48 protein-coding genes (1 of these 48 running past the window's edge) are annotated in these 57,671 nt (G+C 72.9%); 20 read left to right on the top strand and 28 right to left on the bottom strand.

The features are described 5' to 3' along the window. Positions 1–983: the 5' portion of a saccharopine dehydrogenase family protein gene (locus QI554_RS36620; RefSeq protein ID WP_281476583.1), read on the bottom strand. 76 nt of this gene lie to the left of the window's left edge; 983 of the gene's 1,059 nt are visible here — the first part of the coding sequence; its start codon is at positions 981–983; its stop codon lies beyond the left edge, outside the window. A 107-nt stretch (positions 984–1,090) separates the two neighbouring features. Here QI554_RS36620 and QI554_RS36615 point away from each other — a divergent pair, with 107 nt between their 5' ends. After that, positions 1,091–2,038: a helix-turn-helix domain-containing protein gene (locus QI554_RS36615; protein ID WP_281476581.1), complete on the top strand. Its 948-nt coding sequence runs from the start codon at positions 1,091–1,093 to the stop codon at positions 2,036–2,038. A 27-nt stretch (positions 2,039–2,065) separates the two neighbouring features. On the opposite strand, the gene glmS is transcribed toward QI554_RS36615, so the two are convergent. Continuing rightward, a complete protein-coding gene (gene glmS / locus QI554_RS36610) occupies positions 2,066–3,904 on the bottom strand; it encodes a glutamine--fructose-6-phosphate transaminase (isomerizing) (RefSeq protein ID WP_281476579.1) in 1,839 nt (612 codons plus the stop codon). Between the two features lie 11 nt (positions 3,905–3,915). After that, positions 3,916–4,191 (bottom strand): hypothetical protein, encoded by a 276-nt coding sequence (locus QI554_RS36605; protein ID WP_281476578.1) that lies wholly within the window; start codon positions 4,189–4,191, stop codon positions 3,916–3,918. A 248-nt stretch (positions 4,192–4,439) separates the two neighbouring features. Between QI554_RS36605 and QI554_RS36600 the strand changes: the two genes are divergently transcribed. Continuing rightward, complete coding sequence (locus tag QI554_RS36600) at positions 4,440–4,889, top strand: ATP-binding protein (protein ID WP_281476577.1); 450 nt, start codon at positions 4,440–4,442, stop codon at positions 4,887–4,889. Positions 4,890–4,897: 8 nt separating this feature from the next. Here QI554_RS36600 and QI554_RS36595 read toward each other — a convergent pair whose 3' ends face one another. Then, positions 4,898–6,298, bottom strand: a complete 1,401-nt coding sequence (locus QI554_RS36595; RefSeq protein ID WP_281476575.1) for a S1C family serine protease — start codon at positions 6,296–6,298, stop codon at positions 4,898–4,900. Between the two features lie 252 nt (positions 6,299–6,550). Here QI554_RS36595 and QI554_RS36590 point away from each other — a divergent pair, with 252 nt between their 5' ends. Continuing rightward, positions 6,551–7,810 (top strand): acyltransferase family protein, encoded by a 1,260-nt coding sequence (locus QI554_RS36590; protein WP_281476573.1) that lies wholly within the window; start codon positions 6,551–6,553, stop codon positions 7,808–7,810. Here QI554_RS36590 and QI554_RS36585 read toward each other — a convergent pair. The 11 genes from QI554_RS36585 to QI554_RS36535 form a co-directional block, all read right to left on the bottom strand. Then, positions 7,747–8,769, bottom strand: a complete 1,023-nt coding sequence (locus QI554_RS36585) for a LacI family DNA-binding transcriptional regulator (RefSeq protein ID WP_281476572.1) — start codon at positions 8,767–8,769, stop codon at positions 7,747–7,749. The two genes, QI554_RS36590 and QI554_RS36585, sit on opposite strands and share 64 nt — an antisense overlap. A gap of 172 nt (positions 8,770–8,941) precedes the next feature. Further along, positions 8,942–10,591, bottom strand: coding sequence for a glycoside hydrolase family 13 protein (locus QI554_RS36580; RefSeq protein WP_281476571.1), 1,650 nt, complete (start codon positions 10,589–10,591; stop codon positions 8,942–8,944). Positions 10,592–10,616: 25 nt separating this feature from the next. Then, a complete protein-coding gene (locus tag QI554_RS36575) occupies positions 10,617–11,531 on the bottom strand; it encodes a sugar ABC transporter permease (protein WP_281476570.1) in 915 nt (304 codons plus the stop codon). Continuing rightward, positions 11,528–12,463 (bottom strand): carbohydrate ABC transporter permease, encoded by a 936-nt coding sequence (locus QI554_RS36570; protein ID WP_281476568.1) that lies wholly within the window; start codon positions 12,461–12,463, stop codon positions 11,528–11,530. The genes QI554_RS36575 and QI554_RS36570 overlap by 4 nt, the downstream gene beginning before the upstream one ends. Before the next feature lie 79 nt (positions 12,464–12,542). After that, a complete protein-coding gene (locus QI554_RS36565) occupies positions 12,543–13,844 on the bottom strand; it encodes an extracellular solute-binding protein (protein WP_281476566.1) in 1,302 nt (433 codons plus the stop codon). A gap of 265 nt (positions 13,845–14,109) precedes the next feature. Next, positions 14,110–15,102 carry a LacI family DNA-binding transcriptional regulator gene (locus QI554_RS36560; protein ID WP_281476564.1) on the bottom strand — a complete coding sequence of 331 codons (993 nt, stop codon included), beginning with the start codon at positions 15,100–15,102 and terminating at the stop codon, positions 14,110–14,112. Next, positions 15,095–16,552 (bottom strand): GH1 family beta-glucosidase, encoded by a 1,458-nt coding sequence (locus QI554_RS36555; RefSeq protein WP_281476562.1) that lies wholly within the window; start codon positions 16,550–16,552, stop codon positions 15,095–15,097. The genes QI554_RS36560 and QI554_RS36555 overlap by 8 nt, the downstream gene beginning before the upstream one ends. 51 nt (positions 16,553–16,603) lie before the next feature. After that, complete coding sequence (locus tag QI554_RS36550) at positions 16,604–17,452, bottom strand: carbohydrate ABC transporter permease (RefSeq protein ID WP_281476560.1); 849 nt, start codon at positions 17,450–17,452, stop codon at positions 16,604–16,606. Further along, positions 17,449–18,390: a carbohydrate ABC transporter permease gene (locus QI554_RS36545; RefSeq protein ID WP_281476559.1), complete on the bottom strand. Its 942-nt coding sequence runs from the start codon at positions 18,388–18,390 to the stop codon at positions 17,449–17,451. Before QI554_RS36545 ends, QI554_RS36550 begins: the two co-directional genes overlap by 4 nt. 1 nt (position 18,391) lies before the next feature. Continuing rightward, positions 18,392–19,705 carry an ABC transporter substrate-binding protein gene (locus QI554_RS36540; RefSeq protein WP_281476557.1) on the bottom strand — a complete coding sequence of 438 codons (1,314 nt, stop codon included), beginning with the start codon at positions 19,703–19,705 and terminating at the stop codon, positions 18,392–18,394. A 298-nt stretch (positions 19,706–20,003) separates the two neighbouring features. Then, positions 20,004–20,717 carry a helix-turn-helix domain-containing protein gene (locus QI554_RS36535; RefSeq protein ID WP_281476555.1) on the bottom strand — a complete coding sequence of 238 codons (714 nt, stop codon included), beginning with the start codon at positions 20,715–20,717 and terminating at the stop codon, positions 20,004–20,006. 193 nt (positions 20,718–20,910) lie between these two features. Here QI554_RS36535 and QI554_RS36530 point away from each other — a divergent pair, with 193 nt between their 5' ends. Both QI554_RS36530 and QI554_RS36525 read left to right on the top strand, forming a co-directional pair. Continuing rightward, complete coding sequence (locus QI554_RS36530) at positions 20,911–21,360, top strand: hypothetical protein (RefSeq protein ID WP_281476553.1); 450 nt, start codon at positions 20,911–20,913, stop codon at positions 21,358–21,360. A gap of 119 nt (positions 21,361–21,479) precedes the next feature. Continuing rightward, positions 21,480–22,292: an IclR family transcriptional regulator gene (locus tag QI554_RS36525; RefSeq protein WP_281476551.1), complete on the top strand. Its 813-nt coding sequence runs from the start codon at positions 21,480–21,482 to the stop codon at positions 22,290–22,292. A 17-nt stretch (positions 22,293–22,309) separates the two neighbouring features. On the opposite strand, the gene QI554_RS36520 is transcribed toward QI554_RS36525, so the two are convergent. Further along, the gene (locus QI554_RS36520) at positions 22,310–22,834 is read right to left on the bottom strand and encodes a hypothetical protein (protein WP_281476549.1); all 525 of its coding nucleotides are present in this window, start codon (positions 22,832–22,834) and stop codon (positions 22,310–22,312) included. A 138-nt stretch (positions 22,835–22,972) separates the two neighbouring features. On the opposite strand from QI554_RS36520, the gene QI554_RS36515 reads away from it, so the two are divergent. From QI554_RS36515 to QI554_RS36500, 4 genes are all read left to right on the top strand, one after another. Continuing rightward, the gene (locus tag QI554_RS36515) at positions 22,973–24,313 is read left to right on the top strand and encodes an AfsR/SARP family transcriptional regulator (RefSeq protein ID WP_281476547.1); all 1,341 of its coding nucleotides are present in this window, start codon (positions 22,973–22,975) and stop codon (positions 24,311–24,313) included. A gap of 64 nt (positions 24,314–24,377) precedes the next feature. Continuing rightward, positions 24,378–25,145: a maleate cis-trans isomerase family protein gene (locus QI554_RS36510; protein WP_281476545.1), complete on the top strand. Its 768-nt coding sequence runs from the start codon at positions 24,378–24,380 to the stop codon at positions 25,143–25,145. A 43-nt stretch (positions 25,146–25,188) separates the two neighbouring features. Then, positions 25,189–26,010 carry a PaaX family transcriptional regulator gene (locus QI554_RS36505; RefSeq protein WP_281473498.1) on the top strand — a complete coding sequence of 274 codons (822 nt, stop codon included), beginning with the start codon at positions 25,189–25,191 and terminating at the stop codon, positions 26,008–26,010. A 1,138-nt stretch (positions 26,011–27,148) separates the two neighbouring features. Continuing rightward, positions 27,149–28,666 carry a carboxylesterase/lipase family protein gene (locus tag QI554_RS36500; RefSeq protein ID WP_281473496.1) on the top strand — a complete coding sequence of 506 codons (1,518 nt, stop codon included), beginning with the start codon at positions 27,149–27,151 and terminating at the stop codon, positions 28,664–28,666. 80 nt (positions 28,667–28,746) lie between these two features. On the opposite strand, the gene QI554_RS36495 is transcribed toward QI554_RS36500, so the two are convergent. Continuing rightward, the gene (locus QI554_RS36495; RefSeq protein WP_281473495.1) at positions 28,747–29,580 is read right to left on the bottom strand and encodes a hypothetical protein; all 834 of its coding nucleotides are present in this window, start codon (positions 29,578–29,580) and stop codon (positions 28,747–28,749) included. A gap of 281 nt (positions 29,581–29,861) precedes the next feature. On the opposite strand from QI554_RS36495, the gene QI554_RS36490 reads away from it, so the two are divergent. Then, complete coding sequence (locus QI554_RS36490; protein WP_281473493.1) at positions 29,862–30,812, top strand: CHRD domain-containing protein; 951 nt, start codon at positions 29,862–29,864, stop codon at positions 30,810–30,812. Positions 30,813–30,868: 56 nt separating this feature from the next. On the opposite strand, the gene QI554_RS36485 is transcribed toward QI554_RS36490, so the two are convergent. Further along, the gene (locus tag QI554_RS36485; RefSeq protein WP_281473508.1) at positions 30,869–31,483 is read right to left on the bottom strand and encodes a TetR/AcrR family transcriptional regulator; all 615 of its coding nucleotides are present in this window, start codon (positions 31,481–31,483) and stop codon (positions 30,869–30,871) included. A gap of 184 nt (positions 31,484–31,667) precedes the next feature. Here QI554_RS36485 and QI554_RS36480 point away from each other — a divergent pair, with 184 nt between their 5' ends. Together QI554_RS36480 and QI554_RS36475 are read left to right on the top strand one after the other, a co-directional pair. Beyond that, on the top strand, positions 31,668–32,036 hold the full coding sequence (locus QI554_RS36480) for a nitroreductase family deazaflavin-dependent oxidoreductase (protein WP_281473492.1): 369 nt from the start codon (positions 31,668–31,670) through the stop codon (positions 32,034–32,036). A 10-nt stretch (positions 32,037–32,046) separates the two neighbouring features. Further along, positions 32,047–33,045, top strand: a complete 999-nt coding sequence (locus tag QI554_RS36475; protein WP_281473491.1) for a hypothetical protein — start codon at positions 32,047–32,049, stop codon at positions 33,043–33,045. Here the strand turns inward: QI554_RS36475 and QI554_RS36470 are convergent. The 3 genes from QI554_RS36470 to QI554_RS36460 form a co-directional block, all read right to left on the bottom strand. Beyond that, positions 33,042–34,388 carry an MFS transporter gene (locus tag QI554_RS36470; RefSeq protein ID WP_281473489.1) on the bottom strand — a complete coding sequence of 449 codons (1,347 nt, stop codon included), beginning with the start codon at positions 34,386–34,388 and terminating at the stop codon, positions 33,042–33,044. The genes QI554_RS36475 and QI554_RS36470 overlap by 4 nt on opposite strands. Before the next feature lies 1 nt (position 34,389). Further along, positions 34,390–35,049 carry a GntR family transcriptional regulator gene (locus tag QI554_RS36465; protein WP_281473487.1) on the bottom strand — a complete coding sequence of 220 codons (660 nt, stop codon included), beginning with the start codon at positions 35,047–35,049 and terminating at the stop codon, positions 34,390–34,392. Positions 35,050–35,236: 187 nt separating this feature from the next. Then, positions 35,237–36,826 (bottom strand): class I adenylate-forming enzyme family protein, encoded by a 1,590-nt coding sequence (locus QI554_RS36460; protein WP_281473485.1) that lies wholly within the window; start codon positions 36,824–36,826, stop codon positions 35,237–35,239. Positions 36,827–37,155: 329 nt separating this feature from the next. Here QI554_RS36460 and QI554_RS36455 point away from each other — a divergent pair, with 329 nt between their 5' ends. Continuing rightward, positions 37,156–38,235 carry an ABC transporter permease gene (locus QI554_RS36455; RefSeq protein ID WP_281473484.1) on the top strand — a complete coding sequence of 360 codons (1,080 nt, stop codon included), beginning with the start codon at positions 37,156–37,158 and terminating at the stop codon, positions 38,233–38,235. A gap of 245 nt (positions 38,236–38,480) precedes the next feature. Beyond that, positions 38,481–39,164: an ABC transporter ATP-binding protein gene (locus tag QI554_RS36450; RefSeq protein ID WP_281473506.1), complete on the top strand. Its 684-nt coding sequence runs from the start codon at positions 38,481–38,483 to the stop codon at positions 39,162–39,164. Positions 39,165–39,804: 640 nt separating this feature from the next. Here the strand turns inward: QI554_RS36450 and QI554_RS36445 are convergent. Further along, on the bottom strand, positions 39,805–40,647 hold the full coding sequence (locus QI554_RS36445; protein WP_281473483.1) for a substrate-binding domain-containing protein: 843 nt from the start codon (positions 40,645–40,647) through the stop codon (positions 39,805–39,807). 58 nt (positions 40,648–40,705) lie between these two features. On the opposite strand from QI554_RS36445, the gene QI554_RS36440 reads away from it, so the two are divergent. Further along, entirely contained in the window at positions 40,706–41,131 is a 426-nt protein-coding gene (locus QI554_RS36440) for a DUF5997 family protein (RefSeq protein WP_281473481.1), read from the top strand. 160 nt (positions 41,132–41,291) lie between these two features. Next, on the top strand, positions 41,292–41,591 hold the full coding sequence (locus QI554_RS36435; RefSeq protein ID WP_281473479.1) for a hypothetical protein: 300 nt from the start codon (positions 41,292–41,294) through the stop codon (positions 41,589–41,591). Positions 41,592–42,119: 528 nt separating this feature from the next. Here the strand turns inward: QI554_RS36435 and QI554_RS36430 are convergent. Next, a complete protein-coding gene (locus QI554_RS36430) occupies positions 42,120–43,274 on the bottom strand; it encodes an MBL fold metallo-hydrolase (protein WP_281473477.1) in 1,155 nt (384 codons plus the stop codon). Between the two features lie 177 nt (positions 43,275–43,451). On the opposite strand from QI554_RS36430, the gene QI554_RS36425 reads away from it, so the two are divergent. After that, a complete protein-coding gene (locus QI554_RS36425) occupies positions 43,452–44,351 on the top strand; it encodes an acyl-CoA thioesterase domain-containing protein (protein WP_281473476.1) in 900 nt (299 codons plus the stop codon). A gap of 59 nt (positions 44,352–44,410) precedes the next feature. Here the strand turns inward: QI554_RS36425 and QI554_RS36420 are convergent, their stop codons facing one another. Next, on the bottom strand, positions 44,411–46,381 hold the full coding sequence (locus QI554_RS36420; protein ID WP_281473475.1) for a hypothetical protein: 1,971 nt from the start codon (positions 46,379–46,381) through the stop codon (positions 44,411–44,413). 92 nt (positions 46,382–46,473) lie between these two features. Beyond that, positions 46,474–48,513 (bottom strand): hypothetical protein, encoded by a 2,040-nt coding sequence (locus tag QI554_RS36415; RefSeq protein WP_281473474.1) that lies wholly within the window; start codon positions 48,511–48,513, stop codon positions 46,474–46,476. A gap of 347 nt (positions 48,514–48,860) precedes the next feature. On the opposite strand from QI554_RS36415, the gene QI554_RS36410 reads away from it, so the two are divergent. After that, positions 48,861–49,724, top strand: coding sequence for a hypothetical protein (locus tag QI554_RS36410; RefSeq protein ID WP_281473473.1), 864 nt, complete (start codon positions 48,861–48,863; stop codon positions 49,722–49,724). A gap of 56 nt (positions 49,725–49,780) precedes the next feature. Here the strand turns inward: QI554_RS36410 and QI554_RS36405 are convergent, their stop codons facing one another. Beyond that, complete coding sequence (locus tag QI554_RS36405; protein WP_281473472.1) at positions 49,781–50,221, bottom strand: Lrp/AsnC family transcriptional regulator; 441 nt, start codon at positions 50,219–50,221, stop codon at positions 49,781–49,783. Positions 50,222–50,396: 175 nt separating this feature from the next. Here QI554_RS36405 and QI554_RS36400 point away from each other — a divergent pair, with 175 nt between their 5' ends. Both QI554_RS36400 and QI554_RS36395 read left to right on the top strand, forming a co-directional pair. After that, a complete protein-coding gene (locus QI554_RS36400) occupies positions 50,397–53,927 on the top strand; it encodes an indolepyruvate ferredoxin oxidoreductase family protein (protein ID WP_281473471.1) in 3,531 nt (1,176 codons plus the stop codon). Between the two features lie 101 nt (positions 53,928–54,028). Further along, entirely contained in the window at positions 54,029–55,174 is a 1,146-nt protein-coding gene (locus QI554_RS36395) for an acyl-CoA dehydrogenase family protein (protein WP_281473469.1), read from the top strand. A 301-nt stretch (positions 55,175–55,475) separates the two neighbouring features. On the opposite strand, the gene QI554_RS36390 is transcribed toward QI554_RS36395, so the two are convergent. Further along, on the bottom strand, positions 55,476–55,979 hold the full coding sequence (locus QI554_RS36390) for a hypothetical protein (RefSeq protein WP_281473467.1): 504 nt from the start codon (positions 55,977–55,979) through the stop codon (positions 55,476–55,478). A 261-nt stretch (positions 55,980–56,240) separates the two neighbouring features. Beyond that, positions 56,241–57,671 (bottom strand): alkaline phosphatase family protein (locus QI554_RS36385; RefSeq protein WP_281476543.1); only part of this gene is annotated, 1,431 nt, incomplete at its 5' end.

Genomic DNA, 57,671 nt, shown 5'->3' with positions numbered 1-57,671 from the left:
ACCCCGGTGGCCGTACCGTGCGGCGCGGTGCGGCTGTCCAGGACGCGCGCCACGGCCTCCGCGACCAGGGGGGCCGTGACGGCGTAGATGTCACGGCCGGTCGCGGAGGCGGCGCGGCGTTCGGCGCCCCGGCGCACCACGACGTCGACGAGGAAGGTCTGCGCGGAGCGGCCGTCCTCGTCGACCGCGGTGGGCGGCGGGGTGCCGGCGTCGCGCAGGTCGGACAGCGGCGCGTCGTTCATGTACGCGCGGACCTCGGGGGCCTTCAGGTGCCGCGAGATGACGATCTGGTCGGCCGTGCCCAGCGCGCGCACCGGCTGGGTGCCGGCCTCGCCGGGGAACTCCCAGTCCAGCGCGTCGGTCTGGTGGTCGTCGAAGGGCACCAGTTCGCCGCCGCTGACCGTCACCCGGTGGCCCGCGCTGCGCGCGCCCGCCTTGCGGGTGCCCTCCGTCGGGTGCCAGCTGTCCAGCGCGAACGCCACCGAGATCTCGTCGGCCGCGGCCCAGTCGCCCATCGCGAGGGTGGCCAGCAGGTCGGGGAGCGCGCCGAAGAAGCCGAGCGCCGGGAGGAACAGCAGCCCGCTGTCCGCGAGTCGGTCGCGGTAGGTCTCGAACGTGCGGCGGGTCACCGGCTGTTCGCCGGTGATGTCGATGTAGTGGACGCCGGCGCGCAGCGCGGCCTCGATCAGCGGCGGGGTGGTGTCGCCGAAGGGGCCTGCGGCGTTCACCACCAGCGAGGTTCCGGCGAGGAGCGCGTCCAGCGAGGCCGGGTCGTCGACCGAGGCGACGTGGACGCGGGCGTACGGGTGCGCCTCCGCCAGCGCCCGCATCCGCTCCGGGTCGCGTCCGCCGAGCGCGAGGCCGAAGCCGCGCCGGTGCAGCGTGTCGACGAGGAAGCGGGCGGTGTGTCCGTACGCGCCGAACAGGGCGACGGTGTGCCGCGGGGCGCCGGTGTTCGCGCCGCTGTTCGTGTCTGCGTTCATGTCTGCGTTCATGTCTGTGTTCGTGTCTGTGTTCATGTCATCGATCTTCGGCTCGGCGCCCCGCCGGGACGAGTGTCGCAACCGACGGCATGCGTACACTTTCGGACATGACCCTGGTGGCGATGCCCGTGTACGACGGCGCGATGCTCTTCGAGGCGAGCATCGCCGGGGAGGTCTTCGGCATGCCCCGGCCGCACCTCGCCGACCCGTGGTACGACTTCGCGGTGTGCGGCCCGCCCGGCGCCCGGCTCGGCTGGCTGAGCGTCGACGCGCCGCACGGGCTCGACCGGCTGGCCCGCGCCGACACGGTGATCGTCCCGTCCTGCGACGACATCGAGGCCGGCCCGCCCGCCGACCTGCTCGACGCGTTGCGCGCGGCCCACGCGCGCGGCGCCCGCATCGCGTCGCTCTGCACCGGCTCCTTCGTCCTCGCCGCCGCCGGCCTGCTCGACGGACGGCGCGCCACCACGCACTGGATGCACGCCGACCGGCTCGCCGAGCGCTACCCGAAGGTGCGCGTCGACGCCGACGTCCTCTACACCGACGACGGCCGGATCCTGACCGCCGCCGGAAAAGCCGCCGCCATGGACCTCAGCCTGCACCTGGTGCGCCTCGACCACGGCACCGCCGTCGCCAACGCGCTCGCCCGCACCCTGGTCGTACCGCCGCACCGCGAGGGCGGCCAGGCGCAGTTCATCGCCGCCCCCGTCCCGAAGCACACCGGCGACGGAATCGCCGACCTCCAGCACTGGGCGCTCGACCGGCTGCACGAACCGCTCACCGTCCAAGACCTCGCCGACCGGGCCGGCATGAGCACCCGCCACCTGACCCGGCACTTCCACCAGAGCACCGGCGTGACCCCGCTGCGGTGGCTGCACGCGCAGCGCATCCGGCGCGCGCAGGAGCTGCTGGAGACCACCGACACCGCCGTCGAACGCATCGCCGCGCGCACCGGCATGGGCACCGCCACCACGCTGCGCCGCCACTTCCACCGGGCGGTCGGCGTCCCGCCGGACACCTACCGGCGGACCTTCCGGGGGCGGGACGCGTCGTAACCCGCCCCGCCCCCGGGGCAGGTCAGGTCACTCCACGGTCACGCTCTTGGCGAGGTTCCGCGGCCGGTCGACGTCGCGGCCCAGGGCGAGCGCCGCGTGGTACGCGAACAGCTGCAGCGGGATGTTCAGCAGCACCGCGTCCAGCACCGGCTCGCTCTTCGGCACGACCACCGTGTGCTCCGCCAACGCGGGGTCGATCTCGCGGTGCGCGACCGCGAGCACCCGCCCGGCCCGCGTGCGGATCTCGCCGAGCGTGGTGAGGTTCTTGTCGAACAGCTCGTCGTCCGGCACGACGGCCACGGTCGGCAGCTCCGGCCCGATCAGTGCCAGCGGGCCGTGCTTGAGCTCGCTCGCCGGGTACGCCTCGGCGTGGATGTAGCTGATCTCCTTGAGCTTCTGCGCGGCCTCGCGCGCCACGGGGAACCCGCGCACCCGGCCGATGAACATCATCGAGCCGCTCTTGGCGTGCTCCGACGCGTACTCGGCGGCCAGCGCCGCGATCCGCTCCTCCTGCGCGAGGATCTCCCGGATCTGCCCGGGCAGCGCGTCCAACGCCTCCACCAGCCGCCCGCCCGCCGCCGGCGACAGGTCCTGGATGCGGCCGAAGTGCAGCGCCAGCAGGGCGAACGCCACGATCGTCGAGGTGAACGCCTTCGTCGACGCCACCGACACCTCGGGGCCCGCGTGCAGGTACACGCCGCCGTCGCACTCGCGCGCGATGGCGCTGCCCACGGAGTTGACCACGCCCAGCACCCGGCCGCCCTTGCGCTTGACCTCCTTCACGGCGGCCAGCGTGTCGTACGTCTCCCCGGACTGGCTCACCGCGATGTACAGCGTGTCCGACTCGATCACCGGGTTGCGGTAGCGGAACTCCGAGGCGGGCTCGCTGCTCGCCGGCATCCGGGCCAGGTCCTCGATCAGCTGCGCGCCGATCTCCCCCGCGTAGTACGCCGATCCGCAGCCCAGGATCTTGATCCGGCGCACCTCGCGCAGCTCGCGCGCGCCCAGGTTCAGGCCGCCCAGGTGCGCGGTGGCGAACCGGCGGTCGAGGCGGCCGCGCAGCGTGCGCTCGACCGCGTCGGGCTGCTCGTGGATCTCCTTCGCGAGGAAGTGCGCGTGCCCGGCGGTGTCGAACTCGACGACCTCCATGTCGACCTCGGACGGCGTGCGATGCGTGGCGCGGGCCTCCTCGTTGAACGTCCGGTAGCCGGACGCCCGCACGACCGCCAGCTCGCCGTCCTCCAGGTGCACCACCTGGCGGGTGTACGCGACGAACGCGGTGACGTCGGACGCGACGAACATCTCCTTCTCGCCGACCCCGAGCACCAGCGGGCTGCCGTTGCGGGCCACCACGACCACGCCCGGCTCGCTGACGTCGACGACGGCGATCCCGTACGTCCCCACCACGCGGCGCAGTGTCGACCTGACGGCCTCCTCCAGGCCGGCCCCGCGCTCCGCGTACTGCGCGACCAGGTGCGCCAGCACCTCGGTGTCCGTCTGCGAGCGGAACTCGACGCCGTCGGCGGCCAGCGCGGCGCGCAGCTCGTCGGCGTTCTCGATGACGCCGTTGTGCACGACCGCGATGCGCTCGGCGGTGTCGGTGTGCGGGTGCGCGTTGACGTCGTTCGGCTCGCCGTGGGTCGCCCAGCGCGTGTGCCCGATGCCGGACGTGCCCTTGAACCGCGCGGGCAGGCTCGCGGCGAGCTCGGCGACGCGCAGCTTGGCCTTGTGCACCTTGAGCGCCCCGGAGCGGGTCACCACCGCGACGCCGGCCGAGTCGTAGCCGCGGTACTCGAGGCGTTGCAGCCCCTCGAGCAGGACGGGCGCGGCGTCCTGCGGTCCTACGTACGCGACGATTCCACACATGCGGCGGCTCCTTAGCCGTAGACGATGCGGCGCAGCTGACGCGTCGTGAACTCCGGCGCGGCGACCCGGCGCAGCTCCAGCTCGGCGCCCACCCTGGGGAAGATCTCCTCGTTGGTGAGGCCTTGGCGCTGCAGCTCGCGGTGCCTGCGGCGGACGAAGTCGACGGCGTCCTCGGCGAAGTAGGCCAGCACGTCCGCCACGACGCGCGCCGCCTCCCCGGGCGTGAGCGGACCGTGTCGGCTGAGATGGTCGATCAGGTCCTCGAACGGATGGGAAGCGTTGGCCACGAGCGTCGACAGTAGAGATCGAGGTGCCGCGAAGCCAAGGTTCCTGCCCGGAATCGGGCACGAACCGGCGGGACGGAGCGGATGGTCGCGGACCGCAAAACGAAGTAATGCGTGCATACGTGACGAACGGGCAGCGTGCGGGGGACGATCCCCGGCGCCCGCGGGACCTTGGGCTCCATCGGTGCGTGGGCGGCGGCGGGTAGTCCTGATGCAGGACGAAAAATCGCATCCGACCCGGAGAACGCCCCATGTCGAAGCGGCGGTACACCACATACCTCCCCGGCGCGCCACCCGCCAGCAAGGCGTGTTGGGCGCTCCCGGCCACCCCGGAGGGGGCCAGACGCGGCCGACGGCTGCTCGGCGAGTGCCTGAACCGGTGGCGCGTGGGCCCGCACACGGTCGCCGACGCCGAGATCATCGCCGCCGAGTACCTCGCCAACGCCGCGCTGCACAGCGGCAGCCGCACCCCGCACGGCATGGTCCTGAGCGTCCACACCGGACACCGGGACGCCGGCCCCTACCTGCGCGTCGAGGTCGCCGACCGCGGCACGTGGAAGCCGCCCGCGCCGCGGCTCGAGCCCGACCACCGCGCGGAGAGCGGCCGCGGCGTCGCCATGGTCGCCCACCTGGCGAGCGACTACGGCCTCCTGCACCAGCCCGCCGAGGGCACCCGCGCCTGGGCCGAACTGCCGTTGTAGCCGACGCGTCAGGACGGCTCGCCGGCGCGCTGGCCCAGCGTCACGTCGACCGTGTGCTCCGTGCCGCCCCGGGTGTAGGTCAGCTTCACCTGGTCGCCCGGCTTGTGGCTCCACACCTCGCTGAGCAGGCTGCGGTAGTCGGCGACCGGCTGCCCGTCGATCTTCGTGACGACGTCGCCGGACTGGAGGCCCGCCTTCGCCGCGGGACCGCTGACCGGCGCCTGGCCGTCCGAGCCGCCGCCCGCGACGCGGGCGCCCGCGCCCTGGTACGACGCGTCCGGCAGCACGCCGAGCTGCGCGTACGTCGCGTGCCCGTCCTGGATGAGCTGGTCGGCCACCCACTTGGCCTGGTTGATCGGGATCGCGAAGCCGAGGCCGATGCTGCCGGGCTGGCCGCCGCTCTGCGCGCCGCCGGAACCGCCGTTGTCGGTCGACTGGATCGCCGAGTTCACGCCGATGACCCGGCCCTGCGCGTCCAGCAGCGGGCCGCCGGAGTTGCCCGGGTTGAGCGGGGCGTCCGTCTGCAGAGCGTTCATGTACGACTGCTGCCCGTCGCCGCCCGACGCCACCGGCCGGTTCTTGGCGCTGATGATGCCGCTGGTGACGGTGTTGTCCAGCCCGAACGGCGCGCCGATCGCCACCGCCGCGTCGCCGACCGCGACGCTGTCGCTGTCGCCGAGTGCCAGCGGCTGCAGGTTCTTGACGCCCTCGACCTTGACCACCGCGAGGTCGTAGCCGGGCGCCGTGCCGACGACCGTGCCGGTCACCGTGGTGCCGTCCGAGAAGATCACCTGCACCTTGCCTCCGGCGGCGGCTCCGGACACCACGTGGTTGTTGGTGAGGATGTTGCCGTCCTTGTCGAGCACGAAGCCCGCGCCGGTGCTCTCGCCGCCCTGCTGCTGGACCTTGATCGTGACCGTGCCGGGGATCGTCCTGGCCGCGATGCCCGCGACCGAGTCCGGCGCCCGGCTCCCGGCCGCCGCCTGGTCGGCCTTGTTCGCGCCGGACCCGCCCCCGGCCGTGGCGGAGGACGACGACGACGACCCGTCCCGGTCGATCGCCCACCCGGCGATCCCGCCGCCGACCCCGCCGGCCAGCAACGCGGCCGCGGCCACGGCGGCGACCAGCGGCGTGACACCGCGCCGCCGCGCGGTACCCGGCGGCGCCGGTGCCGGGGCGGCTCCGGGTAGAGCCCATCCGGCTCCGGGCTGCGGCCGCCCCTCGGCGGGAGCCTCGCCCGCGCCGGGCGGCGGGGGCGTGGGGCCGCCCCACGTCGCGCCAGGCGGTGCGGGCGGCACCGGCGGCGGCGTCTCGGGCCGCGGCGGCGGGCCCTGCGGGGGCTCGGCCCCGCCGTACCCCTGCCGCCCCGCCTCGTTCCCGCCGCCCGCGTCGGTCTCGTGGTTCTGCATGGTCGTCCTCCTGGACTCGGTGTTGTGACCTCTTGCCTTCACCCTCCTCTACGCCCGGTTTAGTCCCGGTTAGTAAGGATTCCGTCAGTGTCGGCCGGGCCACCGCCCTCCCGCCCCCGGCCGCGGGGACCTCCGTCCCGCCCGCGACGGCCGAAGGTCCGCCGGATCGGCGCCGAAGGGACCTTGTGGCCGCGCTGTGCGCCGTCCGGGTGACCGGTGGTCGGGTCGTCGGTGCCAACGGGAAGCAGCCTGGTGAACGCCGTCGTTGGGGGAGCCTTGCCGAAGAACGCCGAGCCCGGGGGCAGCAGCGGTCCGCAGCCCGCGCCGGAAGACGGCACGGCGCGGCGGAACGCCGCCGGACCCGCCGGACCCGCCGGACCCGCCGGCACCGACGGCTTCGCGCTCGTGCGTATGGCCGCCGCGACGGCCGTGCTCGTCGACCACGCCGTGCCGCTCACCGGCAACGGCCTCGGACTGCTGCCCCAGGAGTGGCTCGGCATCAACCTCGGCGCATGGGCGGTGTCGGCGTTCATGGCGATCAGCGGCTACTTCGTCTGCCGGAGCTGGGAGCGCGACCCGTCGGTGTGGCGCTACCTCGTGCGCCGGTTCCTGCGCATCTATCCGGCGCTCGTGGTCCTGCTCCTGCTCACCGTGTTCGCGCTCGGCCCGTGGGTGACGTCGCTGCCCGTCGGCGCGTACTTCGCGCACCCGCTCACGTGGGACTACCTCACCGACAACCTCATGGTCTTCCCGACGGCGTACTTCCTGCCCGGGGTCTTCGAGGGCAGCCCGAACGTCGGCGCGGTGAACGGGTCGCTGTGGAGCCTGCCCGTCGAGGTGTTCGGCTACGGGCTCGTCGTCGTGCTCGGTGTCGTCGGCGGCCTGCGGCACCGCTGGATGACCGTGGCCGCGGCGCTCCTGTGCTCGACGGCGCTCGCGCGCTTCATGACGGACCAGTGGAATCCGGGGCCGTCCCTGCTGCTCATGCCGACGAAGGCGCTGCTGCAGATGGTGCCGATCTACCTGTACGGCATGGCGCTGTACCTGTACCGCGACAGGGTCCGTCTCTCGTGGTGGGGCGTCGCGGCCTGCGTCGGCGTCGAGGTGGTCTTCTTCGGCAGCCCGCTCGTCGAGGTCACGCGCGGGGTCACGCTCGCGTACCTCCCGCTGGCGGCCGGCGCCCTGCTGCCGCGGCGGATCCCGCTGCCGGCCACGGTCGGGCTGGCCAGCTACGGCGTCTACCTGTACGGCTTCCCGGTCGAGCAGCTGCTGGTCTGGTACGGCGTGCGCGACATGTACCTGCTGATGCTGCTCGCGACCGTCGTCACCCTCCCGCTCGCGATGCTGTCCTGGCGGCTGGTGGAGCGGCCCGCCATGGAGTTCCGGTCCGTGCTCTTCCGCCGGGCCCGCGTGTGGCGGGCCCGGTCACGGGGTGAGCGCGCGGACGGTCAGCCGGCCGCGGGCCTCGGCACCGCGCCCGTCGAACCGCGCACGACCAGCTCGGGGCGGTAGACGAACTCGGAGCGCGGCGCCGGTATGCCGTTCAGCTCGTCGAGGAGCGCCCGCACCGCGGCGAGGCCCATGTCGCGGACCGGCTGCCGGATCGTGGTCAGCGGCGGGCAGGTGTACGCCATCAGCGGCGAGTCGTCGAAGCCCACGACGGAGAGGTCGTGCGGAACGGCCAGCCCGCGCTCGCGCGCCGCGTCCATCGCGCCGAGCGCCATCAGGTCGCTGCCGCAGACCAGCGCCGTGGCGCCGCGGTCGAGCAGCGAGCGGGCCGCGGCCGCGCCGCCCTCGAAGGAGAACAGCGTGTTCTCGACGAGCAGTTCCGACTCGCCGACACCGGCGAGGTCGGCCATCGCGCGCGTGAAGCCCTCGATCTTGCGGATGACCGGCGTGAAGCGCCGCGGCCCCGACAGCAGGCCGATGCGCTGGTGCCCCAGCTCGACCAGGTGGGACACCGCCAGGCGCATCGCCAGCCGGTCGTCGCAGGAGATGAACGGTGCGTCGACGCCTTCCGCGTAGCCGTTGATCATGACCGCCGGCACGCCCTGCCCGGTGACCTTGGCGTACCGCTCGACGCCCGCGGTGGTGTCGGCGTGCATGCCGGAGACATAGATGATGCCGACCACGCCGCGCTCGAGCAGCAGGTCGGTGAAGTCGTCCTCGGTGGTGCCGCCGGGGGTCTGCGTGCACAGCACCGCGGTGAACTCGCGCTGCGTCAGCGACCGCTCGATGACCTGCGCGAAGGCGGGGAAGATCGGGTTGTCCAGCTCGGGCGTGATGAGCCCGACCAGCCCGGCGCTGCGCCGCCGCAGCCGGGTGGGCCGCTCGTACCCGAGCAGGTCCAGCGCGGCCAGCACCGACTGCCGGGTCGCGGCGGAGACCCCGGGCTTGCCGTTGAGCACCCGGCTGACCGTCGCCTCGCTCACACCGGCATGAGTGGCGATGTCGGAGAGGCGTGCGGTCATGGGTGAAGACTGTAGTGGAGGCCGGGCGGCGCTGGGCATGATGCGGTCCTCGAAGGCAAGGCCGGGCGGCGCGGATTTCCGGCGGATTTCCGGCCGCCCGGCCCAACGGGGTTGAGCGGTACGGGCAGTGACGTCAGGTCAGACAGTCTCGCCTAGGAGTGCCTGTAGGTGCTTACGGGTGCGGTACCGAGCACCACACGGCCGTCGCCGCGGCCAGCACCAGGGCGCCGTCCTCGACGTCGACGGGCCCGCTCGCCAGCAGCACGTCGCCGTACGCCGGAAGCCGCACCGCGGCGTCCGAGGTGTTGACCGCGCACACGAACCCGGTGCCGCGCGCGAAGACCAGGCAGCCCTCGGGCGCGTCGAGCCAGCGCAGCGTCGTCCGGTCGCCGAGCGCCGCCAGCTCGCGCCGCAGCCGCAGCGCGCGCCGGTACAGCGACAGCGTCGAGTCGGGGTCGCCGGCCTGCGCCTCGACGGTCAGGTCGCGCCACGAGGCCGGCATCGGCAGCCACGTGTCGCTCGAGCCCGGCGCCCCGAACCCGAACGGCGGCTCCTGCCCGCCCCACGGGATCGGCACGCGGCAGCCGTCGCGGCCGCGCTCCGTGTGCCCGGACCGCTCCCACTGCGGGTCCTGGAGCACCTCGTCGGGCAGGTCGGTCACCTCGGGCAGGCCGAGTTCGTCGCCCTGGTAGATGTACGCCGACCCGGGCAGCGCCAGCATCAGCAGCGCCGCCGCACGGGCCCGGGCCAGGCCGAGCGCGCCGCCGCCGTACCGGGTCACGTGCCGGGTGACGTCGTGGTTCGACAGCACCCACGTGGCCGGGGCGTCCACCGGCGCGAGTCCTGCGACGGTGGCGTCGACGACCTCGCGCAGCGCGCCGGCCTCGAAGTCGGCGCTCAGGTAGTGGAAGTTGAACGCCTGGTGCAGCTCGTCGCCGCGCAGGTAGCGGGCGAGCCGCTCCGCCGACGGCACCCACGCCTCGGCGACGCCGATGCGGTCGCCGTCGAACGAGTCGAGCAGCGCCCGCCATTCGCGGTAGACCTCGTGCACCTCGTCGCGGTCGAAGTAGGGGAGCGCCTCGCTGCCGAGCAGCGCGATCTGCCCACTGCGGCCGATGTCGGCGAGCGCGGGGTCCTTGAACATGCCGTGCGCGACGTCGACGCGGAAGCCGTCGACGCCGAGCCGCAGCCAGAACGTGAGGATGTCCAGGAACTCGGCGCGCACCTCGGCGTTGTGCCAGTTCAGGTCCGGCTGTTCGGGCGCGAACAGGTGCAGGTACCACTCGCCGGAGTCGGGGCGCTCGCGCGTCCACGCGGCACCGCCGAACACGGACTCCCAGTCGTTGGGCGGGAGTTCGCCGTCGGTGCCGCGGCCGGGGCGGAACATGTAGCGGTCGCGGGCGGCGGAGCCGGGCTCGGCGGCGAGCGCCTCGCGGAACCACGCGTGCCGGTCGGAGGTGTGGTTCGGGACGATGTCGACGATGACCCGCAGGCCGAGCGCGTGGGCTTCGCGCACGAGCGCGTCGATGTCGCCGAGCGTGCCGAACGACGGGTCCACCGCGCGGTAGTCGGCCACGTCGTAGCCGCCGTCCGCCATCGGCGACTCGTAGAACGGGGTGATCCACAGCGCGTCGACGCCGAGGCTGTGCAGGTACGGCAGCCGGGTCCGGATGCCGAGCAGGTCGCCGACGCCGTCGCCGTTGCCGTCGGCGAAGCTGCGGACGTAGACCTGGTAGATGACCGCGTCGCGCCACCAGCGGTCGGCCGTGCGTTCGGCCGCTTCGAGGTGCCGGGATTGACGCAGCGTCAGAGGGGCTTCCATGTGCTTCCTCGGGTCGGGGGCGTGCTCAGGACTTGGTGCTGCCGGCGGTCAGGCCGGAGACCAGGTGCCGTTGGACGAAGAAGAACAGCGCGGCGGCGGGCAGCGTGATCAGGACCGAGGCGGCCGTCATCATGCCCCACTCGCTCTTGAACTGGCCGATCCACGTGCCCATGCCGACCGGCAGCGTGTAGTGCGCGTCGTCGGACATGAGCGTGCGGGCGAACGCGATCTCCGCCCACGCGGTCAGGAACGTGTAGAAGCCGGTGACCGCCAGGCCGGGCTTGGCGAGCGGCAGGACGAGCCGCCAGAACGTGCCGAACGGGGTGAGCCCGTCGACGCGCCCGGCCTCGTCGATCTCCCTGGGGATCGTGTCGAAGTAGCCCTTGAGCATCCATGCGCAGAACGGCACCGCCACCGTGCAGTTCACCAGGATCAGCGCGCCGTACGTGTTGGTCATGTGCAGCTTGGTCAGGATCGTGTAGACGGGCACGATGAGCACCGCGACCGGGAACATCTGGGTGACCAGGAAGGTCCACATCAGCGCGCGGTGGCCGGGGAACCGCAGCCGGGACACCGCGTAGCCGGCGCTCGCCGAGATGAACACGCCGACGACGGTGGTCCCGACCGACACGACGGCGGAGTTGAGGAACCAGGTGGTGAACGAGCTGTCGCCGAGCACCTTGGTGTAGTTGTCGAGCGACAGGCCGCTGAAGTCGCCGGTGCGCTGCCAGTGGTCGTCCGGCTTGAGCGACGTCAGCGCGACCCACACGACGGGGAAGACCGCGATGAGGCTCGCGCATATGAGCGTCGCGTGCAGGGCTATGGACGCGCCGCGGGAGCGGTGGCCCCACGCCTTGGGGCGCTTGGCGGCCGCGCGCGGCGCGGCCGCTTCGGCGTTTGCGGGGGCGGTGTCCCGGGTCGTAGGCGTCAAGGTGCTCATGCCGCGGCCTCCTGCCGGCGGTCCAGCGTGCGTCGGTAGGCGGTCGCGATGACCAGCAGCATGGAGAGGATGATCGTTCCGTACGTGGCGGCCATCGCGTAGTCGCGCACGTTCGCGAACCCGAGCTTGTAGGCGTAGGTGACCAGCAGTTCGCTGGACCCGAACGGGCCGCCCTCGGTCACCAGGTAGATGACGCCGAACTGGTTGAACGTCCAGATGATGCCGAGCAGCACGACCGTCGAGCTGACCGGCCGCAGGCCCGGCAGGGTCACGTGCCGGAACCGCTGCCAGGCGGTCGCGCCGTCGAGCGCCGCCGCCTCGTACTGCTCCTTCGGGATCGCCTGGAGCCCGCCGAGCAGCGCCACCATGACGAACGGCACGCCGACCCACACGTTCACCATGATCACCGCGAGCTTGGCGGTGGTCGGCTGGCCCAGCCAGTCGACGCCGCCGATGCCGACGCCCTCGAGGACCGCGTTGATCACGCCGTTGTCCTTGTTGAGCATCAGCCGCCACGCGAACGCCGACACGAACACCGGCACGGCCCACGGCACCACGAGCAGCACCCGGTACAGGCCCGACATCCGCATCGGCCGGTTGAGCAGCATCGCGAGGCCGAGGCCCAGCGAGTAGTGCAGGGCGACGCACGCGACGGTCCACGTCAGCGTCCACGTCAGCCGGGCGTAGAACTCCCCGTCCGCGCCGCTGAGGACGTCGATGTAGTTGTCCAGGCCGACGAACGTGAAGCTGGCCGGGATGTGGTTGACGCCGATCGTGCGCCCCATGTTGGCCTCGTTGATGTCCGTCAACGAGTAGTAGAGGCCCTGCACGAGCGGATAGACGACGATCACGCCGAGCACCAGCACGACGGGGGCGATCATCGCCCACGCGTACCAGCGCTCGTCGTACGACCTGCGCAGCTTGGAAATCATGGGGTCCTGCCGGGGCCATGCCGGGCGGGGTCCTGGCCCCCGCCCGGCGGCGGAATTGCGAACTGATGGGATCCGCGGGCTAGTTGAAGCCGGGCAGGATCTTCTTGGCGGCCTTCGCGGTGTCGTCGAGACCCGACTTCACCGAGGCCTGGCCGCTGTAGATCTTCTCCATGCTGTCGTCCAGCGGGTCGAACAGGTCGCTGGCCTGGGGCAGGGCGATGCGCGGCCGGGACGCGTCCAGCACCGTGCGGAACTGGGTGATCTGCGTGTCGCCGGCGATCGCGGGCTGGCTGTAGACCGACGCGCGGGTGGGCAGCACGTGGTTCTTCTGCGCCGCGTAGCCCTGGCTCTCGGCGTTGGTGAGGAACTGGACGAACAGGTACGACGCGTCCAGGTGCTTGGAGCCCGCGTAGACCACGAGGTTGTGGCCGCCGGTCGGCGAGCCGTTCTTGCCGGAGCTGCCGGCCGGGACCGGCGCGATGCCCAGGTTGCCCGGGGTCGAGAACGCGGAGCCCTTCAGGTCGTCCGCGACGGACCACGGCCCGTTGATCAGCATCGCGACCTTGCCGTCCTTGAACAGGTTCTGCATGTTCGTGTAGGCGTCCTTGGTCACGTCGGTGACCGCCGCGCCCGAGTCCAGCAGGTCCTTGCCGATGGAGACGCCCGCGACGGCCTTGTCGTCGTTGACGGTCACCTTCTTGGCGTTCATGTCGACGAGGTCACCGCCCTCGCCGTAGATCAGCGGCAGCGCGTAGTAGCCCTGGGCCTTCATGAAGACGCCGGACGCGCCGGTCTTCTCCTTCACCGCGAGCGCCGCGGCCTTGACCTCGGCCCAGGTGGTCGGCGGCTTGGCCACGCCGGCCTTGGCCAGCAGGTCCTTGTTGTAGAGCAGCGCGAGCGCGTCGGTCACCATCGGCGCGCCGTAGGTCTTGCCCTTGTACTGCGTGCTCGCGTACCCGCCGGGGAGGAAGTCCTCCTTGGCGTTCAGCGCGGGGGTGCCGTCGAGCGGCTGGAGGTAGCCGAGCTCGGCGAACGAGGGGGTCCAGCCGACGTCGGCGCGGAGCACGTCCGGCGCGCCGCTGTTGCCCTGCGCGGCGGTCTTGAACTTGTCGCGCGCGTCGTCGAACGGGATGTTCTCGTACTTGACCTTGATCTTGGGGTACTGCGCCTCGAACTTCGCTATCAGCTCCTTGTACGCCGGAGCCTCGCTCGTCGAGTCGGACGTGTCCCACCACGTGACCGTGCCGGAGACCGCCGCCGGGTCCTGGGCGGCGGCGCCCTGCGGGGTCGTCGAAGTGGTGTCGCCGCCGTCGTCACCGCACGCGGTGAGCGTCAGGGCGAGCGCCGCGGCGGCCACGGCCGCGGACAAGCTCCGTCGCATCTGCACTCCTCGGGAAAGGCGTCCGCGCGCGGGGGGTGCGCGGAGCAACACGGCCGGAGGGCATCGACCTGACCGAGCCCTGCCTGACCGCCGGAGAGGAATGCAACCACACGCGTCGGCACGCATGGAAGATGTTGCGCGGACTTTCTGCAAGAACTTGCAGAGCGTTTCAATCCGCGTCACCACGGCCTGGCAGGGCTACCGGGCCCCGCCATAGCCGTGCAAAAACGGACGAACACTCCGTCCGCATGAAGAAAGGTGAATATTACGCCGACTCGCGCCGGACCAGATGCGTCGGAAGCACCACCGGCTCCGCCGGCAGCCCCTGCAGCACCCGGTCGAGCAGCAGCCGCGTCATCCGCCGGCCCTGCTCCGGCACCGGCTGGTGCACCGTGGTCAGCGGCGGCGCCGACCACAGCGCCGCCTCCACGTCGTCGAACCCGACCACCGCGACGTCGTCCGGCACCCGCCGCCCCGACTCGCGCAGCACCCCCACCGCCGCCGCGGCCATCAGGTCGGACGCCGCGAACACCGCGTCCAGATCCGGGGCGGCCCGCAACAGCTCCCGCATCGCCGCCGCCCCCGACTCCCGCGTGAAGTCACCGTGCGCGACCAGCGGCTCACCCTCGACCGACGCCAGGTAGCCGGCCAGCCGGTCGACGCCCGCGCACATGTCCTGCGGCCCGGCGATCGACGCGACCCGCCGCCGCCCGGAACCGTGCAGGTAGCGGGTGGCCAGCGAGGCCCCGCCGACGTTGTCGGCGTCCACGTACGTGATCCCCTCGTCCGCCCCCAGCGGCCGCCCGCCCACCACCACCGGCACGCCCGCCGCCAGCAGCCGGCGCGGCAGCGTCGCGTCGCCGTGCAGCGACACCAGCAGCGCCCCGTCCACGTGGCCGCCGCGCAGGTAGCGCTCCAGGCGCTCCTGGTCGGCGTCCGTGCGCACCATCATCAGCACCAGCTGCGTGTCCGTGCCCGACAGCTCCTCGCTCACCGACCGCACGATCCCGGTCAGGTACGGGTCGCCGAACAGGTGCGTCTCCGGTTCCTGCACCACCAGCGCCACCGAGTCCGTGCGGCGCGTCACCAACGTGCGCGCCGCCCGGTTGGGCACGTAGCCGGTGCTCGCGATCGCCGCCTCGACCGCCTCCCGCACCTGCGGGCTGACCTTCGGCGAGTTGTTGATGACCCGGGACACCGTCGCGCGTGAGACCCCGGCGACCGCGGCGACCGTCTCCAGGGTCGGCTGGTCAGTCACGTTGCGGTTCCCCGATTCCGTCGCGGCCGCGGTGCGCGGCGATCACCGATGCGTACCAGCGGGCGCTGTCCTTGAGCGTACGGCGCCCGGAGGCGAAGTCCACGCGCACGATCCCGAACCGCTTCGCGTAGCCGTACGCCCACTCGAAATTGTCCAGCAGCGACCACACGAAGTAGCCCCGGACCTCGGCGCCCGCGCCGATCGCGCGGCGGACCGCGGCCAGGTGGGCGGCGATGTACGCCTGCCGGCGCGGGTCGGCGACCCGGCCGTCCGGGTCCGGCGCGTCCTCGTACGCGGCGCCGTTCTCGGTCACCATCAGCGGCAGGCCGGGCGCCTCGGCGTGCAGCCGCATGAGCACGTCGTACAGGCCGTCCGGGTCGACCGGCCAGTCCATCGCGGTGCGCGGACCCGGCGCGTGCAGGAACCGCACGTCCTCGCACGCCGGCCACGGCGAGAACGCGCTCGCGCCGTGCCCGTCGTTGCGCGCCTCGCCGGGCGCGGCACCGCCCGCGACCACGGTCGGCGTGTAGTAGTTGACGCCCATCGCGTCGATCGGGCGGGAGATCGCCGCGAGGTCGCCGTCCCGGACGAACGACCAGTCCGTGACGGACGCCGTGTCCCGCAGCACGTCCTCGGGGTAGCGGCCGCGCAGCACGGGGTCGAGGAAGATCCGGTTGGCCAGCCCGTCCACGCGCCGCGCCGCGTCGGTGTCGAGCGGGTCGGCGGACGCCGCGCGCACCGCGGCCGGGTTGAGCACCAGCGACACGGACCGGTCGGCGGGCAGCACGGCGCGCAGCGCGGCGACCGCCTCGCCGTGCGCGAGCAGCAGGTGGTGGTGCGCGGTCAGCGCGGCGGCCGGGTCGGTGACGCCGGGCGCGTGGACGCCGGAGGCGTGGCCGAGGAAGGCCGCGCACCACGGCTCGTTCAGCGTCGTCCACAGCCGGACCCGGTCGCCGAGCCGCTCGCCGACGACGCGCGCGTAGTCGGCGAACCGGGTGGCGGTGTCGCGGTTCGTCCAGCCGCCCGCGTCCTGGAGGTACTGCGGCAGGTCCCAGTGGTACAGGGTGAGCGCGGGGGCGACCCCGGCGTCCAGCAGCGCGTCCACCAGCCGGTCGTAGAACGCGAGTCCGCGCGGCTCGACCCGGCCGTCGGCGGCCGGGACGATCCGCGACCACGCCACCGAGAAGCGGTACGCGCCCAGCCCCAACCCGGCCATGAGCGCCACGTCTTCGCGGTAGCGCGCGTAGTGGTCGGCGGCCGTGTCCCCGGTGTCGCCGTCGTGCACCCGGCCGGGGGTGTGGCTGAAGGTGTCCCAGATCGACGGGGTACGCCCGTCCGCCGCGACCGCGCCCTCGATCTGGTACGCGGCGGTGGCCGCGCCCCACACGAAGCCGGGTGGGAAGTCCGCGCCGAGGTCGGGTGATGTGGCGTCGTCGGTCGCAGTGCGCACGCGAAGTCCTTCTCTGTACAAGTGAGTTGATGTGAGGGAGCGGGGTGGGGGTCAGCCCTTGACGGCGCCCTGCATGATGCCGCCGACGATCTGACGGCCGAGCAGCCCGAAGACCACGAGCACCGGCAGCGTGCCGAGCACCGTGCCGGCGAGGATCACCGACTGGTCGGGCACGTGGCCGCCGCCGAGCGAGTTGATGGCGACCTGCACCGTCGGGTTGTCCTGCGACAGCGCGATGATCGGCCAGAAGAAGTCGTTCCAGGTCGACATGAAGGTGAGCAGCGCGAGCACCGCCATCGCGGGGCGCGCGACCGGGAGCACGACGCTCCAGAAGATCCGGAAGTACGAGGCTCCGTCGACCCGCCCGGCCTCGACGAGTTCGTCGGGCAGCGCCTCGGCGAGGTACTGCCGCATGAAGAACACGCCGAACGCGGTCACCAGGGTCGGCAGGATCACCGACTGGAGCTGGTTCGCCCAGTGCAGCTTGGCCATCATCATGTAGAGCGGGATGAGGCCCAGTTGCGGCGGGATCATCATCGTGCCGACGGTGAACGACAGCAGCGCCCCACGGCCGCGGAACCGCAGCTTGGCGAACGCGAATCCGGCCAGCGTGCACGCGAGGACCGTGCCGAGCGCGACCGTTCCCGACACGATCGTCGAGTTCACCAGCGCCTTGCCGATGTTCGCCTGGTCGGCCGCCTTGCCGAAGCTGTCGGTGTGCCCGCCGGGCAGGAACGGCGGCGGCACCTCGTTGATCTCGCTGTTGGTGTGGGTGGCCGCGATGATCGACCAGTAGAAGGGGAAGGCCGAGACGAGTGTCGCGACGACGAGGATCGCGTACGCGACGGGTCCCGGCTTGTCGTGCGAGCGCAGCCGTTTCCTCTGGGACACGCCGGTCACCCCTTCCGCGCCCGGTAGCGGACGACCGCCGCGTTGACGCCCACCACGAGCGCGATGAGCAGGAACAGCAGCCACGCGATCGCGGCGGCCTTGCCGAGCGAGAAGTACTGCCAGCCGGACTGGTACATGTACAGGCCGGTCGTCTGGTACTGGCGCGACGCGCCGCCGTTCATGCCGCTCGTGCCGCCTTGCAGCAGCAGCGGCTCGCCGAAGATCTGCAGCGCGCCGATCGTGGAGACGATGATGGTGAAGACGATCGTGGGGCGTAGTCCCGGCAGCGTCACGTGCCGGAACTGCCGCCAGCGGTTGGCCCCGTCGAGCATCGCCGACTCGTAGCGGTCGTGCGGGATCGCCTGCATCGCGGCCAGGTAGATCAGCGCGTTGTAGCCGGTCCAGCGCCACGTCACGATCGTCGAAATGGCGATCTGCGACGGCCACTTGTCGTTGAACCAGTCGATCGGGTCGACGCCGAACAGGCCCAGGAACCAGTTGAGCATCCCGTAGTCGCGGCCGAACAGGCCCGCGAAGACCAGCGTCGCGGCGGCCACCGAGGTGGCGTACGGCATGAGCATCGCGACGCGGAAGAACGTCCGTCCGCGCAGTTTGTAGTTGAGCAGGTGCGCGAGCCCGAGCGCGAGGCACAGCTGCGGGACCGTGGAGATGACGCCGATCGTGAAGGTGTTCTTCAGGGAGTTCCAGAAGAACTCGTCCTGGAGCAGCGTCGTGTAGTTGTCGAAGCCGACCCAGGTCATCGCGTCCGGCTTCTGGAGGCGGACCCGGTGCAGCGACACGTACCCGGTGTAGATCAGCGGGAACAGCCCGAAGGCGGCGAACAGGACGAGGAACGGGGCGATGAAGGCGTACGGCGCGGCCTTGGTGCCGCGCCGCCGCCACAGCTGACCACGCGTCAGCAGTCGTGCGGGGGAGATGGCGGCCATGTCAGCCCAGGGCCGCCTTCACCGACGCCTTCGCGTCCTTCCACGCGTCGTCCGGCTTGACGCCCTGCGCCTCCACGGAGTTGAGCGCGTTCTGGATGCTGACCTTCACGTCGTTGTCGCGCACGCCGAGGGTCTGCACCGGCATCTTCTGCGCGGCCTGGCTGAAGATCTGGCCGATCGGAGCGTTGTTGAAGTACGCGTCCGTCGTGCCCGCGACCTGGGATATCGCGCCGGTGCGGGACGGGAACGAGCCGCGCTTCTCGAAGAGCTTGGCCTGCTGCTCCTTGGCGGTCAGCCAGGTCAGCAGCTCGTAGGCCTCCTTGGCGTGCTTCGCGCCCTTGGGGATCGCCAGGTACGAGCCGCCCCAGTTGCCGGTCGCGCCCGGTGCCGCCGCGACGTCCCACTTGCCCTTCGTGGCGTCGCCGGCCTTCTCCTTGATGTAGCCGATCATCCACGACGGGCAGGAGATGGTGGCGAACCCGCCCTTGGCGAAGGCCTGGTCCCAGTCGGTCTGGAACTGCACGAGCTTGGCGCTCAGGCCGTCCTGCGCGGCGCGCGCCGCCGTGTCGAACGCGGCCTTGACGGACGGGTTCTGATCGTAGATCAGCTTGCCGGAGGCGTCGTAGTAGAAGGTCTGCTGCTGGCCGATCATGGCGTTGTACATGCCGGTGACGCTGTCCATGTACGCCGAGCCCTTGGGGGCCTTGGCGGCGAACTGCCGTCCCACGTCCAGGTATCCGTCCCACGTCGACCAGCGCTGCGCGAGCTCGTTGCGGTCGGTCGGGAGGCCGGCCTGCTGGAACAGGTCCGAGCGGTAGCAGATCGCCATCGGGCCGATGTCGGTGCCGAGGCCCAGCACCTTGCCGTCCTTGGTGGTGGCGGCCTTGGCCTTCCAGTCCAGGTACTCGCTCGTCTGAGACTGCGCGCCGAGGGTGTTCAGGTCGAGCCACTTGTCGGCCTGGTTGCTGACCACGTCGACGATGCGGCCGACCTCGACGCCCTGGATGTCGTCCAGGTCCCCGCCGCCGCCGAGCCGGGTCTGGAGGGCGGGCCAGTAGACCTCCTCCTTCTGCGTGGCGTTCTGCTTGATCTTGATGTTCGGGTGCAGGGCCTCGTACTCCTTGTACAGCCCGGCCTCCTCGAACCCGAACGAGCCGAACAGGCCGACGGAGAGCGTGACCTGCCCGCCGCCCGACGGGCCGCCGGAGCCGTTGTCGGAGTCGTCGTCGGAGCCGCAGGCGGTGAGGACGGAGCCGGCGAGCACCGCACAGCACAGTGCGGCGAGCGCTCTGGAACGGGGGTTGGGCGTGCGCATGGAACCTCCTGGAGACGGATCAGGGGGTGCGAAGGGCGTGGGCGTGCTCCGTGCCGGCGCGGTGCGGGAGCTGCGGGGAACCGATGTGTGAGAGCGCTCTCACAACCGCGACGTGAAGGAGAGTGGCGCGCATCGGCGGAGCTGTCAAGAGCCCGCAACGCCCCGGCAACACGTGCGTCTTGGGCGGGGCAGGGGCGATTTCCGGCCACCGGGCGGCCGCCTGCGGGCGGGCATGGCGAAGCACCCGCCGGCCTGTCGCCGGCGGGTGCTTCGTGGTGCTATGTGGGTGTGCTGTCGGTCAGCGGTTCGGCGGGCGGCGCCACGCGCCGGGGGCGAACGGGTCCGCCGCCGGGTCGCCCAGCAGCCCCCAGAACCGGTCCGCCGCGCCCGGCGGCAACACCGGTTCGCCCTCCGGCTTCTCGGCCGGCGGCGGGAACTCGGCGGTCAACGCGTCCAACGCCTCCGAGATCCGGCGGCGGCGCGTGCCCAGGACCTCACAGATCCCCGACAGCTGCGCCGACCAGCGCCCTTGCGCCAGCCCGGCCGCGAGGAGGCGGGCGAGTTCGTCCGACGCCCCGGAGACGTCGACCAGGTCGCGGTGCGACAGGCCGCCGAACGTGCGGACCAGGGCCTCGGTGCGCCGCTCGTCCGCGCGCCAGCAGTTGGTCCGTTCCATGCGCGCCCACGTCGCCTCGGACATGCCGACTTTCCGCCCCGCCTCGGCCCGCGTCAGGCCGGTGCGGATGCGCACCAGTTGGAGCGTCGTCGGCGCGGCGCCGAGCAGGCGTTCCACCGGGACGGCCAGGGTGCGGGCGAGTCCGATCAGTTCGTGCTCGTCGGGGGCGGCGGTGCCGGCCTCCCATGCACGCACGTCGGTCGGAAATACGTTCACGCCGTACGACGCGAGGGATGCCGCAACACGTTCGGGCGTCAAGGCCATGACGGCGCGCGCGGTGCGGGCCGCCGCGGGATCGAACGGCGGCGGGCTGCCGGGGTCTGAGGGCTGGGTCACGGCGTAACAGCCTAGGGCCGACGATTTCGTTACGGAACGCGGGACGGCGTTTCGCCGACGTGCGTACGGGTTCGGGACGTACCCTGCTGCATTGAGCGACGCTCCGGCCGCGGCCGGGCGACACGGGGACCGAAAGGTGTATAAGGGTGGGCGAATTGGACAAGACCGGCTACCCGGAGCGCGAGGTGCGGTCATGAGCGCGGCACGCGGGGCACGGAGCGGGCGCGACCGGCTCGCGGCGGTGCCGGCGCTGTCGTCGGAGGTCATCGAGGCGGCGCTGTACCGCGCGGCCGAGGGCGACTTCGCGGCGCAGGCGACCACGTACATCCTCACCGAAGAGGGAACGTTCGTGCGGCGCGCGGACCTGTACGCGGTGTGCCTGGACTGGTCCGACGACGGCAGATACGCGTCCGTGCAGTGGCACACACTGCGCGACCTGGTCGACCGTCCCGGGTACGAGTTCGCGGACGGCGCCCTGCGTACCATCCTGCTGCTCTGCTGCGCGCTGCACGACGACGGCCCCGCGCCGCTGTCCGCGCTGTCGTCGCTGGACACCGCGAACGCGCGGGTCGTGTCGGTCGGCATCCACATCGCGACCGGCCGGTTGCCGCTGAGCCAGGCGCTCGGCGGCGGCGACCACTGACGACCTCCGCCCACGCCCTCCGCCCCGCCCTCGAAAGCCCGTACCGGGTACACCGTTCCGGGACGCGAAACGGCCGATAGACTCGGGGGTCGGGCAGCGGAGGGCGTGAGGAGAGGTGCGTGGACGGGCGGCGGTCGGGAGCTCCTGAGGTCGACGAGGCCGCGAGCCGGTCGATCGCGGCCGTGGAACGGGCCATGGACGTGTTGCTGCTGTTCGGCCGCAGCGGCCGCCCCGACCTCGGCATCACCGAGATCGCGCAGGAACTCGGCCTGACCAAGGCCGCCGTGCACCGCATCCTGACCGCGCTGCGCACCCGGCGCCTGGTCAGCGCCGATCCGACCACGCGGCGGTACGCCCTCGGCCCCGCCGCCGTGGCGCTCGGCCGCGCCTACCTGGCCCGCACCGACCTGCGCCTGCTGGCGGCGCCGGAGTTGCGCCGCCTCGCCGACGAGTGCGGCGAGACGGCGACCCTGTCCGTGCGCCGCGGCGACACCAGGCTGTACGTCGACCAGGTGGTGCCCGCACAGGAGTTGCGCATCGAGGTCGCGCTCGGCACGCCGTACCCACTGCACGCCGGCGCCTCTTCCAAAGTCATGCTCGCGTTCCTCCGGGACGCCGAGGTCGACGACTACCTGGCCGCGCGCGACCTCGAAGCGCTCACCCCGAAAACCGTCACCGACCCGGTGAGGCTGCGCCGCGAGCTGGCCGCGATCCGCAAACGCGGCTACGCGACGTCGTCGGGCGAACGCCAGGACGGCGCCGCCGCGGTGGCCGCGCCGGTCCTCGACCACGACGGCGTCATGATCGCCTCGCTGAGCGTCTCCGGACCGCAGACCCGTTTCCGCGGGCGGCTCGTGGAGTGCGCCCCCTTCGTGGTCGAGGCCGCGGCCCGGCTCTCGGCCGAGTTCGGGTACGGGGCCACCGGAGCCTGAGCCCTGCCCGAGCCGGGTCAGCCGATGCGCGGGCAGAGCGCGTCGGCCGAACCGGCGTACAGCGTCAGCGACTTGTAGCCGTCGGCGGCGATGTCGAGGGTGTACAGCCCGTCGAGCGTGTAGAAGCCGCGGGCGAGTGTGCCGCTGTCCGCGGCGAAGCCGACCAGCACCGGCCCGGCCACGTACCAGCGTTGCGAGCGGTCCGGGTGGATCTCGATGACGGCGTGGCCGCTCGCGTCGGCGTCGTACGAGGCGCCGGTGTCGGTGTCGGTGAGGCGGACGACCAGGGCGCCGCGGTACTCGACGACCTTGGTGCCGTCCGCGGCGGTGGCGAGCAGGCGCTTCTCCACGTGGTCGACCACGGGTTCGCCGTGGACGGGGAAGTCGCAGCGCGCACCAGCTGGTTGGGTCCACGGCGCGGACGGAGCGGGCTCCCACGGGCCGACCCCGGTCGTGGTGGCGGGCGCGGTCTCCGCGGCCGATGCGGGGGCGGCGAAGGCGAGGCTCGTGGCGATACCGGCCAGCGTGAGAGCGAGTTTCACGGGGTTCTCCAGGTGAGGAGGCGTCGGATGAGGTCCGGGGCGGCCCCGCACGGCGTTCGCGGGGCCTCCGGCAACCTTTCCTCCGCCCGCTGACCACTTTCTGACCACGCGTCGGGTGACGGCGTAGCGTGAGGGGCCATGGAGTTCCGGCTGCTGGGCGCGTTCGATGCGAGTGTCGCTGGGGAGCGCGTGTCGGTCGGCAGCCGCCGGCAGGAACGCTGTGTGCTCGCCGTACTGCTGCTCGAGACCGGGCACGTCGTGCCGACCGCGCGGCTGATCGACCTGTTGTGGGACGGCGCGCCGCCCGCGTCCGCGCGGACCACGCTGCACACGTACATCGGCCGGCTGCGCGCCCGGCTCGCCCCGCACGGTCTGGTGATCGGTACCCGGCACGACGGCTATACCGTGGCGCGCGGCGAACACGTCGTCGACGCAGAGGAGTTCCTCGACCTGGTCGGCGAGGCCGCGGTGACCGGCGATCCGGGGGAGCAGGTGCGCTGCCTCGACCGGGCGCTGGCGCTGTGGCGCGGCCCGCTGCTGGCGGACCTCGCCGACGACCGGCTGCGCGGTCGGCTCGGCGGTCGGTTGGCCGAATTCCGCCTGTCCGCGCTGGAGCAGCGCGCCGAGGCGCAGCTGACGATGGGCCTGCACGATCGGGTGCTGGCCGACCTGACCCCGCTGGCCCATGAAGTCCCGTATCGCGAACGGCTGGTCGTGGCGCAGATGACCGCGCTGTACCGGGCGGGGCGCGCGGCGGAGGCGCTGGAGCTCTTCCGGCACACCCGCAAGGTGCTGGTCGGCGAACTCGGCATCGACCCGGGCCCCGCGCTGACCACGTTGCACGACCGCATCCTGCACGGCGACCCGCGCCTGGACCGTCCGCCCGCGCCCGTCTACGCGGTGCGGGTCGGGGACGAATGGCTGCCGTGGAGCACCAGCGGCCATCCGGCCCTGGAGTTCTGCAACACGTACGCCGGCTGGTCGCGCGCCGGGACGCCGCGACCCGGCTCCGACTGGCTGCGCCGCTACTCCGCGCTCGCCGTATGGGCCGGTCACCTCGACCTGATCGACGAGCCGCTGGTCGAACGCCTGCTGGAGCAGGCCCGCGCCGACCCCGCCGGGGCCGACGAAGCGCTGGCCGAGGCGCGGGAGTTCCGAGACCACCTGTACGCCTGCCTGACCGACGTCCACGACACCCGCGCGTTCAACGCGGTCGCGGCCGTCGTCCACGAGGCCGCCCGCACCGCGGTGTTCACGCGCGGGGACGACGGCCTCGGGCACTGGCGCATGCCACCCGGCGGAGGGCTGCGCCTGCCGGTGCGCGCGGTCGCCCGCGGCGCGGCGGAGCTCCTGGCCGATCCGCGCCGCTTCACGATCCGCGCCTGCCCGAGCCCCGACTGCGGGTGGCTGTTCCTGGACGCGAGCGGTCGGCGGCGCTGGTGCAGCCTCGCGACGTGCGGCGGCCATCCCGGAGGGTGAGCCCGGCCCACTCGCATATCCCGCAACATTGACGACCGTCATGTGATCGGCATAGCGTGTCGGTATGACGCAGCGCACCTATCGCATCGGCCAGATCGTCCCGAGTTCGAACGTCACGATGGAGACGGAGATCCCGGCGATCCTCCGGGCGCGTGAGACCGTCGCGCCCGAGCGGTTCACCTTCCACTCCAGCCGCATGCGCATGACGCACGTGACGCCCGAGCAGCTCAAGGCGATGGACGCCGACTCGGACCGGTGCGCCCTGGAGCTGTCCGACGCGCACGTGGACGTGCTCGGCTACGCGTGCCTGGTGGCGATCATGAGCATGGGGCTGGGCTACCACCGCGAGTCCGAGACGCGCCTGCACGCCCGCACGGTGGAGAACGGCGCCCCGGCCCCGGTCGTGACCAGCGCGGGCGCGCTCGTCCACGGCCTGAACGTGCTCGGCGCGAAGAAGGTCGCGCTGGTCGCGCCGTACATGCAGCCGCTGACCCGCACCGTGGTGGAGTACCTGCAGCACGAGGGTGTCGAGGTGCTCGACTACACGGCGCTGGAGATCCCGAACAACCTCGACGTCGCGGCGCACGACCCGCTGAGGCTGCCGGGCATCGCCGCCGCGCTGGACTACTCGGACGCCGACGCGGTGGTGCTGTCGGCGTGCGTGCAGATGCCGTCGCTGGCCGCGGTGGAGGAGGCCGAGCAGAAGCTGGGCAAGCCGGTCGTGTCCGCGGCGATCTGCACGGCGCACCAGATGCTGCGCTCGCTGGGGCTGCCCGCGGTCGCGCCGGGAGCGGGCACACTGCTGTCGGGGCGGTACGCCGAGGCGGGGTGACCGGTCGGTAGGATCGCCGCCGAACCTGGCAGGAAAGGCGATCATGACGGAGAGCAGGCCGAGCTCGCTCATCAACACGGTCTACGGTGCGTTCGTCCGCCGCCTCGGCGGCTGGATCTCGATCGCGGACCTCATCACGTTGATGGCCGAACTGGACGTCGACGGCCCCGCGGTGCGCTCCGCCATCTCCCGCCTGAAGAAGCGCGGAACGCTGGTCGCCGAACGCCGCTCGGGCACCGGTTACCGGCTCGCCCCCGAGGTGGTGCCGGTGTTCGACGAGGGCGACCGCCGGATCTTCGACCGCCTCGAGCCCGCGGCGCTCGAGGACGGCTGGGTCGTGGCGGTGTTCTCCGTCCCCGAGAGCGAACGCGCCGCCCGGCACCAGCTGCGCTCCCGCCTGACCTGGCTCGGCTTCGGCAACGCGTCACCGGGCGTCTGGGTCGCGCCGGCCCGCCTGCTCGACGACGCACGCAGCATGCTCGAACGCGTCGGCCTGTCGTCCTACGTTCACCTGTTCGCCGGGGGCTACGAGGCGTTCGCGGACCTCTCGGACACGGTCGGCGCGTGGTGGGACTTCGAGGCGATCGAAAAGCAGTACGCCCAGTTCACCGACGCCTACGGCGGCATCGCCGCGGACCTGGGCACCGGCGACGAGGTCGACCCCCTCGACGCCTTCCGCAACTACGTCCCGATGCTCACCCAATGGCGACGCCTGCCCTACCTCGACCCGGGCCTGCCCGCCGAACTCCTGCCCGCCGACTGGAACGCCGTAGAGGCCCGCCGCGTCTTCGCGGACCTGCACGCGCTCCTGGCCGAACCCAGCCTGACGCACGTGCGGGCGGTGACGGGGCTGGAGGAACAGTAGGGGCACCGGCGATGCAGCTTCCTGCGGCCGCGCTCCGAGCTTCCGCCGTCGCCCGTATCCGTAACCCCCCGTGCCGTCCGCGCGTCGGCCCTGCCCGCGCTCCCGCTCCCGCGCCCCCAGCGCCCGCCCGCTGGCCCAGTCAGCCGCTCGTCAGCGTGCCCGGTCGCAGCGCTGCTCCCGCCCGTGCGCTCCGGGCGCTCGTGCCCACGGACGCGTTCCGTGTGCCTGGGGCCTGTGCTCCTGCCGTCCGCCGGGACCATGTCCCACGCCCCGCAGTTCGCGCCCTGCGCCCCCGCCGGCTGCGTTCGGGGTGTCTGGGGCCTGTGCTCCTGCCGTCCGCCGGGACCATGTCCCACGCCCCACCTTCCGCCGCAGCGCCGCTCGCGCGTTCGCCTCCGCTCTCGTGCGCTCCTGCCCACAGGCCGATCCGTCGCCCGAGCCCCGCCTTTCCGCTGGCGGTGCCCTCTCGCGGCTTCGCGCGGAGTGCTGGCGCACTCCGTCCGTTCCTGCGCGGAGCGCTCGTGCCCACGGACCCGTTGCTCGCGGCCACACATTCCGCAGGCCGCGCCGGGGCGGTCTCGCCTTGTGGCGCCGCTCTCGCGCTCCACGCTCGCACCCCCACTTTGCGCCCCCCTGCGCCCGCGTCTTGAGCTCGTGCCGCCGGATCCGTGGCCGACGCCCCCGCGATCCGCCTGCAGCGTCTCGCGCGTTCCGTTCGTGGCCCGTTCGTTCGCGCCCTGCGCCCCCGCCGGCTGACCGACCCGTCGTCCACGCCTCCCTGCCGCTCGTGCGCCGTGCTCGCGCGTTCGGGGTGTCTGGGGCCTGTGCTCCTGCCATCCGCCGAGACCGTGTCCCACGCCCCGCCTTCCGCCGCAGCGCCGCTCGCGCGTTCGCCTCCGCTCTCGTGCGCTCCTGCCCACAGGCCGATCCGTCGCCCGGGCCCCGCCTTCCCGCTGGCGGTGCCCTCTCGCGGCTTCGCGCGGAGTGCCGGCACACTCCGTCCGTCCCTGCGCGGAGCGCCACTGCGGGCAGGCGCGCCCACGTGTGCAGTAATTCTGGCGGTCGTCAGAATCTCGCGGTATCGTGCGGGATTGCTGGCTCGATTAAGCGGCCGGTATCGCACCGGAAGGGGTAGCACATGTCCGCAGCCGAGAACGACGTCGCAGGCGCGCCCGTCGTCGAGACCTCCGGCGGCGCGTTGCGCGGTACCCGTGAGGACGGGCTCGCCGTCTTCCGGGGGGTCCCGTACGCCGCCCCGCCCGTCGGTGAGCTGCGGTTCCGGTCGGCTCGGCCGCACCCCGGCTGGGCCGGTGTGCGCGACGCCTCCGCATACGGCCCGAGCGCCCCGCAGCCCGTCGGGCACCCCGTGCTCGGCGACCACGGCCGTCCGCCGTTCGACGAGGACTGCCTCACCCTCAACGTCTGGACCCCCGCCCCCGACGGCGCCCGCCGGCCCGTGCTCGTCTGGATCCACGGCGGCGGCTTCCTCTCCGGATCCGGCACGCTGCCGTACTACGCCGGCGACACGTTCGCGCGCGACGGCGACCTGGTCGTCGTCACCATCTCGTACCGCATCGGCGCCCTCGGCTACCTCTACCTCGGCGACGAGGACTCCACGAACGTCTGGCTGACCGACCAGCTCGCCGCGTTGCGCTGGGTGCACGAGAACATCGCGGCGTTCGGCGGCGATCCGGACAACGTCACCGTGGCGGGTCAGTCCGGCGGCGCGTTCTCCACCGCGGCGTTGGCCGTCCACCCCGAAGGCGGCCCGTTGTTCCGCCGCATGATCCTGCAGAGCCCGCCGTTCGGGCTCACGCTGCCCACGCCGGACGAATCCCTGGCCACCACCGAGCTGTTCGTCCGCGCCGCGGACGCCGGCAGCGTCGAAAAGCTGCGCGAACTGCCGTACGAGCGGCTGATCGAGGCCACCTTCGGCATGTTCGCGGCCCCGGCGCCGTGGGCGACCTGGCGCGTGCCGTTCCTGCCGGTCGCCGACGGCCGGCTGCTCGTCGGGAACCCGTTGGACACGCTGGTCGGCGGCGCCGCGGCGACCACCGACCTCATGCTCGGCTGGACCCGCGACGAGGCCACCTTCGCGCTCGTGCTCGAACCGCAGTACGCCGACCCGGACCCGGCCCTGGTCCGCGAACGCTTCGCCGGCGCGTTCGGCGAACGGGCCGACGCCGCCTACGCGCACTACACCGAGACCACGAGCGGCGGCCTCGGCGCGGTGGTCACCGACCTCCTCGGCGACGAACTGTTCCGCATCCCGTGCTCGACCCTCGCCGAAGCCCGCGCCACCGCCGAAAACCCCGCCTGGGTCTACCAGTTCGACTACGCGACCCCCGCCTACGACGGACGCCTCGGCGCGACCCACTGCCTCGAACTCCCGTTCACCTTCCACAACGCCGACCGCTGGTCCCAGGCACCCTTCCTGGCCGGCGCCGACCCCAAGACCGTGGCCGACCTCGGCGCCGCGATGCACCGGGCCTGGATCGCCTTCGTCCGCACCGGCGACCCGTCAGCGCCCGGCGACACCGGCCTCCCGGACTGGCCCCGCTACACCACCGACGGCCGAACGACGATGCGCTTCGACGCCACCAGCCACGCCGCCCCCGACGAACTCGGCGACCGCCGAGCCCTGTTCGGCGTCTGACCGAAATGGCGAACCGCCCGTGCCCCTGCGGATCTCCCACAGGGGCACGGGCCGTTCCCCGGCCACCACCACCCTCGCGGTCAGAGCCGCCCGCACACCGCCGCTACGCGCTCCCGCAGCGCGTCCGCGAGGTCGAGGTCGAGACCTTCGGAGACCCGCTCCAGCAGCTGCGCGAGCACCACCGTTTCGGCGACGCGCCCCGCCGCGCTGTCCAGAACCGGGAACTCCCTGCGGACGCGCGCCGCGACGTCCGGGTGCAGCAGTGCGTACGTGTGGAGCATCGCCGCGTCGAAGCCGACCGGGGCCAGGCCCCAGGCCTCCCAGTCGACGATGTGCGGGCCGTGCCGGGTCACGCTCGCCCAGTGCAGGTCGCCGTGCGCGGGCACCATGCCGCCGATCCGCGGCGCGGCGACGCCGACGAACCGCGGCACCGCCCGGTCCACCCAGTCCTGACGCACCGTCACCCGCTCGGTGCGGGCCCGGCCCACCGTCTCCAGCGCGCTGCGCAGCGTCGACCACCACCGCGGGCCGGGGTCGAATCCCTCGGGCGCGCGGGCCGACGCCGAGCACACCGGCTCGTCGACGTACGCGATCAGCTCCGCCCGGAACGCCGCACCGCCCTCGGCCCAGTCGAACAGGTTCAGCAGCGCGGGCCGTACCCCGGCCAGGTCCCCGAACGCCTTTTCGGCGGCCTCGTTCCCCTCCCACAGCCGGCCCCGCGCACCGGACGCGGACGCCTCCAACACCCGCAGCCACGCGGCCCGCCGCCCGTACCGCACCCTCCGGGACACCATCCGGGACGAGAATCCCCACACGACCTCGCCGTCCGACACCACACCCAGCACGTCGGCGGCCTGGTCGAGGGCATCGAGAACGCGGAGCGGGTCCGCGCCTTCCCCCGGCGACGAATACATCCGTAGCCCCCCTTCCCCTGGCGCCAGGCTACGGGTCGGCGGCGGATTGGCAACCCAGGTTCACCCGTAAGGATGCGGACCACCCGCGACCGCGCCGTGAGCTTCGTCGCCCGCCACCTCCAACGAACGCGCGGCGCACGGATCGTCAGGGCTTCGAGTTCACCGCAACTCATGTGACCTTTACCGCTGTTCGTCATTGAACAGTCGGAATGATCCGCTCCGTACCCGACGTCGAAGCGCCACCGTGCAGTGCGGTGGCCGCGGTACTGGGGGGTCCAGTCATGAACATCAAGAGGATGGCGGCAGGCGTGTCCGCGCTCGCCGCGTTGGGGATCGCCGTTGCGGGGCCTGCGGTTTCGGCCGGGGCGGCGGCGGACGGGACGGGCACCGACGCCGCCTACTTCGCTGTGAGCCTCAACGGAGGCAACGAGGTTCCCACGCCCGGCGGTCCCGCAGCGGGCGACAAGGACGGCACCGCCGTCGCCTACCTTCAGGTGAGCGGCGACGAGATCCGGTTCGCCGCCGCCTTCAAGGGGATCGCCGCGCCCGCGACCGGCACGATCCAGGCGGGGGCGAAGGGGGAGAACGGGGCGGTCGAGGTCACGCTGTTCACCGCCCCGGCGTACGGGAACAACGGCACGGCCACCGGGACCGTCCGCGTCAAGGACGCCCAGTTCCTCGCCGACCTGAAGGCGAACCCGCGCGCGTTCCACCTCGACATCGCCACACCGGAGTTCCCCGGCGGCGCGGTGCGCGGGCAGGTCAACGGCATCAGGAGCACGCTGGACATGGACCACGCGCTCCAGCGCGACACCAAGGCGTCGGTGACCCAGGGCGTGCAGATCTACGCCTGCACCGTGCAGCCGGACGGCTCGTTCGCGTTCACGCAGGACAACGTGCGGGCCACGCTCGACAACGGCATCTCGCACTTCTTCGCGAACCCCGGCCCCGCCGGCCCGCCCGAGTGGCTGGCGCGGGACCGGAGCGCGGTCACCGGCAAGGTGCTGGCCCGCACGCCGAACGGCACGGGCAACATCGCGGAGTTGGACCTCGCCGCGACGCAGGCCGGGCGCCCGTTCGGCCTCCTGGCCGGCACGGACGAGATCCTGCGCCTGAACACCGTGGGCGGCGTCGCCCCGTCCGGCCCGTGCGACCCGGCCGCGCAGGCGCGCGTCGAGGTGCCGTACCGCGCGGACTACGTGTTCCTCGACTCGACGCAGCCGATCGTCTGACGAACGCGGCGGCGGGCCGGTCCAGCCAGGGCCGGTCCGCCGCCGTCGCGTAGCGGCTACCCGCGCCGGGCCTCCAGCGCGTCGAGGATCAGGTCGAGGCCGTACGCGAATTCGGCCGTGTGGTCGTAGCCCGGCTTCAGCGCGTGCTCGACGATCATCTCCGTGAGGTACGGGAACTCGTCGGCGGGCAGGGCCGCGAGGATTCCGTCGGCGACCTCCGCGACCTCGTCCGTCGAGGTCAGCGGCAGGTTCTGCTCCTGGAGCACGTACCCGCCGACGTAGCTGTCGATGAGTGAGACGGCGTGTGCGGCCGTCCGGAGACCGAACCCCGCCTCCCGCAAGACCCCCAGCACGGCGTCGTGGTGCCGCAGCGTCGCCGGCCCCGGGTTGCGGCGCGAGTCCATCAGGCCCAGCGCCCAACTGTGCCGCGACAGCACCGCACGCGCGGAGTTCGCCCGCGCGCGGATCGCGTCCCGCCAGTCCTCCCGCCCGGCGTCAGGCAGTTCGATCGCCGCGAACACCACGTCCACCACGCCGTCGAGGACCGCGTCCTTGTTCGGCACGTGCCGGTACAGCGACATCGCCTCGACGCCCAGCTCCTGCGCGACCTTCCGCATCGAGATGGCGTCGACGCCGCCGCGGTCCGCGACCCGGACCGCGGCGTCCAACACACGTTCCCTGCTGAGCGGTCGGCGGGGCGGGGGAGAGGGCGGCACGCGAGCTCCTGACCGTGAGGGTGTTGACAGGCTTACACCCGTAAGCAAGCCTTGCAAGCGTACCCCGGCTTACGCCTGTAAGGCCCGAACGGTTGGGTCGGTGCGCCGGCCGGCACAGGAGCCAGGAAGGAAGCCACGCATGCCGATGCCGCTCTGGTGGGGCCACGTCAACAAGCGCGTCTTCAACCCGCGTGAGATCAGAAACGGCCGCCGCCCCGTCCTGATCCACGTCGGCCGGACCTCCGGCACGACGTACCGCACCCCGCTCGACGCCCACCCCGTCGACGGCGGCTACCTGTTCATACTCGTGTACGGCTCCGGCTCCGACTGGGTACGCAATATCCTCGCCTCCGGCACCGCGCGACTCCGGGTCGACGGACAGGAACTCGACCTCACCGCCCCACGCCTCGTCGACAGGGCCGAGGCCTTCCAGGCACTCCCGAATCATGTGCCCCGCCCGCCCAAGGTGCTCCGCATCACGGAGTTCCTCCGCATGGACCGCTTGTGAGGAGACCGGATTGACGTCGCCGTCGATGCTGCTCGAGGCGGCACCCGAGGCCATGCGCCCCCGACTGTTCGACCGCCTCGGGCCCGCGCTGCAGACCGCGGTCCTCGGCGACTTCCGCACCCCGGACGCCGTGGTCTCGGCGCACGTCGCGGCCAACGGCACCCGCGAGCAGCAGGCGGCCCTCGGCCGCAACCGGCGCGCCCATCCGGACACGATCTACGCACTCGCCGCGAAGGCCGACGTCCAGGTCGCCGTGGCGGTGCTCAGCAACCCGTACGCCCCGCGAGAAGCGCACAAGGCGGCCGCGAGGGTGGTGCCCCAGTACCTGATCCCGCGCAAGGGCGAGCCCAGCGGGCCCTACAGCCCGACAAAGCGGTTGATGCTGGCCATCGAATGCGACGACCCGGACCTGACCGTGGCCGCGCTCGCCGTGCTCCCGTTTCCGGGCGCCAAACGGACCAGCCCCGCGATCGCCCTCCGGGGCTGCCTGGGCCTGCGCCGCATCGTCGGGCCCGATGTGGCGCGCGGCGCGACCGCCCGGTTCCTGACCAGGCCCATACCCGAGCCGGTGCGCGTGGTCCTGGCCGACCCGACCGACCTGCGCCGTCTGGAGCGGACGTATGAACGCAGCTGTGGCACCCAGGGGTTCATCCGGATGCTGCGTGGCCGAAGGAAGGTGACCCAGGATGTCCTCGAGCGCTGGCCGCACACCCCGCTGGACTGGTCGCAGATCATGGACGCCGACCGCGCCGAGCCGTTCCAGCGCGAAGCGGTGACGTACCTGTCGAGGCAGGCCGGCTGCCCCGACCTCATCCGCGACCGCCGGGAGGGACGCCCCGACGATCAGGAAGCCCGCACGCACCTCGCAGGCCTCACCGCCGCGCGCCTCGGCGACGACATCGAGGCCTGGGCGGTCGCCCTCGCCCTGGCCGGGGACTTCGCCGGCACGACCCCCGAACTCCTCGACACCGCGGTCGCGGTCGTCGGAGGCCGGGCGGCCCCGTACTAGCCCTGCCGGGAGTCGACCAGCCCCGCCGGGTGGTCCGAGGTGGCCACCGGGATCGGTCCGGCCTCGCGGCGGGCCGCCTCGGCCCGCGCGACGGGGCCGCGCAGGCGGAAGATCGCGAAGAGCCCCACCGCCTCCAGGACGAACACCGAGGAGAACGCGATCCGGTAGTCGTCGCCCGTCGCGTCGAGGAGGACGCCGACCGTCAGGAGCGTCGTCATCGAGGCGACGAAGCCGCCCATGTTGACGATTCCCGAGGCCGTTCCCTGCCGCTCGGGCGGGTTGGCGGGGCGCCCGAAGTCGAAGCCGATCATCGAGGCCGGCCCGCACGCGCCGAGCACCAGGCACAGCACGACCAGCAGCCACATCGGCGCGATGCCGCCCGGGTAGAAGATCGTGGCCGCCCACGCCGTGGCCGTGGTGAGGACGGTCCCCAACGCGATCGGCAGCCGCGCGGCCTGGTGCCGGGCGATGACCTGTCCGAACACGAAGCCGAGCACCATGCTCGACAGCACGATGACGGTGAGCAGCCCGCCGGCCGTGCCGCGCGTGTGGCCCTGCGACTCGACGAGGAACGGCATTCCCCACAGCAGCAGGAACACCATCGCCGGGAACTGCGTCGTGAAGTGCGTCCACAGCCCGAGCCGCGTTCCCGGTTCGGCCCACGACTCGGCGATCTGCCGCCGCACGTAGGCGGCTCCGCGGTGCGCCACCGCCGGCACCTCGTACCCCTCGGGGTGGTCCTTCAGGAACAGCTGGACGAGCACGAACACGACCGCCCCCGCCGCCGCGCTCCCCGCGAACACCGCCGTCCAGCCGGCCTCGTGGAGCAGCCGGGAGAGCACGAGCGTCGAGATGAGGTTGCCCGCCTGCCCGATGAGCGCGGCGAGTTGCGCGACGAGCGGCCCGCGCCGCGCCGGGAACCAGCGCGTTCCGAGCCGCAGCACGCTGATGAAGGTCATCGCGTCGCCGCACCCCAGCAGCGCGCGCGACGCGAGGGCCATGCCGTACGACGTCGAGAACGCGAAGCCCAACTGCCCGACCGTGAACAGGACGATGCCCATGGTCAGCATGCGCTTGGTGCCGAGCCGGTCGACGAGGAGGCCGACGGGTATCTGCATGCCGGCGTACACCAGCAGCTGGAGGATGGAGAACGTCGACAGCGCCGACGCGTTGACGTCGAACCGGTCGGCGGCGTCGAGTCCCGCGACGCCCAGCGAGGTCCGGAAGATGACCGCCACGAAGTACACGGCGACGCCGACCGACCAGACGGCGACCGCGCGCCGCCCGCCGGGGGGATCCGTCGGCCGGACGGGGGAGGCGGCCGGTGTGTGTGTCTGCGTCATGTCAGCGCACCTCGCCGCGGATGATCTCGGGCAGCCGCCCGACGTGACGGTGGACGGCCGCGACGGCCGCGTCGGCGTCGCCGCCGCGCAATGCCTCGAGGATCTCGGCGTGGTCGGTGAGCGACCGTGCGACCCGCTCGGCACCCGCGTGCATGACGGCGACGACCATCCGCACCTGGCGGTCGCGGAGCTGGTCGTAGAGCCGGGCCAGGATCTCGTTGCCGGCGCTGCGCACGATCGCGGCGTGGAAGCACCGGTCGGTGACGGCCGCCTCGGCGAACTCGCCGGCGGCGACCTGCGCGCGCTGCTGGTCGAGCAGTTCGGTCAGCCGGGCGATGAGTTCGGGCGACGCGGGGACGGCCTTGCGTGCCGCGTGCGCCTCCACGAGCTGCCGGGTCTCGACGACGTCCGCCACCTCCTGCGCGGACACCGGCAGGACGAGCGCGCCCTTCTTCGGGTACAGCCGCAGCAGCCCCTCGGCCTCGAGCCGCAGCAGCGCCTCGCGGACGGGCGTGCGCGACACCCCGGCGGCCTCGGCGAGCTCGCCCTCGGTGAGCAGCGTGCCGCCCTCGTAGCGGCGTTCGAGGACGCCGAGCTTGACGTGCTGGTACACGCGGTCGGCGGCGGGCGGTGGTTTGGCGGGGGACGGGACGGCGGCCATGCGCACAAGATAGATACAACATGGATGCGTGGGGAGGGTCGTCCATACTGCGGACGCACCAAGGGATTTGCCGCCCGGCAAACGCCAACAAAACGGACGAAACAACCATGCGAAAAGGGCGGCCGGACCCTCAGGCCCGACCGCCCCCGCTACCTCACACCCCCGTCACACCCGCATCGGACGCGGCTCAGACCGCCGGCTGCGCGTCCGCCATCTCCCGCAGCTCCTTCTTCAGAATCTTGTCGAGCGTCCCGGTCGGGAACGCGTCGACGAAGTACACCGCCCGCGGCACCTTGAAGTCCGACAGCTTGGCGCGGCACAGCTCCACGACCGCCTTCTCCAGCTCGGCCGCCTCCGGCGCCGCCGCGTTGCGGATCACGAACGCCACGACCACCTCGTCCAGGAAGTCGTGCTTCTTGCCGACGACCGCCACCGAGCCGACCCCGGGCACGGTGAGGATCAGGTCCTCGACCTCGCGCGCCGACACGTTCTCGCCGCCGACCTTCAGCAGGTCCTTGTCGCGCTCCCGGTAGAAGACGTTGCCGCCCTCGCCCAGCGCCACCATGTCGCCGGTCTTGAACCAGTCGCCCTCGAACGCCTTCTCGGTCGCCTCGGCGTTGCCGTAGTACTCCAGGAAGAACTGCACGCCGCGCTCGCCGTGCAGCCACAGCTCGCCCTGCTCGCCGACGCCGCACTCCTCGCCGGTGTCGCGGTCGACGATCTTGAACCCGTAGCCCGGCGCCGGCCGGCCCATCGACTTGGCCGGCAGGTGCTCGGACGGCTTGCCGGTGATGGCGTGGATGACCGTCTCGGTCATGCCGTACGCGCCGTACACCTTCAGCCCGAGCATCTTGTCCAGCATGGTGTTGACCATCCCGAACACGCCCACCCGCAGCTTCGACTCGGGCCGGTCCTTGGCCGCGAGCGTGCCCATCGCGAAGGGCATCAGCGAGATGTGCGTGATCCCGTTGCGGACCACGACGTCCCAGAAGCGGCTCGTCGACCACTTCGGCATGAGCACCGCGGTCGCGCCGACGCCCAGCACCGAGAACATCGACCAGCTCTGCGCGTTGACGTGGAACAGCGGCAGGTAGATCAGGTAGCGGTCGTCCGGCCCCAGGTCGATGCTGCGCGGCCCGGAGCGGCTGGCCCACACGGCGTTGGCGTGCGTGTGCACGACGCCCTTGGGGCGGCTGGTGGTGCCGGACGTGAACATGATCCCGAACGGCAGCAGCGGCTCGATCGGGCGGCCGGGGTACGCGTCGGCGTCGCCGTACAGCTCGGCGAACGGCACGGCGCCCTCGGGCAGCGCGGCCGCGTCGTCCGCCCCGATGACCGCCGTCCAGCGCAGGTCGGCGCCCGACTCGGCGATCAGGTCGAGGAAGCGCGGCTGCGTGATCGCGGTGGTGCAGTGCGTGTGCTCGGCGAAGTACGCCAGCTCGCTCGCGGTCGCGTGCGTGTTGGTGGTCACCGCGACGGCGCCGACGGTGGCGCAGGCCAGCCAGGCGACGAGCATCTCGGGGCAGTTGTCGGCGTGCACGAGGACCTTGTCCTCGCGGCCGACGCCGCGTGCGTGCAGGCCCGCCGCGACGCGCAGCGTGTCGGCGAGCAGCTCGGCGTACGTCCAGGTGCGCCGCTCGCCCTCGGCCGGCTCCCATACGAGCGCCGGGTGCTCGGGCCGGTGCTCGGCCCAGTGCCGCAGCAGCCAGGGGATGTCCTGTCCGTGGACCTGGTGGCCCCAGTTACCGGAGGTGAGCCCGTTGAGTGCGGCCGCCATCGCGTTCCCCTCGACATTCCGCGCGCGCTGCGACGCGTGCGCGGGCGCTTTCGGGCGCACTCGCGTGCACCCCGCATCGCGGGAACGATAGGCGCCAGTTTTTGACAGTGTCAAGGATGTGGGCGGGAGGCGGACCGCACACGGGACACCGCCCGTATCCATCGAAAGTCGGAGAGGCGGCTGCACCGAAAGATCCCGCCGGCCCCAACCGCCGCGCGATGCCCCGGCACACCCGTGCACCGGAGAGTAGAGGACAACGGCGGCCGACCGGTCGCCGGGAACGTCCGGGCCCGGTCCCGCGGGCCCGGGCAGGCTTGAGGAGGGTGCGCGTGTTCGTCGCGTTGCGGGATCTGCGGTCGGCCCGAGGGCGGTTCGCGCTCATGACCGTCGTCGTGGTGCTCATCACGACGCTGGTCGTGCTGCTGTCGGGGCTCACCGCGGGCCTCGGCCGCGAGAACACCTCCGCCGTCGACGGGCTCCACGCCGACAAGCTGGCGTTCTCCGCCTCCGCGGGCGTGTCCTTCTCCTCCTCCACCGTCAAGGAGGACGCCTGGAAGGGATGGGCCGCGCAGCCCGGCGTGCGCGACGCGTCCCCCCTCGGCATCGCGATGACCCGGCTCGGCGCCGGCGAGCGCACGGCCGGAGGCGCCGCCTTCGGCATCGACCCGGCGGGGCCGCTCGCGCCCGGCGGGGCCCGGCCGACACCCGGCGGCGTCGTCCTGTCCCAGGACCTCGCCGACGAGCTCCACGTACGCGCGGGCGACACCGTCGCACTCGGCCCGGCCGGGAACATGCGCGTCGACGCCGTCGTCCCCGGCGCGTCGTACAGCCACGCGCCCGTCGTCTGGACGACCCTCGACGACTGGCAGCCCCTCACCCCGGGCCCGCGCGCGTCGGGCGCGAAGCAGGCCACCGTCGTCGCGCTCGACCTCGGCAAGGGCGCCGACATCGGCGCGGGCGACGCGGCCCTGCACACCGAGACCGTCTCCAAGGCGGACGCCCGCAAGGGCATCGGCTCCTACACCTCGGAGAACGGCTCGCTGCAGCTGATGCGCGGCTTCCTCTTCGTCATCTCGGCACTGGTGGTCGGCGCGTTCTTCACCGTTTGGACGGTGCAGCGTTCCGGCGACATCGCCGTCCTCAAGGCCCTCGGCGCCTCGACCGGCTACCTGCTGCGCGACGCGCTCGGCCAGGCCCTCGTCGTCCTCACCGCGGGGACGGCACTCGGCACCGCCATCGCCGCGGCGGCGGGACGGGTCGCCGAAGGGACCGTGCCGTTCGTCCTGGACGCCGGGACGACCGTGCTGCCAGCCGCCGTCATGGTCGTCCTCGGCCTGGTGGGCGCCGCACTCGCGGTACGCCGTGTCACCGCCGTCGACCCGCTGACCGCACTGGGGAGCGCCCGATGAACGAGGTGGAGCGGATGGAGCGTGCGGAGCGGGTGGACGGGCTGGACGGGGTGGAGCGGGCGAAGCAGGAGGAGCAGGTGGGCAGCGTGGACCGGGTGAACATCATGAGCCAGACGCACCAGGTAAGCCGGGAGAGCCAGGCGAACCAGGCGAACCAGGGGAGCCAGGAGAGCCAGGAGAGCCAGGCGAGCCAGGCGAACCAGGGGAGCCAGAGGATCCAGGGGAGCCAGGACGACCGTGCGGGCCTGCGCCTCACCAACGTCACCCTCACCTACCCCGACGGCGACCGGCGGCTGACCGCCCTCGACCGCGTCTCCGTCACCGTCGCGGGCGGCGAACTGGCCGCCGTCGTCGGGCCGTCCGGATCCGGGAAGTCCAGCCTGCTGGCCGTCGCCGCGACGCTGGTGACGCCGGACTCGGGCACCGTCGAGATCGCGGGGGCACCCGTAGACGGCCTGAAGCCGGGTCGGCGGGCCGAACTGCGCCGCACCCGGCTGGGCATCGTCTTCCAACAGCCCAACCTGCTGCCGTCGCTCACCGCCCTGGAGCAACTCCAGGTGATGGCCCACCTGGACGGCCGCTCACCCCGCGCCGCGGCCGCCAAGGCCCGCGAACTCCTGGACGCCGTAGGCCTGTCGGAGCAGGCGCGACGACGCCCGCACCAGCTGTCCGGCGGCCAGAGGCAGCGCATCAACATCGCCCGGGCACTGATGAACGACCCCGCCGTCCTGCTCGTCGACGAGCCGACCAGCGCCCTCGACCACGAACGCGGAGCAGCGGTAGTGGAGTTGCTCGCCCGCCTCACACGGGAGCGCGGGACGGCGACCGTGATGGTGACCCACGACCGCAGCCAACTGGTCTACGCCGACGCGGCGTACGCCATGACCGACGGCCGCCTGGCGGTCCTGAACGAGGCCGCGGCCGCCTGAGCTCGGTCGGGCCCGCCGGCCGCCCGGCGGTGCGGCGAACGGGCTTCGCGGAACCGGCGCGTCCGCGCCGCCGGCCGGGGCCTTGGCCGGCACGTCCGGCCGGTGCCCGGGCACGTACAGGTGCGACCTGGGCGCCGGGCCGACGGGCGAGGTCATCCGCGAAACCCCCCTGGCCTCAGGCGGGTTCGGCACGGGCGAAGCCGACCGGGACCGGGCGGTCGGTGACGATGCGGGTGTCGAGGAACTCCCACCAGTCGTCCTGGCTGACCCGTTCGTCCTCCCAGGTGCTGCCGGCCTTCAGGTTCGCGAGCGCCGAGCGGTAGGCGCCCCAGGCCGCTCGTCCTCGAACGCCGCCCAGCTCTCCAGGACGTAGACCTCGCCGATCACGCTGTAGTACCAGCGCACTTCGCGCCCCATGGGGAGGTCCTGAACCAGCGCTCGCGCTCCTCGAGCCAGGACCAGAAGGCCTTCTGGTTGCGCCGGGCCCGTTCCGTCATCCGCATGCGGTACACGAGGTAGTTCACCGGCCGGCCTCCGTCGCGACGAGGGTGTTCCGCCGCTCGCATGCTACGCCGCGAAACGGTGTTTCTCGATATGGAACAGGCTTGCGGCGTGGAGGAGTCGGTGACCGGTCACGCCCCTACGACCGGCGGCGCGGCTTCCCGCGCTTCGGCGCCGCCTTCGCGCCGCCCGAGCCCGAGCGTCCACCACCCTTGCCGGACGATCCCGCGCCCGGCTTGCGGCCCGCCGAGCTCTTACCCGAGCCCGACCCGGATCCCGAGCGCGCTCCCGAACCCGCCCCCGACCGCTGCCCCGCCCCGGACGACGCCCGGCCCGCGCCGCCCTTGTCCTTCGCCTGCGGCGCCGTCGCCTGCCGGCCGCGCGAGCTGTTGACCGTCCGTCCGCGCACGATCCCGATGAACTCCTCCACCAGGTCCGTCGTCTTCGCCTCCGGCCAGGACAGCGCCACACGCGAAGCGGGCGCGTCGAGCACCGGCCGGTAGGTCAGGTCCTTACGGTGGTGCAGCCGGGCCAGCGACTGCGGCACGACCAGCACGCCGACCCCCGCCGCGACCAGCTCGACCGCGTCGGCCGTCGTCGCCGGACGCTCGACCGCGGGTCGACCAGGCGGCTCGTCCCACCCGAGCGTGTCGTCGAGGGGGTGCAGCACGAGCTCGTCGGAGAGGTCGTTCGTCGTCACCTCGTCGACGGCCGTCACGACGTGGTCCTTCGGAACGATGACCACGGTCGTCTCCGTGTACAGCGGGATCGCGCTCAGATCGGTGCCGTCCACCGGCAGCCGCAGCAGCGCCGCGTCGGCGCCCCCGCCGCGCAGCGTCGCCATCGCGTCGCCGGGCTCGACGGCGACCAGGTCGAGCGGGACGTCCGGCAGGCGCTCGTGCCAGACCCGAGCCCATTTCGCGGGCGTCACGCCAGGGACGTACGCGAGCCGGAAGGACGAGGGGGCATCCGCGCTGATCACCCCGCCAGGCTACCGGCCAGGATCAGAGGTGCCGCGCACGCTCGATACCCTTGACCCCATGACGTCGCACAAGACCGCCCAGACGATGAAGCCCGCGACCGCGGCGAAGAAGCTGGGCGTGTACCTCGAGGCCACCCCCGCCGAGTTCCAGGAGGGTGTCGTCACCCGCGACGAGCTCAACGCGCTCCAGACCGACCCCCCGCAGTGGCTCCGCGACCTCCGCCGCACCGGCCCCCACCCCCGCCCCGTCGTGGCCACCAAGCTCGGCATCTCCATCTCGGGCCTGGCCCGCGGCGGCGTCACCGAGGCTCTGACCAGCGACGAGATCGAAGCCATCAAGGCCGAAGACCCGGAATGGCTCCGCCGCGAACGCGAAACCCAGGCCGACGTCCGCCGCGAAACCGCCCGCCTGAAGGACCGCGACGCCGAACGCGCCGCGAAGCCCGAACGCGCCGCAAAGCCCAGCCGAGGCCGCCGCTCCTGACCGCGCGGCCTGACCTGACCACCTGACCGCGTGGTGGTGCGGGTGCCCGGCCACCCGGCCGGAGGCGACCGCGGCCCGGTGCCCCGAGACCGCGTGCCCGTCGGGGCTTCGCCCGGCTGCGTCAGCCGGGCCGTCCCCGGTGGGCACCAGAATCGCCGCCATGCCGCTCTGCGACCACCTCTCCGCCGTCGACGACCAGGCTGCCGTCGAGGTCCTCCAGACTCCGGGCGGCCCGGAGCAGGGGGACTTCGACGTGGTCCTCCTCAAGAACATCGACCCGGTCCTCGCGATCGCCCAGCTCGAAGCCGCCGTGACGGCTTGCGGCTACGAGGAGGCGAGCGCACGTCCTCGCTGCGGGCGGTTCCGGGCGTCGGTGCCTGACTGCGTGGGCGCGAGACGACCTGACCATGTGGCGGGCTGGCGACACGGTTCGCCGGCTGGTCGTGCCCCTGCGGCGTGACCGGTTCACCGTGTGACGGCTGGCCGCGTGGCGGACGGCCGACGGGGCCGGGGCAACTGCGTGCGCGTGCCCTCGCGGCGCGGCTGCGTGATCGGATGACGCCGATCCAGGTCGGCGCCTCCCGCCTCGCTCACCCGGCGTTCTCGCGGGTCGGCCCTTGCGGGACTGGCGAGGTCCGGGTTCCGGTGCTCCGGTCGGAGGTGGCTCGCCCGGCGCGTCCACGGGCCCGGCGGGTCCTGCGGTCTGCCTGGACGTTCACGTCGAGCCGTCCCGTGGTCTGCCCAGGCCCCGCCTGCCCAGCCCGTCGTGCGGTCTGCGTGAGCCTGTTTGTTCAGCCCGTCCGGTGGGCCTGCCTGAGCCTGCTCGGCGGGACCGCCCCGCAGCCTGCCGAAGGCCGTCCTTTCGGCCTGCCCCGCACTCTGCCAAGGCCTGCCTCTTTCGGCCCCCCGCGCCGTCCTGTCGCAGGCCGCCCTTTCGGTCGGTGCCGCGGGTCGCCCCTGGTCCCGCCAACCCCGTTCGGCCGGCTCGTCAGGCCGTCGTTCCCGCTGCCCTGTCCAAGGGGCTGGGCTCGGTGTCGGCGTCCACCGTGACGACCCTCCACCACGGCTGCTCCGGGAGCTTTTCCGCGCCCGGTTCGAAGGGCTCGCCGGGGCGGGGGAGGGCGATACGGGCTCCTGCGGTGCGGGCTGCGGCGAGCGTTCCTTCGCCGGGGGCCGCCCAGGGGTGGAGGGCCAGGTTGAAGGTCGCCCAGTGGATCGGGAGGAGAGGGCCCGCGTCCGGGCCGCCCTGGAGGTCGAGGTGGGTGCGGACGCCCTCGTCGGGGGTCATGTGGATGTCCGGCCAGTACTCGCTGTACGCGCCGATCTGGATCATCGTGGCGTCGAACGGCCCGTGAGCAGTCCCGATGTCCGCGAAGCCCGGGAAGTACCCGGTGTCGCCGCTGTGGAAGACGCGGTGCTCCGGGCCGCGGACGACCCATGAGGCCCACAGCGTGTGCTGGGGCCCGCGGAAGCCGCGGCCGCAGAAGTGGCGGGCGGGGGTGGCGGTCAGGGTGAGGCCTTCGACCGTCGTCGACTCGTGCCAGTCGAGCTCCCGCAGCCGGTCGGCCGGCACGCCCCAGTGCTCCAGGTGCGCGCCGACGCCCAGCGGGACGGCGAAGACGGTGTCGGTGCCGACCAGCTCCTTGATCGTGGGCATGTCGAGGTGGTCGTAGTGGTCGTGCGAGATCACCACGACGTCGACGGGCCCGAGCGCGGCGAGCGGCAGGGGCACCGGGTGCAGGCGGCGCGGGCCCACGAACGGGAACGGGGAGCAGCGTTCGCCCCACACCGGGTCGAACAGCACGCGGCGCCCGTCGAGCTCGGCGAGCACGCTGGAGTGGCCCGTCCAGGTCAGCCGCAGTCCGGTGGTCGGCGGCTTCGCGAGGTCGGCGTACGTCGTCGGGTGCACCGGCACCACGCCGGCGGGCGCGCGGTGGGCCCGGTCCTCGGCGCGGAAGTACGCCCGGGCGAACTCCCGCATCGAGCCGCTCGGCTCGGTGCGTGCCGGCACGGGGTTCTGGAACGACCCGTCGGCGAAGTTCGGCGAGCTGCGGATCCGGGCCAGCCGCGCGCCCGTCGGTTCCGCTCCGAAGGCGTCGGGTCGCAGCGCGCGGAGGCCGGAGGGGATCAGGGAACGTGGCACGGCGTCTCCCGGTGAGCGGTCTGTGCCCGCTGTGCGCGGACTTCTGACACTACCTGGCGCTGCGGGGCCGCCTGGTGTCCCAACAGGTGTCGGATGTGCTCGCCGTGTGCCGGATTCCGAGCGGCCCGTCCGGGGTCACCCCCCCACGCCCGGCGGCCTGCGTGGCACCATCGGTGGATGGACGCTACGGGGGAGCACGACACGGTGGCGGCGACGCCGCTCGGCGAGGTCCGCCTGCGGGGCGGGTCCGACGGTCGACTGACGGCCGAACTCGCGGAGTTCCACTGCATCAACGGGCGCGGCTTCGGCGGTTGGACGGCCTCCCTGGCGGCCGCCGCGGCGGCCAGGTCGGCGGGCGGCAAACAGCTGCGCAGCCTGCACACGGTGTTCTCGCGTGCCGCGGTTGCCGGCGAACTATCCTTTGACGTCGAGACGTTGGCCAACGGCCGGACGGCGTCCGCCTTCCAGGTGACGGTCCGCCAGGGTGGCGAGGCGGTGCTCGCCGCGTCGGCCTGGTTCGCCGACCCGGAGCTGTTCGGCGGGCCGGGCGCCGCCGACCCGGGCGCCGCCGGCGAGGCCGGGCTTCCGCTCGGGCCCGCGGCGTACCCGCGCCTGTCCTGGGTCGAGAAAGTCGCCGAGTGCCTGGGCGGGTTCGCCGAGTACGCCGTGGACTACGCCGAGACCTACGAGGAGTTCGAGGGCGCCTTCCGCGACGGCGGCGACTCGGTCGCGCTGTGGATCTGCCCCGCCGACCCCGACGTGCTCCGCCCCGACGCCCCCTCGACCCCCGGCCTCGCCGAACGCCTCACCGACATCATGCAGTTGGACGCGCACCTGATGGACGCCGCCCTCCGCGGCCGCCCCGGTGACGGCATGGTCAGCCTCGACCTGGCCGCGACGTGGTACGCCCCCGCCCGCGTCCCCGCGGCCACCCTCCTGGAAGCCCGCGGCCGAACCCAGGGCCTGCTCGCCTCCACGTGGGGCACGCTCACCGACGCGACCGGCGTGCTGAGGGCGAGCGGGACGAGCCAGTGCCGGGTGTACCCGGGGGCTGGGTCGCCGGGCGGTTCCGCCTGAGGGGCACACGGTCGGCACAGTTCAGGCATCGATGAAATGCCGGTCCCATCGTCGAATCCCTACGCGAACACCGCCCCCGCCGTGGCCAGCAGCTCAGGCAATGTGCCTGTGAACTCCGGCAACAGCCGCACCGCCACCGCCCAGGCGTCCGCGTCGTCCCCGACCGTCCCGCGTATGTGCTCGTCGACGACCGCGCGGGCCGCCGTGTGGCCGTCGGGGAAGACCGGTGCCAGCTGCTCGACGGCGGTGAGCAACTGATGGGCGGGGTGGGCACGTTCGACGAACTCGTGGAACGTCAGCACGCCCCGGGCCAGGGCGTCGACGTACCACCCGTGCTCCGTCCACGACCACGTCACCTCGACGGGGTGCCCGAGCGCGGCCACGGCGTGGGCGTGTGAGCGGCCCGCGAGCTCGGCGGCCAGGTCGGCGTCCGCCTTCGAGGCGGCCAGGCTGAGTTCGTCGGGGCAGTTCCCGTGCCGGACGAGGTGCGCCAAGACCTCGACCGGCAGCGGCCGTTCGGCGTGCGCCGCAATCGCCGCCGGCCAGAACGACGGGGGCGGGTACCGGCGTGCCGTGTCGGGCGAACGGCGCATCGCGGCGATCAGCTCCGCGGGGTCCTCGTGCCGACGCACCTCGGCCCGCAGCCGCGCCATGCCGCCCAGCCCACGCGGCACCTGGCGCAGCAACCGTCCGGCCTCGGTGTCCGGCGGCAACGCCCGCAGCAGCCGCGGGTCGAACAGCGCGCCGCGTCCCCAGGCCTCCCACAGGCCGAGCAGACCCCTCAGCACTCCCGCGGTGCCGAGGCTGTCGGCGCGTTGTTCGAGTGCGGTCCGGATGAACGACGCGTGATGCCCGTGGACGGCCTCCAGGCAGCCGTCGCCCAGCCGTAGGCGCAGCCACCCTCGGTTGTCGGCGGGCAGCCGCACACGCGGCTTGGCCTCCAGCCGCGTGGCCCGGAACACGGCGTGCTGGGTCTCTGCGTCCCGTCGGGCCGACAGCAGCGCGGCGTTCACCTGCGGGTCGTGCCTCGCGAGCAACTCACGCACGGCCGCCCTGTCGTGGTCCATGCGGTGCATGAGGTCCCACACGAGCGACGGCTCGCGGCGCAGCAGCGTGAAGGTGAGGTGGGTCGGCAGCATTTCGTGCACCGGGAGGAAATCGTCGAGCGCGCTGCGGGGCAGCACCGCGAGGACGGCGTCCGCCGCGTCGGGGGAGAGCCGCCCGATCAGGCCGAGCGGGGTCAGGGAGTTCCATCGGTGAAAGTCTGAGGGGCTGTTGACAGTGTTCACACGCGGATCGCCGGTTGCCGTAGCGGCACGACGGGTGTCGTACGCCAGCCGCGCGGTCGCGTTGCCCGCGGCGGCGCATAGCTCAGGGAACGTGCCCGGGTAGCCCGGGGCGTGCCGGATCAGCCAGGCCCAGGCGTCGGCGTCGGGGCCGGGCAGCAGTTGGGCCGCCTCGTCGAGGACGCGTCCGAACGGTGCGAACGGCTGGTCGTAGATGCTCGGCCGCGTGTGCCGCGCCACGGTGCTGAGCGCGTGCCAGCCGGGCCGGCCCTCGAACGCGACCTGGCGCGGCGTCACGGACCCGCGCTGCACGGCGATCAGGAACGCGGACGGCGAGTCCGGCCGGGGATGGTGCGCGAACCTGCCCTCCGGCACGAGCGCGAGCGCCGCCGAACCGGGGCAGTCCGCGCGGGCGACGAGCGCGCGGACGACGTCCTTGGGCAGTGCCGTGCGACCGTGCTCACGGACGATCAGGTCCCACTCGGCACCCGAGACCTGCGGCAGGTCGTGAACCGACGCCTGCACACGCGGAGTTCGCAGCCACGGCACCAGCCCCGTCCCGCGCGTGCGCGGAGCGGCGACGGCCTGGCCGGACGACCGCAGATCGGGAACGTCCGGCGGACGAGGCTCCTGGGGCACGGCCTCGGGGCCGAGCCGCTCCCGCACACGCGCGGCGGTCGCGGGCGAGGCGTACCGCAGCAGGAACGCACCTGCCGAGACCGAGCTGTTCACCGGAGCCGCCATCCCGTCGACGCTACTGCCCGGCGGCGCACGAGACGGCGCCGACGCCCGACCGCGACCCGTGAGACGCGTTACTCAGCCGCGTCTCAGCCGGATCAGGACCTCGCCGCGGAGGCCGCCGTCGCGAACAGTTCCGGCAGCGTGCCGACGAACTCCGGCAGCAGCATCACCGCCACGGCCCACGCCTCCGCGTCGTCGCCCAGCGCGGCGCGCGCGTGCTCGGCGACGACGGCCTCCAAGGCCTCGGCGTAGGACTCCGGAAGCACGCCGGACAGCGCCCCCGTCGCCTCCACCGCCCGCGTCGCCGGATGGGCACGTTCGACGAACTCCCGGACGGAGACCACGTCGTCGGCCAGGGCATTGCCGATCCAGTCGCCGATCCCGCCGCGCCCGGCGTTGGCCCACCGCGGCGGCGGTCCGAGCGGTTCCGCGAGTGCGGCGAGCGCGTACTCCCGCGACCGGCCCGCGAGTTCGACTGCCAGGTCGCCGTCCGTCCGGACGGCGTCCCGGACGAGTTCCGCGGGACAGTCCGGGTGCCGGGCCAGGGCGGCGAGGAGGCGCCGGCGCAGCGGTTCGTCGGCGTGGGCCGTCACCGCCGCGGGCCAGAACGCCGCCGGGAGGTACCCGCCGGCCATCGCCGGGTGCTCGCGGACCGCGGCCACCAGGGCGTCCGGCTGTTCGAGGCGCTCCACCTCGGCCCGCAGCCGGGCCAGGCCGTCGGCTGCGTTGCAGGCCCAGTGCAAGGCCCGCCACGTGGCGGGGGTACCGCGCAGCAGCGACCGCAGCCGCGGGTCGAGCAGCGCGCCCCGGCCCTGCGCCTCCCACAGGCTGAGCAACCCCCTCAGCACGGCCGCAGGGCTCAGGTCGTGCGTACCGCGGCGCAGCACGGTGCGGAGGAACGCCACGTGGTGGCCGTACACCGCCTCCGGGCAGCCGTCCCGGTACTGCAAGTTCAGCCAGCCGCGGGAGTGCGGCGTCAGCCGCACGCGGGGCGACGCGTCACGTCGGGACGCGGCGAACACGGCGTGCCGTGTCGCGGCGTCCTTCGACTCGGCCAGCAGCGCGGCGTTGATGTGCCGGTCGTGCCTGGCGAGTAGCACGGCCTCCGTGTCCCGGTCGGGGATCATGCGGCGGACGAGGCCGCGCGCGTCGAGCTCCGGGTCCCGCATCAGCGTGAGGACGAGGTGGCCGGGCAGCGGTTCGTTCACCCGCCTGAGCTGGGCGCACACGTCGGACGGCAGGACCGCAAGCACGGCGGCCGCGTCCTCCGGCGGAAGGCGGCCCAGCAGCCCCAGCGGGGACATGCGGCCCCAGCGCTGCGGGTTGCGGCGCGGGTCGGCGGGGTCCGGCGGATCGGACCACACGAGGGACGCGCCGTCGACAGCCCCCGCGTCGGCCCTACCGGGGTCGGCGGCCCGTGCGGCCTCCGCGCACAACTCGGGGAACGTCCCCGGGTAGTTCGGCGCGTGGCGCACCAGCCACGCCCATGCCGCAGGGTCGGGGCCCGGCAGCATCCGCGCCGCTTCGTCCACGATGCGGTCGAGCGGTGCGAAGCGGGGCTGGTCGTACGCGGGGCGCGCGACCCTTGCCACGGTGCCGAGCGCACGCCACGCGGGCCTGCCCTCGAAGGCGAGTTGACGGGCGGTCAGGAGGCGCCGGTCCAAAGCGACGCTGAACGCCCTGCCATGACGTGCCGTGACGCTGAACGGCGACTCGGTGGCCAGCACGAGGACGGCGTCCCGCGGGCAGTCGGGGTGCACGACCAGCTGGCGGGCGACCTCGTCGTCGAACGCGCTGCGCAGGTGTTCCTCGGCGACCAAGTCCCAGTCGGCGCGGGCGTATCCGTCGAGCGCCGTGCTGTCCACCCGCCCCTTGGGGTTCCGCAGGCGCACGGCCAACGGGGTACCGTCCGGATCCGGCCCCACCGCCCCGCCCGACACCGCCGCCGCCCCGTCCGACGCCGCCGCCGCGCTGCGCGCGGAGGCCCCGCCGGAGGAACCGTCGGCCCCGGACCCGGCCTCAGCGGCACCGACCGACAACCCGAGCCGGACACGGGCCCGTTCAGCCGTCGCCGCGTCCGCGTGCCCGAGCAGCAGCTCCGCCACGGACACCGGACCGCCCCCGTCGATCTTCACCCGAACGACGGTACCGGCCATGCCACGGCCGCCGCCGGACCCGGCGGCACCGCCGACCAGGCGCGGGGCGGGTGCGTGCCGATCACGCGGCGGTGCCGCGGCTTGCGGCCGACCATGGAAGCAGGGCCGTTCGCGATGTCGACGGCAGCTGTTTCACGGTTCGGTCCGGTCAGCGGATCCCGTGCCCGCCGCCGGTCGCCGTGGCGCGCGTCGGCGCGATACCGCATCCCGCCGGCTCGCGTTGTTCGCGTTCGACCAATCTCCTTTGGCTCTCGCCTAGTTCGTCCCGAATCCCTACCCTGGATCGGGCGCTGGGGGCCGGGGCGCGCCGCTCGCCGGGGGGTGCCGTGTCGAGGTTGGTCGGGGAACTCGCTCTCGTGCTGGCCGGGTGGATCGCGGCCGGGTGTGTCGTGTTGGTGCTGCTCTACGGGTTGGTCAGGCTGCGCGGCCGCGCCGACGGGCCGGCCGTCGCGCCCGAGGCGGTGCTCGGGCTGGACGTCCTGCACGCCGCAGGGATCGTCGGCGGAACGCCGCTCGTCGACCGGGTCGCCGTCTGCCTGCTGGACCGCGACCAGCTCGTGCACCTGTCCCGCGACGGGACGTTGACCGCGACCGTCGCCGCCACCCGAACCCCGCCCGGACACCCGGTCTGCGCGGCGCTGCTGGACGCCGTCGAACGCGCCGGGGGCGGCTGCCGGTTCGGCAAGGCCGTCGCGGCGCCGGGCTACCGGCGGGCGCGGGCCCGGCACGAGGCCGGGCTCAAGCGCCGGTTCCGCGGCAACGGTTGGACGGCGGTCGCGTCCGGCGGAGTTGTGTTCGGTGCGGTCGCGGGCGCGATGGCGCACGGCGTACGGGTGTTCCTCGCGGACGGGCCCGAGGCCGGAACCTCCGTGCCTTTTGTCGCGGGCCTGGCGGCGTGGAATGTCGTCGCGCTTGCGGCCGGCCTGGGTGTGCTCTCACGCGTATCGGCCCGCCTGCCGCGGGGGATGGCGCGCGGGATGCCGCCCGAGGTGACGGTGTGGGCGGTGCGTACCGTCGAAGCCGAGGCGTCGTTCGAACTCGATGAACTGGCACCGGGGTTCCGGCTGGGCCGGAAACCGGGCGGGCACCGTGCCGCGGTACGGGGGCCGGTCGCCGACATCGACCTGACGTGCGGCGGGGGAGGCCCCGCGACGACCCGGCGCCCACGCGGCCGGGGCAAGCACGCGTGACCGGTCACGCCCGCTCCGTCGCGCCACCGGTCACATGCGGCCCGTTGACGCGGCGCTCACGCCTCCCGCGACCACGACCCGAGCACCATCAGCGTCTTCGTCCCCGTCACGTTCCCCGACCGCCGCAGAGTGTCGATGACCTCCTGAAGGTGGGCGATGTCGCGCACCCGCACCTGGATGAGCGCGTCCGGGTCGCCCGCGATCGTGAAGACCGCCTGGACCTCCGGCACGCCGGTGGTCGTGCGCATGATCTCCTGCACGGTCGTGCTTCCCGCGTAGCGCAGCTCGGTGAAGGCCTCGATGCCCCAGCCGAGCTTCGCGTGGTCGACCTGCACGGTGAACCCGGTGATGACACCGATGTCACGCAGCCGATCGACGCGCCGCTTCACAGCCGCGACGGACAGGCCCACCTCGGTGGCCATCTCGGAGAAGGTGCGGCGGCCGTCCTCGCGCAGCAGGCGCAGCAGCTCGTGGTCGGTGGCGTCGACGTCGGCCATGGCGGGACACCTCGTTTTTCGGGGGTCAGGGTGCAAATAATTGATGATATCCCGCGCAGCCTGTTGAGATCTTTGCGTCTTTGTGGCGATTTCCCGCGAGGTACTTGCGTGGCATCGGGCTCGGTTGGTGTCCTAGCGCCGACCCACCCCGCCCGTTTCTCCGCCGGAGGACCCCGTGCGCATCGACCGCTCCGCCGTGTCGCTGGACGACAAGTACACGGCCGCCGACGGCCGTGTGCTGATCTCCGGCATCCAGGCCCTCGTCCGGCTCACCCTGGAGCAGCGCCGCCTCGACACCGCACGAGGCCTGGACACGCGTGTGTACGTGTCCGGCTACCAGGGCTCCCCGCTCGGCGGCGTCGACCTCGAGATGGGCCGTGCCGCCAAGCACCTCGACCCGGCCGGCGTGGTCTTCCAGGCCGGCCTCAACGAGGAGCTCGCCGCCACCGCCGTCGCGGGCACGCAGCTGCTCGACCAGGTCCCGGGCCGCCGCCACGACGGCGTCGTCGGCTTCTGGTACGGCAAGAACCCCGGCCTGGACCGCGCCGCCGACGCGATCCGGCACGCGATGCTGGCCGGCACCGCCCCGCTCGGCGGCGCGGTGGCGTGGATCGGCGACGACCCGGGCAGCAAGTCCTCCACCGTCCCGAGCTCGTGCGAGCCCATGGCGGCGAGCCTGGCGATGCCGCTGCTCGCCCCCGGCTCGGTGGCCGAGATCATCGAGTACGGCCTGCACGCCGTCGGGATGTCCCGCGCCAGCGGCCTGTGGACCGGCCTCAAGATCGTCGCGGACATCGCGGACGCGTCCGGCACCGTCGAGCTCAGCGGCCTGTCCCGCGACGTCCCCGAGCCGGCCCGCACCCCGCGCGGCCCCGCCCCCACGCTGGTCGGCCCCGCGTCGCTCGACGCCGAGTACGACATGCTGACCCGCCGCCTGGACAGGGCGCGCGCGTACGCCGCCACCGTCGGCCTCAACCGCGTCACGTTCACCACGCCCGGCGCGAAGCTGGGCATCCTGGCCTCCGGCACGCAGTACGCCGTCGTCCAGCGCGCGCTGCACAACCTCGGCATCGGCGAGGCCGAGCTGGCCGCGCTCGGGCTGCGCCTGATCAAGCTCGGCATGCCGTTCCCGCTGGCCGACGCCGAGCTCGCCGGGCTGACCGAGGGCCTCGACGAGGTGCTGGTCGTCGAGGACAAGGTCGGCTTCCTCGAGGGCCGCCTCAAGGAGGCGCTGTACCGGCGCCCCGACGCCCCGCGCGTCGTCGGCCGCCGCGACGAGGGCGGCCGCGTGCTGCTGACCCAGCGCGGCACCCTCGGCGCCGAGGACGTCGCCATCGCGCTCGCCTCCCGCATCGGCGCCGACCGCCTCCCGCACACCGCCGCCGCCCACGTCGAGGCCGTGACGCCCAAGCCCAAGCGGCCCGCGCGCATCGCGCTGCCGATGGCCGCGCCGCGCACGCCGTACTTCTGCTCCGGCTGCCCGCACAACACCTCGACCCGCACCTCCGACGACACCCTCGTCGGCGTCGGCATCGGCTGCCACGCGATGATCGCGCTGGACGGCAAGGGCCGCGGCAACCGCGTCGGCCTCACCCAGATGGGCGGCGAGGGCACGCAGTGGTTCGGCCTCGCGCCGTTCACCGCCGACAAGCACTTCGTGCAGAACCTCGGCGACGGCACCTTCCACCACTCCGGCTCGCTCGCGGTCCGCGCCGCCGTAGCCGCGGGCGTCACCATGACGTACAAGCTGCTCTACAACGACGCCGTCGCCATGACCGGCGGCCAGCGCCCCGAAGGCAAGCTGAACATCCCGGACCTGACCCGCTGGATGGCCATCGAGGGCGTGCGCCGCGTCGTCATCACCACCGATGAGCCCGCCGCCTACCGGGGCATCGCGCTCGACCCCGTCGCGACCGTCCGGCACCGCGACGACCTCGCCGACGTGGAACGCGAACTGGCCGGTGTCGAAGGCGTCACCGTCCTCATCCACGACGACCGCTGCGCCGCCGAGGAGCGCCGCCTGCGCAAGCGCGGCGAACTCCCCACGCCCGCCGAGAAGGTCGTCGTCAACGAGCGCGTCTGCGAGGGCTGCGGCGACTGCGGCGACAAGTCCACGTGCCTGTCGGTGCAGCCCGTGGACACCGAGTTCGGCCGCAAGACGCGCATCCACCAGGCTTCCTGCAACAGCGACTTCAGCTGCCTCAAGGGCGACTGCCCGTCGTTCCTCCTCGTCGAGCCCGGCACCCGCAAGCGCCGCGAGGTCCCCGCGCTGCCCGTCGAACTCGCTCAGCCCGCACAGCGCTTCGCGTACGACGACGAGATCCTGGTCCGCATGCCCGGCATCGGCGGCACCGGCGTCGTGACCGTCTCGGCCATCCTCCAGATGGCCGCGCACCTCGACGGGCTGCACACCGCGGGCCTCGACCAGACCGGCCTCGCGCAGAAGGGCGGACCGGTCGTCAGCGACCTGCGCATCGGCCGCAAGCCCGTCGACGGCGCGCTGCGCGCCTCGCGCGGCACCGCCGACGTCCTGCTCGGCTTCGACCTGCTCGGCGCCGCCGCGGACGGCAACCTGTCCACCGTGCGCGCCGGACACACCGTCGCCATCGTCAACACCGCGATCGTGCCGACCGCCGCCATGGTCACCAACCAGCTCGCGGTGCCCGACTCGCCGGACGACTGCGTCGCCCGCATCGAGACCGCCACCCGCGCCACCGGTGCGCTGTCCGCGGACAACCGCTACCTCGACGCCCTCGCCCTCTCGCAGGCCCTGTTCGACGACCACATGCCCGCCAACATGCTGCTCATCGGCGCCGCGTTCCAGCACGGCTGCCTGCCGGTCAGCGCGGAGGCCGTCGAACAAGCCATCCGCCTCAACCGGGCCGCCGTCGACAAGAACCTCGCCGCGTTCCACTGGGGCCGCGCCGCCGTCCAGGACCCCGAGGCCGTGCGCGCCGCCGTCGCCGCACCGGTCCGCGCGACCGTCGAGGTCGACCCCGAGTCCTACGCGCTCGCCGACCGATCCGCCCTCGGCGAGGCCCTGCGCGACGTGCTCGCCACCCGCATCGCCGATCTCACCGGGTTCCAGAACGGCACCTACGCCCGCAGCTACGCCGAGGACGTCCGCCGCGTCACCGCCGCCGCGGCCGCACGCGTCGGCACCGAGGCCGGCGAGCGCATCGGCGTCGCCTACGCCAAGGGCCTGCACAAGCTCATGGCCTACAAGGACGAGTACGAAGTCGCCCGCCTCCACCTCGACACCGTCGAAAAGGCCCGGCGCGAGGACGAGTTCGGCGCGGACGCGGACGTCTCCGTACTCCTCCACCCGCCCGCGCTGCGCGCCCTCGGCATGAAGCGCAAGATCCGGCTGCGCCGCACCGCCGTCCCCGCGTTCCGCGCCCTGCACGCCGCACGCGGCCTGCGCGGCACCCGGTTCGACGTGTTCGGCTATGCCAAGGTCCGCCGCGTCGAGCGCGAACTCGTCGCCGAGTACCGGACGATGATGCGGGACGCACTGTCCGCGCTCCGCGACGACACCGTCGGCGCCGTCACCGACTTCGCCGAACTGCCCGACCTGGTGCGCGGATACGAGGACATCAAGCTCGCCCGCGTCGACGAGTACCGCGCACGCGCCGCGGCCGCGCTCGCCGAACTGGCCGAACCCGCCTCCCGTCGCGCAACGGTCGCCGCGAACCCGACGGCCTGAAATCATCGAGCCCGGGACGGCGACCCCGTCCCGGGCTCATTCGTGCGCCAACCGCTCCCGCCGGGCCACCCGCCCGGCCCACGCTCCGAGGAGACCCCTCAGTGGCCGTCGTCGACCGCCTCCTGCCCACCGAGGAATCCCGCGACCTGCTCGCCCTCACCCAGGCGATCGCGGACAAGGAACTCGCCCCCATCGCGGCCCGGCACGAACGCGAAGAGACCTACCCGGAAGGGCTGTTCACGCTGCTCGGCCAGACCGGCCTGCTCGGCCTGCCCTACCCCGAGGAATACGGGGGCGGCGGCCAGCCCTACGAGGTCTACCTCCAGGTCGTCGAGGAACTCGCCGCCCGCTGGGCGGCGATCGCCGTCGCGACCAGCGTCCACACCCTCGCGTGCTTCCCGCTCTACACGTACGGCACCCAGGACCAGCGCGAACGCTGGCTGCCGCGCATGCTCGAGGGCGAGTGGATCGGCGGCTACAGCCTGTCCGAACCGCACGCCGGCTCCGACGCCGCCGCGCTCACCTGCAAGGCCAACAAGACCTCCGACGGCTACGAGATCGTCGGCACCAAGGCGTGGATCACCCACGGCGGCAAGGCCGACTTCTACTCGCTGTTCGCACGCACCGGCGAAGGCAGCCGCGGCATCTCGTGCTTCCTCGCCCCGGGCAGCCACGACAACCTGACCTTCGGCCGGCCCGAGGACAAGATGGGCCTGCACGCGGTCCCGACGACCACCGCGCACTACGACGGCGTCCCCCTCGACGAGGACCGCCTCATCGGCGACGAGGGCCAGGGCCTCTCCATCGCCTTCAGCGCCCTCGACTCCGGCCGCCTCGGCATCGCCGCCTGTGCCACCGGCCTCGCCCAGGCCGCGCTCGACGTCGCCGTCGACTACGCCAACCAGCGCACCACCTTCGGCCGCCGCATCGTCGACCACCAGGGCCTCGGCTTCCTCCTCGCCGACATGGCCGCCGCCGTCGACTCCGCCCGCGCCACCTACCTCGACGCCGCCCGCCGCCGCGACGCCGGCCGCCCCTACAGCCGCCACGCCTCCGTCGCCAAACTCGTCGCCACCGACGCCGCCATGAAGGTCACCACCGACGCCGTCCAGGTCCTCGGCGGCGCCGGCTACACCCGCGAGTTCCCGGTGGAGCGCTACATGCGCGAAGCCAAGATCATGCAGATCTTCGAAGGCACCAACCAGATCCAACGCCTCGTCATCAGCCGCCAGTTCGCCAAGGCCTAGCCGCCACCACGCACTATTGTCCGATCATGCGCCCGCCCCTGTGGACGACTCCCGACGCCCACCCGGCAACCTTGCTACACATCGCAATGGGAACCGCGCCCGCGGTGACATAAACACACCGCGGGCGCGGCCCCCGCGCGACCCGAAGGCGCCCACGTCGGCGGCAGCGTCCTGCGACGAGTGTCCCCAACGCTCCTGCAGCGCTTCCTGGATGCGCCGAACGAGGACGGTATGCCGGTTCGGTCAGCAGCGGTTCGGTCAGCAGTCCGCCTCGGCGGCTGCGTCGTTGAGTCTGCCGAGCTCAGCCGCCCAGCCCCTTGAGCGCCGCCTCATATGCGCCGGCCTGTGTCGGCGAAAGCGTCTGCGTGATCCGGAGTAGGTACGACCCGCTGATGTAGTCGTACTCACGCATGACCGTGGCTTGGATGTCCTTGGTCAAGGCCTGGATGTAGTCGGCGCGGGCTTGGGCGCTCTTGTGGTCGGGCCACACCTCGACGCCTCCGCCGCGGGAGATGTCGCCCTTGGTGTCGAGGGCGTTGCTCAGGTCGACTCGGGTGTCGACGAACCCGACTTTCGACGTGTACTTCCCGGGGCGGCCGAGCTGGTGGTTCGGGTCGGTGTCCTCGTCGAACACTGTGACCTCGCCAAGGGGCAGGCCTGCTGCTTTGAGGGTGGAAGCGACCTGTGCGGCGGTCATCTTGCCGGGAGCTGCTGCGCTGCCGTGGCTGCCGCTGCTGCATCCGCCGGCCAGTAGCGCGGCGGCAGACGTGAGCGCGCCGATGCGCAGGGCTGTCCCCACAGCCATCACCCCCCACGGTGTAGGCGTCCGACCGTACTCCGGGCGGGTGGTGGCGAGGGCTGGGTTCCATGAAACCGATTCGTCGTGTGCGGACGGGAATACGTCGTCCCCTGCGGCTGCGGTCGCGGACCTGGGGTGAGGTAAACACATCGCGGGCGTGGCGTCCGCTGGTTAGGCTGATCATGGTTCAGGTGCGTAGCTGATCCTTACTTCCTTTCAAAGGGAATACGCGGGTTCGAATCCCGTCGCCGGCTTGGCCGGTGTCGTCTAGCGGCCTAGGACGTCTTCGGTGTGGATCGGCGGTTTTTGACCTCTGAACGACGACCACCGCGCGCCGCCCGGGCAAGGGGCGGCGATGGTGGCCGGGTCGCTGGTGCTCGGGCGGCCGTTTTCGACGTGGCCGGCGAGGCGGCGGGTGAAGGTGTCGTCCTGCCAGCAGGCGACGGTCAGGTCGTACCAGCCGTTGCTCTTGTTCAGGCGGGCGGTGTGGGTGGCGCGGGCGCCCGGGCGGAGGCGGTAGGAGTCGCGGTTGCCGCCCTGGTTGTTGTTGTCGCCCTGGCTGTTGTCGTTGCCGTTCCCGTTGCGGTGGCCGTAGGCGTCGGTGACGGTCAGGTCGATGGTGCGGGTGCTCTCGTTGACGAGGGTGACCTCGACCAGCTGGTGGTCGCCGTTGTGGCGGGCGGTCACGTCGGCGACGAGGACGCCGGCCTTGCCCTTGGCCTGGCGCATGAAGCCGTTGGGGCCGTGCACGCTGAAGTCGTAGAGGCCGTTCGGGTCCGCCGAGACGTCCCACGTGCCGGACAGCGTGCGCCGGGGCTCGACCGTGTAGGTCCACGGGCCGGCCGCGTGCGTCGTCGAGGTGACCAGGAACGTCGCGCCCGCCTGGCCGCGGTTGTCGAAGTCGAGGCGCAGGCGCCCGTCCGCGCCGGCGTGCGCGTCGGCCGCGAGGTCGTACGGCAGCGCGCGGGCCGGACGCAGGCCGCGCTCCTGCTTCGGCAGCGCGCCGACGGCCGGCGGCACCGGCACGAAGTCGGGGTGCCGGTCGTGGTCGGCCGGGACGTACGTCGACGTGCTGGGCAGCTTCGGCACCTTGTGCTCGGTGTGCCCGAAGTCGAACGCGTTGGTCAGGTCGCCGCACACCGCGCGCCGCCACGGCGAGATGTTGGGCTCCTGCACGCCGAACCGCTTCTCGATGAACCGCACGATCGAGGTGTGGTCGAACGTCTCGGAGCACACCCAGCCGCCCGTGCTCCACGGCGACACGACCAGCATCGGCACGCGCTGCCCGAGGCCGTACTGCCCGGCGATCGCGCCGCCCTGTCCGGCGTAGAACTCGCCGGTGGTGGCGACGGTGGACGCGCCCTGCTGCGGCGTCGCGGCGGCGAACGGCGGCACGACGTGGTCGAAGAAGCCGTCGTTCTCGTCGTACGTGATGAGCAGCGCGGTCTTGCTCCACACGTCGGGATTGGCGGTCAGCGCGTCGAGCACCTGAGCCGTGTACCAGGCACCCCAGTTGACCGGCCAGTTCGGGTGCTCGGTGAACGCCTCGGGCGCCACGATCCAGGAGACCTGCGGGAGCCGGTTCGCCTTGACGTCGGCGCGCAGGATGTCGAAGAAGCCTTCGCCGGCCTTGCTGTTGGTGCCGGTGCGGGCCTTGTCGTACAGCGGGTTGCCGGGGGCGGCGGTGCGGTACTGGTT

This window comes from Yinghuangia seranimata, assembly GCF_029953285.1.
GTDB lineage: Bacteria > Actinomycetota > Actinomycetes > Streptomycetales > Streptomycetaceae > Yinghuangia > Yinghuangia seranimata.
Note: the sequence above shows the minus strand (reverse complement) of the source record. Positions and strands in the feature narration are given on the sequence as shown.

Coding starts and splice junctions, on each gene's coding strand:
- QI554_RS36615 (WP_281476581.1), top strand. CDS start 1,091: ATGACCCTGGTGGCGATGCCCGTGTACGACGGCGCGATGCTCTTCGAG.
- glmS (WP_281476579.1), bottom strand. CDS start 3,904: ATGTGTGGAATCGTCGCGTACGTAGGACCGCAGGACGCCGCGCCCGTC.
- QI554_RS36600 (WP_281476577.1), top strand. CDS start 4,440: ATGTCGAAGCGGCGGTACACCACATACCTCCCCGGCGCGCCACCCGCC.
- QI554_RS36595 (WP_281476575.1), bottom strand. CDS start 6,298: ATGCAGAACCACGAGACCGACGCGGGCGGCGGGAACGAGGCGGGGCGG.
- QI554_RS36585 (WP_281476572.1), bottom strand. CDS start 8,769: ATGACCGCACGCCTCTCCGACATCGCCACTCATGCCGGTGTGAGCGAG.
- QI554_RS36580 (WP_281476571.1), bottom strand. CDS start 10,591: ATGGAAGCCCCTCTGACGCTGCGTCAATCCCGGCACCTCGAAGCGGCC.
- QI554_RS36575 (WP_281476570.1), bottom strand. CDS start 11,531: ATGAGCACCTTGACGCCTACGACCCGGGACACCGCCCCCGCAAACGCC.
- QI554_RS36570 (WP_281476568.1), bottom strand. CDS start 12,463: ATGATTTCCAAGCTGCGCAGGTCGTACGACGAGCGCTGGTACGCGTGG.
- QI554_RS36565 (WP_281476566.1), bottom strand. CDS start 13,844: ATGCGACGGAGCTTGTCCGCGGCCGTGGCCGCCGCGGCGCTCGCCCTG.
- QI554_RS36545 (WP_281476559.1), bottom strand. CDS start 18,390: ATGGCCGCCATCTCCCCCGCACGACTGCTGACGCGTGGTCAGCTGTGG.
- QI554_RS36540 (WP_281476557.1), bottom strand. CDS start 19,705: ATGCGCACGCCCAACCCCCGTTCCAGAGCGCTCGCCGCACTGTGCTGT.
- QI554_RS36530 (WP_281476553.1), top strand. CDS start 20,911: ATGAGCGCGGCACGCGGGGCACGGAGCGGGCGCGACCGGCTCGCGGCG.
- QI554_RS36515 (WP_281476547.1), top strand. CDS start 22,973: ATGGAGTTCCGGCTGCTGGGCGCGTTCGATGCGAGTGTCGCTGGGGAG.
- QI554_RS36510 (WP_281476545.1), top strand. CDS start 24,378: ATGACGCAGCGCACCTATCGCATCGGCCAGATCGTCCCGAGTTCGAAC.
- QI554_RS36505 (WP_281473498.1), top strand. CDS start 25,189: ATGACGGAGAGCAGGCCGAGCTCGCTCATCAACACGGTCTACGGTGCG.
- QI554_RS36500 (WP_281473496.1), top strand. CDS start 27,149: ATGTCCGCAGCCGAGAACGACGTCGCAGGCGCGCCCGTCGTCGAGACC.
- QI554_RS36495 (WP_281473495.1), bottom strand. CDS start 29,580: ATGTATTCGTCGCCGGGGGAAGGCGCGGACCCGCTCCGCGTTCTCGAT.
- QI554_RS36490 (WP_281473493.1), top strand. CDS start 29,862: ATGAACATCAAGAGGATGGCGGCAGGCGTGTCCGCGCTCGCCGCGTTG.
- QI554_RS36480 (WP_281473492.1), top strand. CDS start 31,668: ATGCCGATGCCGCTCTGGTGGGGCCACGTCAACAAGCGCGTCTTCAAC.
- QI554_RS36470 (WP_281473489.1), bottom strand. CDS start 34,388: ATGACGCAGACACACACACCGGCCGCCTCCCCCGTCCGGCCGACGGAT.
- QI554_RS36465 (WP_281473487.1), bottom strand. CDS start 35,049: ATGGCCGCCGTCCCGTCCCCCGCCAAACCACCGCCCGCCGCCGACCGC.
- QI554_RS36460 (WP_281473485.1), bottom strand. CDS start 36,826: ATGGCGGCCGCACTCAACGGGCTCACCTCCGGTAACTGGGGCCACCAG.
- QI554_RS36440 (WP_281473481.1), top strand. CDS start 40,706: ATGACGTCGCACAAGACCGCCCAGACGATGAAGCCCGCGACCGCGGCG.
- QI554_RS36435 (WP_281473479.1), top strand. CDS start 41,292: ATGCCGCTCTGCGACCACCTCTCCGCCGTCGACGACCAGGCTGCCGTC.
- QI554_RS36425 (WP_281473476.1), top strand. CDS start 43,452: ATGGACGCTACGGGGGAGCACGACACGGTGGCGGCGACGCCGCTCGGC.
- QI554_RS36420 (WP_281473475.1), bottom strand. CDS start 46,381: ATGGCGGCTCCGGTGAACAGCTCGGTCTCGGCAGGTGCGTTCCTGCTG.
- QI554_RS36405 (WP_281473472.1), bottom strand. CDS start 50,221: ATGGCCGACGTCGACGCCACCGACCACGAGCTGCTGCGCCTGCTGCGC.
- QI554_RS36390 (WP_281473467.1), bottom strand. CDS start 55,979: ATGGCTGTGGGGACAGCCCTGCGCATCGGCGCGCTCACGTCTGCCGCC.